The sequence below is a fragment of the Peteryoungia wuzhouensis genome (assembly GCF_003205195.1).
GTDB lineage: Bacteria > Pseudomonadota > Alphaproteobacteria > Rhizobiales > Rhizobiaceae > Allorhizobium > Allorhizobium wuzhouense.
The window spans coordinates 340,877-397,079 of record NZ_QJRY01000003.1 but is presented as its reverse complement, the minus strand read 5'-3'; the positions used below and the strand labels follow the sequence as shown (position 1 = coordinate 397,079).

The following is a 56,203-nucleotide window of genomic DNA, read 5'->3' as shown; positions in this document are numbered from 1 at the left end:
GGCACTCGGAGCTTCGGAGGTCAGCCACAAGGCCAGGGGCGTGAGAATACCGGCGGCCAGGAGAGGCGCCAAATATCGGTTTTTGCGCGGCAATTTCATGGTGTCATTATCCTGTAAGGGCAGTGGAGCTGCGGGGGCGCATATCCCGAAGCAGGCGACCGTCCTCCATCTGGAGAACCCGGTCTGCTGACTTCAGGAGACGCAAATCATGGGAAACACAGAGCACGGCGGTGCCGGTTTCCCGGGCGGTTTCGCGAAGAATGGCGACGATGTTCTGTCCATTTTCAGTGTCGAGCGCACTCGTCGGCTCGTCTGCGAACAGGATGGCCGGACGCTTGACGACAGCGCGCGCAATCGCAACGCGCTGCTTTTCGCCGCCGGACATTTCGGAGGGTCGCAAATGCTGACGGCGAGAGAGGCCTACGTGTTCCAGAGCAAACCTTGCCCTTTCGCGTGCTTCCTCCTCGGGCACACCCATATAGTCCAGCGGCACCTGGACCTGCTCCAGGGCGCTCAGTCCCGGAAACAGGTTGAAGCCCTGAAAGATGAAGCCGCAATGCTTCAGGCGGAACAAATCCCGCTGGTCATCAGACAATTCGGCAAGGTTGATTTTTCCGGCATAAACAGCGCCTTGATCTGGCGGTGTCATGCCGCTCAGAATGGCAAGCAAGGTGCTCTTGCCGCAGCCGGACGGGCCGATCATCAAGGTGAATTCACCTCTGATGATATCCACCGACACGTCGATCAGGGCACGGGTGCGGATGTTCTGTATGGTGAAGGACTTGCCGACGCCCTCGGCACGGATGGCGGGTCGTTGCATGGCATCACCTCAGAAGTGTCGCAGGGTCTGCCTCACGCAGACGGTGAACCGCAAGCAGACATGCGACAAGCGCCACCAGAAGCACCACAAGCGAGGCACCGGCGATCACGCTCCCTCGCAATTCGAAGGGCACACGATAGAAGGCGGCGGCACCGGCCAATAGCAGGCTGATAACAAGGCTGAGGCTCAGGCCGGATATGCCAACCCAGCCCGCCTGCTCGATCACGATCCGGCGCAGACTGTGGAAGGGAACACCAAGTGCGCGAAGCGTTGCGTATTGCGGAATGGTTCCGGCAACGGCTGCCATCAGCGTCTGGCTGGTGATGACCGCACCGATCAACATGGAAATCAGCGTGGCGAAGACGAATGCAATCCCGGCGCCAGAATCCAGCAGCATGTACATGGTGGAGATATTGGCCAGTTCGTCGGCAGGCCACACTTCGTAACGCGGAATGCCGGAGCGGTTGCCAAGGTCTTGCAGAATATCTGCGGCATTGGTGCCCGGCTTGAGGTCATAGAGAAAGTAGGTGGCGGATCCAGCGGCAGGCAAGGCTGAATCCAGTGCCCGTGCTGTCTCCAGTGACGTCACGAGATTGACGCCGCCGAGGCCACGCAGACCGTCGATGAAGCCGATGACGTGCACGGCTTTTCCGTTCACTTCGACCACATCGTTCAGCCGGGCGGAGAGTTTGGAACTGTCCGCACGGTCGATCGCGGCCGTGCCCGGTTCCGTCAGTCTGTTGCGCATTTCCGGCGGCAATACCTTTACAAGGGCGGTTCCATCGGCAGCGGTATCGACTCCCACGATCGTCACGCTGACGCCGCCACCACGGCCGCCGCGCCAGTCGCCCGAGCCCAGCAGGAACGGCTCGACATGGGAGATATTGGCTTCCGCATAGAGATCCGTGACGGCATCCGCCTTAACGGTCCGGCCAAGGTCCACGCTTTGCGTGCCGGGAAAACCCACCCAGTAGGCTGCGTTGGATTGAGTGACATAGAGCGCATTCGCACTCACGATCCCGAGCAACAATGCGCCTTGTGCCGTCATCAAGACACCGGAAAAGGCAATCGCGATCGAAGCCGGCAGGAAGCGGCGCCATTCGTGCAGCAGGGTTTTGCGTGCAATGGAGATGGCCACGGTTAACCCCCGGTCCTGGCGGCAGGAGCAGCAACTGGAGATGCTGTGCCTGCCATGACCTTGACCACGGCAATCTGCGCCAGCGCCTCTTCCTCGATCGCCTGGGACAGTTGGTTCTCGGCCTCCAGAACAGACAGGCTTTCGCTCACTGAGCCTGATGCATCGGCCAAGCCCTCGCGCTGCAGAAGGCCTGCCGCCTTGCTGGCACGCCGGGCGGACGAGACAATGCCCTCCTGCCGGGCGACATTCTGTCTTGCAATCTGCAAGGCGCGAATGGCGGTGGATGCTTCTTCATAGGCAACAAGCACGCTCTGGCGATAGGCAGCCGTTGCCTCCTCCAGCATCGCCTTTCGGGCCACGATGAGATCGCGCCGTTTTCCCTGGTCGAGAACAGGCAGTTGCAGCGAAGGCCCACCCATCAATCCGAAGAGATTGCCGTTAACGGGGGTACCAATGCCGATCATACCCGAAAGATGCAGCTTTGGATAAAGATCGGCCTGTGCCAGCCCCAGTTCCGCGCCGGCCTGCAACACCGTCATCTCGGCGCGCCGTACATCCGGGCGTCGGCGAAGAAGGTCTGCCGGCTGGCTGCTGGTCTGGAAGATGGGTGCCCGCGGTTGCGGATGTGCGGGTACCAGTGAGGCATCGTAGGTGGCGCTGCCCTGCAAGGTGGCAATCTGCTGCATTGCATCGCCAATGGCAGTTTCCAGTCTTGCGGCTTCCAGCTTTGCTGCATTAAGGCGCCCGGCTGCGGCATCTGCTTGAAGCCGCGTATCAAGGCCATTTTGAGCCCGATTGGTCGCCAGCCTCTGGCTGCGGGACAGAAGCGTGATTGTGCCCCTGGCTATGTCTGCCCGCTTCTGGAGGGAGCGAAGCTTCACATAGGTGGATGCCGTCTCGGTCGCGACGGCCAGGCGGGCGGCGTTCAGGTCTTCCGCCACCATTGCGGCACTCAGATCCGCAGCCTTTTGCTTCAGTTTGTCCTCGCCGAAGAGAGCCACTTCCCACCCCAGTTCCAGATTGAACTGTAGCGGGCGTCGGGTCAGATCTTTGTCATTGGACTTGCCCGTTGCTCCCTGGGCAAGCCCGGTCACGCCGAGGTTGGGCGAATAACTGGCAATTTCCGAATGGGCGAGGGCTCGTGCAGCCACCAGGCGCTGTCGCGCCTGTGCGACCGTGAGATTGCGCTCTGCCGTCCGGGAGAGAAGGCCATCCAGCACCGGATCATGGAAGGGATGCCACCAGTTTTCACCCGTCGCTGCAACGCTTGGCGCAGGAGCATTGGCGAGCCTGTAGGTTGCCGGCAGTTGGGGTGGCACGGCTGTTGGCTCAAGATCTGCCACGCTGCAGGCGGAGAGAATAAATGGGATACTCAGAACACAAAGGCGTCGGCGCAATGTGTGGACGGGACGCAGCATCATGCTCTCACTCTCTAGACAAGGCATCAACGGGATCGAGGCGGGATGCGCCCCGTGCCGGAAGAAACCCAAACAAAAGGCCAATCAGGAAAGCCGAAGCGCAGGCACCAAGAATGGCGTGGACCGATATCACCATCGGCATTTCACCCTCTGCCCCGCCCAACAGTGCGGCCAGCGCAAGGGCGAGGCCCACACCCACCAGCGAGCCGGCGACGCAGATTACGATGGCCTCAATCAGGAACTGCAGCATGATATCCAGCCGACGGGCGCCGACGGCCATGCGCAGGCCGATTTCCTTGGTGCGCTCCGTCACCGAAACCAACATGATGTTCATGACCCCGACCCCACCGACGACGAGCGAGATGACGGCCACGGACGAGATGAGGACAGCAAGCGTCTGGGATGCGCTTTCCATGGTGCGGCGCATCTGGTCGCTGTTGAAGACAAAGAAATCCTTGGTTCCGTGTCGCCGCTCCAGCAGCGAAACGATGGCCCGTTCGGCAACGGCGGTGTCGCGCCCCTCCGCAACACGAACGCTCAAGGCAGCAAGGCTGGTGGAGGCTGCAAGCAATCGTCCCGCCGCGCTGGTGTGCGGAATGTAGACCTGCAGGCTCTTGTCTGCGGCCGCACTGCGTGGCCGTGCGACAATGCCGGTGACGGTGACCGGCATGCGGTCCAGCATGACGATCTTGCCAATGGGCGCATCTCCGCGCGGAAAGAGGGCCGATGCGGTGCGATCGTCGAGGATGGCGTATTGTCCGCGGCGCTCCATGCTGTCTTGCGGAAAATTGTGGCCGGAGACGAACCTGATGCCGTTGATGGCGAAATACTCCGCGCCCACCCCATTGATCGTGGCGTTGAGGGAGGTCTGGTCCGAGCGCGCCCGCGCAGTAGTCGTCACCAGCGGTGTCACGCCGGCCACATAAGGCTGGGCCGACAGGACAGACGCATCGGACAGAACCAGCGAGGTAATGCTTCCAGCCTTTTCATCGGTCCAGCCACGGCCGGGGAAAATCGTCAGCGTGCTGGCGCCAAGTTCGCTGATCTGTGCAAGAACCCGGCGGCGTGATCCTTCGCCCATGCCGACAACAGCGACCACGGCCGCAATGCCGATCACAATGCCGAACATGGTCAAGAATGTGCGGGTTCGCTGGGCCGCCATGGAACGCAGCGCCATCGGAAATGCATCCGAAAACCTTGCGACAAGTCCGCTGAACCAGGATGGTGTTTCGCTTGTGGCGATATCGGGAAGAGGCGTCTCGCGCACCGTTTCGCGCACGCGCCTGTCAGCCAGCACCCGCCCGTCACGGATCTCGATAATGCGGTCGGCCTTTTCGGCAACCTGCATGTCATGCGTGACGATGATGACCGTGTGACCTTCCGTGTGAAGCTCCCGCAGGACCTCCAGAACGGTTTCACCGCTGGCGCTATCCAGCGCGCCGGTGGGCTCGTCGGCCAGAATGATGCGCCCGCCATTCATCAGGGCACGTGCAATGGATACCCGCTGCTGCTGGCCACCGGACAGCTGGCCGGGGCGGTGGCCAACCCTTTCGCCGAGACCGAGTCGCTGCAACAGTTGCCCGGCCCGGGCTGCACGTGTTGCTCCATCGGTGCCGGCATAGACGGCAGGCATTGCAACGTTATCCGCTGCCGTCATCGAGGGCAGCAGGTGATAACGCTGAAAGATGAATCCGAAATTCTCACGGCGCATGGAGGCAAGTTCATTGGCCGAAAGGCCGGACACGCTTCGCCCGCCGATACGGTAATCACCGCTGCTCGGCTGATCGAGACATCCGAGAATGTTCATCAAAGTCGATTTGCCGGAGCCGCTGGTGCCAACGATGGCGACGAGTTCCCCCGCCTCAATGATCAGGTCGATGCCGGCCAGGGCCGTCACGGTCTCGTCACCGTTTCTATAGGAACGGGTGACGCCGGAGAGTTCCAGAAGCGCACTCACATCGACACCAGATCGGCCGAAGAGGATAGTTCTCCATCGGCAGGCAGGACGACATGCTCACCGGCTGAGATGCCTTCGAGCACCTGAGCATGGATGCGGTCTGTCAGACCGATCCGCACGTGACGTTCGGAGATTACGCCTTCTGACGAGCGCACCTTGACCCGGTAGCGGCCGTCCGCTTCGCGGTTGGTCAAGGCTGCCCAGGGCATCAACGGAACATCCGTGGCCTTGCCGGAAGAAATGGTCACAGCAGCCGTCATGGAGGGGCGCAGACGTCCGTCGGTATTCGGGGTCGTAAAGAGCCCGTTGTAATAAACAGCCTGTGATGCCGGCTGGCCAGTGATACCCGCCTGTGAACTGCTGTCTGTCGCCAGCGTGGATGGCGCGGGCTCGATCTGCTCAAGTTTTGCGGGGATTGGCTTGTCGGGGCTGCCCATGATGGTAAAGCGCAGATCCTGGCCCTGATGCACCCGGCCAATATCGGCCTCCGAGATCTGCACCTTGACGCGCATGACATCGAGCTGCGCCAGAACCACGATCGTGGGTACGGCTTGAACGGCATTCAGGGTCTGGCCAGGTTTTGCGACAACGGCCACGACCACGCCATCCATCGGTGCCTGAACCCTTGTATAGCCAAGATTGGACTCGGCGTTTTCCACCTCGACGGTGGCCTGGACAATTTGCGCCTCAAGCGCCTCGACCTCGGCTTCCAGCGCCTTGAAGGCGGCGTCGGCCGTCTCCAGATTGGCGGTGGAGGTGACGCTTCGATTGATCAGAATGCGCTGACGTTGATAGGCTTGCCGTGCCTGCTGCAACTGCACCAATCGTCCCGCCCTCTGGGCGCGCACATTGGCGAGTGCCGCCCGTGCGCTGCGCAAGGCGTTGGATTGAGCGGTGCTATCGATCTCGGCGATGATATCGCCCTGCCGAACGGATTGGCCCAGTTGAACATGCAGGATCTTCAGCTGGCCTGAAACCTGCGAACCGACATTGACCATGCGCGCCGGTTCCAGCACGCCATTGGCAAGGACTGTCTCCTCAATCGTTCCGAGAGCTACCGGCTGCGTGAACTCCGGCTCAAGGTCGGAGCCCGCCATCAGGCGGTCCAGCGACAGGGCGCCACCGCCCAGGGCGAGGAGCGAAACACTCACAATCACCGCACTTCGCCTCATGGAAAACGACATCATTTCAGGTCACCGCTGTTGTTCGCTCGGTCTGCTTCAGTTTCCGGACCATGCCTGGACCGAGATCGCCAAGCGGCTGTTGGTCGGCAACTCGACAATCGAACGGACGAAGGTCATGGCTGAGATCAGAATGAGGACGGAGAGTATCAATGAGCATCTATCGGACATGTCAGGGCCTTTCGTGAGGCCATGTTTCCTGCGGCAATTCAGGTTTCGCGCAGCTTATGTGCAGATTTGATGGAGCAGAGCCGCCAGCAGTTGACGTTTGTTGCCGGAGACTGCTTCTTGGGATCAAGAACTGCCCATTACTTGGAAGCGCCTATGGACAATGCACTTATTCTCATCATCGAGGACGAACCGGAGATTGCGGAGATCCTCGAGACCTATTTCGTGCGCGAAGGCTTCCGAACCATCAGCGCTGGCAACGGCGCGATTGGTCTTTCCCACCACATCCGCCTCAAGCCGGATCTGATCGTTCTCGATGTGAAACTGCCGGGTCAGGACGGCTATGAGGTCCTCGCAGCCGTTCGACGTCGGGGAGAGACGCCGGTGATCATGGTGACCGCCTTGGCGGAAGACCTCGACAAGCTGCAGGCCCTGCGGCTTGGTGCGGATGACTACGTCGTCAAGCCTTTCAACCCCTTGGAGGTGGTTGCCCGGGCCAAAGCCGTTCTGCGGCGTGCGAACGGCAAGAGCAATCGGCAGATATTGCGTGTTGGGCCGCTCGCGGTGGATGCGGAGGCTTACACTGCACTGGTCGACGGGCCGTCCGGTCTTGTCGCACTGGAGCTCACTCGGACCGAATTTCGCCTTCTTGCCCATATGGCGGCGTTTCCCAACAGGGTGTTCGAGCGCTCGGAGCTCGTCGATGCCTGCCTGCCGGAAGGGGAGGCGCTGGACCGAACGGTTGACAGCCATGTCAGCAATCTGCGCCGCAAGCTGACCGCCGCTGGTGCGGATCGTCTTTTGAGCGGGGTCCGCGGCGTCGGCTACAAGTTGAGCGATCTGAATGGCTAGCAATCTCAACACCCATATCATCCGTGCCATGACTGGCATCACGCTCGTCGCGTTCGCTGTGATGTACTTCGGGCTGATGGCCTATTATTTCGTCATTTACGACTGGCTGTTCCCCGAAGCCGCATACGACGAAAAATGGCAGTTGAGCGACACGATGGTGCTCGCCACGATCCTGTCGACGGGGCTTCTATCTGCCGTCTTGGTTGCGTGGAGACTGGCCCAAAAAATCGTGGAACCGTTGAAGTCCGTGGCGACTGCAGCGCGAGCGATTACGGAAGGCGATTTTTCCGCGCGGGCCGAGATTGCCGCGACGCCTTTCGGGGAAGCGAAGAGCTTGATGGAGGACTTCAACTCCATGGCCGAGCGCTTGCAGAAGGCGGAAGCCGAGATCAAATACTCGAACTCTTCGATCGCTCACGAATTGCGCACACCGCTCACCATCCTGCGCGGGCGCCTGCAAGGGTTGCTGGATGGAGCCTTTCAGCCGAGCCCCGAGCTTTACGGGAGGCTGATCGCCCATGTGGATGATCTCTCGGCCATCGTGGAGGAGCTTCGCACTCTGGCCTTGGCCAATGTCGGCAAGCTGGAGCTTGCGCTTTCACGTGTCGATTTGTCGATTGAAGCCATGTCGGTGCTCGTTTCGATCGGAAGCGATCTCGAACAAGCTGGAATATTTGTCGAGCACAGATTGGATCCTTCTCCGGCCCTGGTCGATCCCACCCGGATCCGCCAGGCCATTCTGGCCCTGCTCGACAATTGCCGTCGCTATGCTCCCAACAGCGATGTGCTGGTTGAAACGGGTGTCAAGGATGGATTTGCCTATGTGCGATGCCGCGACAACGGTCCGGGCATTGATGCGGCGCATAGGGAGCGTGCCTTTGAGCGCTTTTGGCGGGCAGATGAGTCCCGCGCGCGCAAGCGGCGGATCCGGTCTGGGGCTGCCGATCGTGCGAGGGATTGCCAGAGCCCATGGGGGCGAGGCGCTAATTGTAGATCAGGACAAGCCTGGCCTGACCATCGAACTGCAATTACCGCTTGATGAATAGATGGCGGCTTGCTTAAGCTACCACAGCGCGTCGATAAGGGCTTTCTGGATATTCCCGTCCTTTAGCAAAGCCGATACATCATCGGCAATAAACAGGCCTGCCGCCGGTGGAAAAGGGGGGCAGATGCCGAAGCAATCGGTCGCGCGAGAGGCGACAGACCGACAAAAATCCATGCTGTTGTCGATGGTTGCGACCGTCCAGTCGCGTTGCGAATAACGCCTGGGCAACGTGGTGATGCACCCGTTGTCATCCCGCTCATTGGGCCCTTGCCTCCAACACGTCTCTGCTCCGCAGATACGGCTTACGACAGCGACGCCTTGCGCAACTTTCTGACAACACGCGGCACGGAACCCGTCATTCCCGACAATCCAACCCGAAAGCGGATCAGAGCGTTCGACCCGGTCGCCTACAGACGACGAAAGATCACCGAGCGGACATTCTGCCGTCTCAAGGACTGGAGGCGTGTCGCGCCGCGCTACGACAAGCTTACGATAGACTTCGCGGCAACGTGCTAAAGCGCAGCTATCGTAACATAGTGGATCAATTGAGTCTGGAGCCAAAGCGAGAAATGATGCGATCGGAAAATTGGACCTTTAGCAGCATTATGTCCATCGTTATGGGTGCTGCGACTGCCTTGATGTTCTGGTGGCTCATTGTCTACGAAGGGGCTTGGCCGTTCCTTATACTCGTTCCCGTTCCTGCTATCCCCTCCTTGCTGTTTAGCCTCTATGCGATCAAGGCGCATGAAAGTGACACTGCGTTCTTGGGATTGCTTATGGCAGTGTCGCCGATCGCCATATTCTTTGCTTGAGCGGCGAGGATCTCAGGGGGGTGTCGCAGGTTTTTCAAGGAATTACAGAAACGACGATCGCTCGAATACCGCTATGCGGCGAATTGAAATACTGATCAGCCAGCGGTCGAAAGCTGTTGTTGACGGAGCATATGCGCGACTTCGATACCGATCTGGAGATCGGTGATTCAGACGAAAAAGATCTGAAGCCATCCATAGGCAGTGTCAGCGTCTTGATGGAGCGAACATTCTGCTCGGTGATGTTGTCGAGGTACCTTGTCCCGTTAGCGACCTCGCCGCCCACATCAAAGCCGCGCGCCGCGCGAGATCCGGGCTAGGCATGAAGAATATCGGAGGCATCCGCATAGCGACGGCTAGCCGGAAATCCTCCTGCTCGACGAACCGCTTGGTGCACTTGATGCGATGACCAAGATCGGGATGCAGCAGGAACTGGCCCGGATCTGGAAGGAGGAGGACGTCACGACTGTGCTGGTGACCCACGATCTCGAAGAAGCAATCTTCCTTGCCGACCGGATCCTGGTGCTCCCCCGCGAAAAGGGCGGCGAGCCGCAGTTCATCGACATCGATATTCCGCGCCCGCGTGATCGTAGCAATTCGCACTTCGTTCGGCAAAGAGAAGAACTTCTGAGGCTGTTCGGTCTCCACTGAGTGGCTTCGATTGGCCTCTCTGTTCTACCGTTCGCGACGGGCCAAGAAGGCAAGTCGTTCGAAGAGATGGATGTCCTGTTCGTTCTTGAGCAGGGCGCCATGCAGCTTCGGCAGTGACTGTTTCGGATCGCCGCGCAAGTCTGCGGGATCGATGTCCTCTGAAACCAGGAGCCGGATCCAGTCGAGCGCCTCGGATGTCGACGGTTTCTTCTTCAATCCGGGTGTCTCACGGATTTCGTAGAACTGCGTAAGGGCGTTGCGGATCAGGGTCTTCTTGATGCCGGGGTAATGGACTTCCACAATCCGCTCCAGCGTCTCTGCATCCGGGAAGCGGATGTAGTGGAAGAAACAACGGCGCAGGAAAGCATCGGGCAGTTCCTTTTCGTTGTTTGAGGTGATGATGACGATCGGACGCACACGCGCTGCCACGGTCTGGCCGGTCTCGTAGACATGGAACTCCATGCGGTCGAGTTCCTGGAGCAGGTCGTTGGGAAATTCTATGTCGGCCTTGTCGATCTCGTCGATCAGCAGCACCACCTTCTTTTCCGCTGCAAACGCCTGCCAGAGCTTGCCACGGCGGATGTAGTTGTGGACGTCGTTGACGCGCGCCTCACCCAACTGGCTGTCGCGTAGCCGCGAGACCGCATCGTATTCGTATAGCCCTTGCTGTGCCTTGGTCGTGGACTTTACGTTCCATTCCAGGATGTCGAGGCCGAGTGCCGAGGCAACCTGACGGGCGAGTTCGGTCTTGCCCGTGCCGGGTTCTCCCTTGACGAGCAGGGGCCGCTCCAGACGGATCGCGGCGTTCACAGCAATCATCAGATCCCTGTCTGCAACGTAATCGGCGGTTCCCTCGAATTGCATTGATCTATCTTGTCCCTCTCGCTGCCACGCCGATACCTGATTGGCGAGGCTAGCGAGGCGGTGGCCGGGGTGCAAGCTGCTGCACTGCGGACTGGAGGGAGGGTGAGATATAACTTGTATTTCCCTACAGATCTGACAGGCTGAAATAACAGAGTTTTTGCCTGTCCTTCTATGCTATGCCCACTCCTCTAGGACAGGTTTGGGCCTGAGGCATTCATCCAGGCTCCACCACTGCCGATCCATCCGCTGCTTCATGCAGAGATCTTCAATTCGTGCCTTTCTCCGATGAACACACCGGTCGGCCTTCTAGCCGATCGGGCTTACCGTACCGCAGCGGAGGACGTGCGGAGGAGGCTCGAATGAGCAGACATAAATATCCGGTCGGCGCCATGATCGTCCTCAAGGACGGTCCCGTCCGTCTCGCCCGGACGACCGGGGTCTGCAAAATACTCGCAACCCTGCCGGAGACCGGCGGCGCTCTGCAATATCGAATCCGCTTTGAAAGCGAGGGGTTCGATCGTTGTGTAGCGGAAGACGACATCGACCCGGACCGCAGCCATGGCTGCGTGCCCGAACCAACGACGAAAAGCAAGGAACAGGTATCATGGCTAAAGGCCAGCAGCGTTCGAACCGCGAAGTAAGAAAGCCGAAGAAGGACAAGGAGAAGCCGTCATCCGCGCCGGTCTCCACCTTCAATACCCAGATGAAGAGCGCCGAGACGTCGGGCGCGAAGAAGCGGTAGTCGCGGGGCGCTGGCAGTTCTCGATGCCTGCCGGCCTGTTCCCTTTCATTGGCTTCCCGTCTCGTACCAGCATCGAGCATTCGCCTTTCCCTTTTGCCTGAAGATGCGCTAAGGGCAGGCGCATGAAAACTGCGTCCTTTACTATCCTCCTTGGCGGACATCTGACTGTGACGGACCGCCTTAAAGCGCTGACTGCGGGCAGCCGTGCGATCGCCGCCGACAGCGGCATGCGGCATGCATCCGCTCTCGGGATTGTGCCTGAGCTTTGGGCCGGCGACTTCGACAGCAGCGATGCGGCCCTTATCGCACAATGGCCGAATGTCGAGCGCAGAACCTATCCCGCGACCAAGGCGGCTACCGACGGCGAAATTGCTGTTGCCGAAGCCATTGCACGCGGTGCCACGCGTCTCATTGTCGCCGGCGCGCTCGGCGGCGAGCGGTCCGACCACGCGCTCCAGCACCATCTGAATGCTCTCGGCCTTGTCGAAGATGGGTTCGAGGTCGTGTTGACCTCCGGCGAGGAAGAGGCCTATCCCTTTGCCGACGAAAGTGAGCTCGAACTGGAACTGCCCAAGGGAGCTCTCTTCTCGGTGCTGGGTTTTACCGCGCTTGAGGGGCTGACAATCCGCAACGCACGCTATCCGCTCACCGATTTCTCGCTGGCCTTCGGGTCGTCGCGTACCATTTCCAATGTTGCCGAAGGTCCAATTTCGGTCTCGCTCACCCGTGGCCGCGCTGTTCTTCTGGCGCGCCCTTACGATTTTTCCGGAGCCTGAAGCCTTGGCGCCTCCCATTCTGAAACTCGACGACATCTTCCTGTCTTTCGGTGGCACGCCGCTGCTGAATGGAGCCGGACTGCAGGTGGAACCCGGAGACCGTATCTGCCTGGTGGGACGTAACGGTTCGGGCAAATCGACGCTGATGAAAATCGCAGCTGGTCTTGTCGAGGCTCAATCGGGCGAAGTCTTTCGCCACCCCTCTTCGACGATCCGTTACCTTGAACAAGCGCCGGATTTTGCCGGCTATGCCACCGTGCAGGCCTATGCCGAAGCGGGGCTGGGACCGGGTGACGATCCCTATCGCGTGACCTATCTGCTCGAGCATCTCGGCCTTACCGGTCAGGAAGATCCGACACGCCTCTCCGGCGGCGAGGCGCGGCGCGCGGCGCTTGCCCGCGTGCTGGCGCCGGAGCCTGATATCCTGATGCTCGACGAGCCGACCAACCACCTCGACTTGCCGACGATCGAATGGCTGGAAGGCGAGCTGCAGAAGACGCGAAGCGCGCTTGTTCTGATTTCCCATGACCGCCGGTTTCTTGAGAAGATATCAACTGCCACCGTCTGGCTCGATCGCGGCCTGTCACGGCGCCTCGCCCGGGGCTTTGCCCATTTCGAGGAGTGGCGCGACAAGGTGCTGGAAGAGGAAGAAATCGAGCAGCACAAGCTTGGCCGGCAGATCGAACGCGAAGAGCACTGGTTGCGCTATGGCGTGACGGCAAGGCGCAAGCGCAACATGCGGCGCCTTGGCAACTTGCAGGCTTTGCGGGCCGATTATCGCGGTCATAAGGGGCCGCAGGGCACGATCCAGGCTGCGGTTAGCGAAGGCCGCGAAAGCGGTAAGCTCGTCGTCGAGGCGGAAAAGATCACCAAGGCCTATGGTGAGCGGACCATCGTCGCCCCCTTCTCGATCCGCGTACATCGTGGCGATTGTATCGGCCTGATCGGTCCGAATGGTGCCGGCAAGACGACGCTTCTGAAGATGTTAACTGGCCAGTTGCAGCCTGACGACGGCGTGATCAAGCTCGGCACCAATCTGGAAATTGCGGTTCTCGACCAGAAGCGCGAGGACCTCAACCCGGATGATTCGCTTGCCCATTACCTGACCGATGGCCGGGGCGAGAACCTGCTGGTGAACGGCGAACAGAAGCATGTTACCGGCTACATGAAGGATTTTCTCTTCCAGCCGGAACAGGCGCGCACGCCGATCCGCAATCTCTCTGGCGGCGAACGCGCGCGGCTGATGCTGGCGCGGATCATGGCGAAGCCTTCCAACCTGCTGATCCTTGATGAGCCGACCAACGACCTCGACATCGAGACGCTCGACCTGTTGCAGGAGATCGTGGCGGGTTATGCTGGCACGGTTATTCTCGTCAGCCATGACCGCGACTTCCTCGACCGGACCGTGACATCAACCATCGCGCCGGCCAATCCGGATGCGCCTGACGGTCGCTGGATCGAATATGCCGGCGGCTATTCGGATATGCTGGCCCAGCGCAAGGGCGTCGAGGACGAGCGCAAGCGTGCGGAGAAGGCCGAGAAGGCCAAGACCCAGGACGTGGGCGGCGGAAAGCCGGCGGAGACTGGCTCGAAGGGCAAGGGAAAGCTGTCCTTCAAGCAGAAATTCGCGCTCGAAAACCTGCCGAAGGAGATGGAGAAGGCGGAAAAGGAGATCGCTGCACGCGAAGCGAAGATGGCTGATCCCAACCTCTTCACGAAGGATCCAGCGACCTTCAACACGTTGGCGGCGGAAATGGAGAAGCTTCGTGCCGACATCACGCGGTGGGAAGAGGAATGGCTGGAACTCGAAATGCTGCGCGAGGAACTTGAGGGGTGAGTTTCAGATTCAGGATGCGAGATCCGTCACGCGCTCAAGATGCACCAGCCTCGCGTCGGTGGCCTTAGCGAAAGCGGCGGAACGGCCGATGTAGAGCAGGGTCGTGCCGGTCATTTCTCCGAGCAACGCTGCCAGACGAGCCTCTGTCTCCGGCTCCAACCCCTCCAGCACGTCGTGCATCACGATCCAGCGTGGTTTGCGCAGGAGAATGTTGGCGAAGGCAAGCGCCATCTGTTCGTCTTTGTCGAGAAGCCGTTCCCAGCGCGCGCGCTCATCGAGTCGCGTGCCGAGATGCTGCAGTCCGACCCTCTCCAATGCAGCCGTTATGTCAGCATCGGTAAAATTTGTAGACGCTACGGGATAGGCGAGCAGGCTGCGCAACCTGCCTTCCGGCAGGTAGCCAATCTGCGGCACGTAGAGGATATCCGCCGTAGCGGGGAGAAGGATCTTTCCCGTTCCGAATGGCCACAGGCCCGCAAGGGCATTGAAGAACAGCTTGCGATTGACCCCCTGGTCGCCATTGACCATCACATGCTCGCCGGGAACGATTTCCACATCCCGTTCGACGAGGCGAAAGGCGGCCGGATTGCCTTCGCCTGGTATGCGTGGCCCGATCACGATGCCCTTCAGACTTAGTATTCCGTCCTTTGACGCACCGATCTCGATTCTGGGGGCATCCAGCGCCTCGATGTCCATGGCAGCCAGAGCGGCACGGAATACCGTGACGCGGAGCAGGGCGGCGCGCCAGTCGGCAATCTGGCCGAAATTGTCGACATACCAGCGGAGAGCCGAATAGACCTGGGTGAAGGCCGCTGCCGCCATCATCAGGCCACCGAACGTGATGGTGCCGGAGAAATAGGCGGGCGAGGCGATCAGGATCGGGACGATGATCGCCAGCCAGCCAAAGCCCGCCGTCACCCAGGTGAGATTGGTGAGTGCCAGGGCCAGATGCCGTATCGATCCCAAAACGCTGTCCAGCGTTTGATGGATGTGACGGCTTTCGGTCTCTTCGCCCTGGGCGACGGCAATGGCCTCGAGGTTTTCATTCGCGCGCATCAGCGAAAATCGCAGATCGGCCTCGCGGGCATAACGTTCGGCGTTGAGGTTCGACAGCTTATGTCCGACAAGGCGGCTCAAAAGCGATGCGGCAAGCGCATACAGAATGGCTCCCCACACCATGTATCCGGGAATCCGGAAGCTCCATTCTCCAAGCTTGAAGACGATGTCGCTCGAAAGGCCCCAGAGGACTCCGATGAAGCTGACCAGAAGGATGGTCGCGTTGAACAGGCCGATCGACAGCGATGTCGTCATTTCGGCGAGCTTGCGCGCATCTTCGTGCAGGCGCTGGTCCGGATTAACACCAAGTGGGCTCGTCATCGAAAGGCGGAAAGCGCGGCGCCCCTTGAGCCACTGATCGATGACGTCGCGCGTCAGGCCTTCCCGCATGTGTAGCGCTGTCATCTGGTTCAGCCATGCCTGCACGACGTTGAGGACAAGAAGCGCGCCCGCGATGGCAGCGAAATTGCGTAGCTCCTGGAGGAATGCCGGCAGGTTCCTCTGCTCCAGGGCATTGTAGAAGGGCGCATTCCAGTGGTTCAGCATCACCGTGCCATAGGCCGTGGCCAGGATCACCGCGACGAGCGCAAAGGCGAAGGTCAGAATGCGGTTGCGGATGGCCGAGTGCCAAAAGCTGTCCAGCGCAATGGCCATCTGGCGGCGGAAGCTTGCTTCGACAGAGGCGATGGTCTGATCAACGGAGGGCGACTTTCCGCTCATTTCACTCGTCATGCCTTCATGCCTTGGCTCGTTCAACCATACTCTCATTGTCTGCCTAGCATGGCGAGATTGCGTTTCGATTACCAGCGATGCGGCCGCGCAGTTTGAGCCACCTTGCACTCGGCGGCCCACCGCGCTATTTCTCCTTCTGCTCTAACGGGGTGCCTTTCGATCTTTCCGGATCGAAATGCTGAGAGGCGAAAGCCAACCCGCGGAACCTGATCCGGTTAACACCGGCGGAGGGATTAGACGCGTCGAAAGAAAACGCCCTATCCCCGATATCGATGAACTTTTGGAGGAGGGCGTCATGCCGTCATGTCTATCTAATATTTTCCGCGCAGGCCTTGCCGCAGCCGCTTTGTCCGTCGGCCTCTCCATGCCGGTGCAGGCGGCCGACAAGGTTTTGACCGTCTACACCTATGAGAGTTTCATCTCCGAATGGGGGCCGGGGCCAAAGGTGCAGGAAGCCTTTGAAAAGACCTGCGCATGCAAGGTTCAATTCGTCGGCGTGGCGGACGGAGTTGCGCTCCTGACCCGGCTCAAGCTCGAGGGTGAAAGCTCCAAGGCCGATGTCGTTCTCGGGCTCGACACCAACCTGGTCGAGGAAGCCAAGCAGACCGGATTGTTCGATACGTCCGGGATCGACGCCTCAAAAGCGAAGGTTCCTGGCGGCTTTGCCGATGACGTCTTCGTGCCTTACGACTACGGGCATTTCGCCGTGATCTATGACACGCAGACGATCAAGACCCCGCCGAAAAGTCTGAAAGAACTGGTCGAGGGTGACCCCAGCCAGAAGATCGTCATTGAGGATCCGCGCACGTCGACGCCGGGTCTCGGCCTGCTGCTCTGGGTGAAGTCGGTCTATGGTGACAAGGCGCCTGAGGCCTGGGCGAAGCTCAAGGGTCGCGTGCTGACCGTGACTCCAGGGTGGTCGGAGGCCTATGGCCTGTTCACCAAGGGTGAGGCGCCGATGGTGTTGTCATACACCACGTCGCCGGCCTATCACATGGTCGCAGAGCAGACGGACCGCTATCAGGCGGCTGACTTCTCCGAAGGTCACTACATCCAGATCGAAGTTGCCGGCATCCTCAAGAATGCACCGGAAAAGGCGCTTGCACGCCAGTTCCTCGCGTTCATGCTGGAGCCCGGCTTTCAGGACACGATCCCCACCAACAACTGGATGATGCCGGTTGCCGCCACGTCCGAGCCGCTGCCGGATGCCTTCGGCAAGCTCGTCCAGCCGAAGACGACCTTCCTGATGAGCCCGGCAGAAGTGGCAGCCAGTCGTCAGGCCTGGATCGACGAGTGGCTCAAGGCCATGACGCTGAACTGACGGGCCTGATGCTGCGCCCACTCCATCAGCCGAGACGCACGAGGCTGCCCGCCCTTGTGGGCGGTCTTCTCGTCTTGATGGCAGTATTGGGCTTTGTCGGCGTGGCGGTCGTCATGCTGCTATCCGGGCGTAAGGGTGGGCTGCTGCAGGCTTTCTCTGATCCGGTCGTTCGCTCGGTGCTGGGCTTCACGCTGTGGCAGGCTCTCCTCTCCACTTTGATTTCCGTCGGACTTGCCTTGCCCGTCGCCAGTGCGCTTGTCCGTCAGCCGTCGTTTCCTGGTCGACAATGGCTTATCCGGCTGATGGCGGTGCCGATGGGCATGCCTGTCCTGATCGGCGCGCTTGGCCTGATTGGCGTGTTTGGCCGAAACGGCCTGGTTAATCACGTGCTCGCGGGTGTGGGGTTTTCTCAGCCGATCTCGATCTACGGACTTTCCGGAATTCTGATTGCCCACGTCTTCTTCAACCTGCCGCTTGCGACGCGTCTGATGCTGTCCGCGCTGGAACGTGTGCCGGCGGAATACTGGCGTTCGGCCGCAAGCCTGGGTTTTTCACCCCTGTCCACCTTCCGTTTCATCGAATGGCCGGTGCTTGCGCGGGTCATCCCAGGAGCGGCGGGGCTGATCTTCATGCTCTGCGTCACGAGTTTCACCCTCGTGCTTGTCTTCGGCGGCGGGCCGGCGGCGACCACGATCGAGGTTGCGATCTATCAGGCGTTGCGCTTCGATTTTGATCCGGCGCGCGCGGTCTCGCTTGCGTTCGTCCAGATTACGGTCACTGGCTGCGTTCTCGCGGTTCTCAGTCTTTTGCCTGCGGCGGCTGACACAGGCACGACCAGCGGTCGGGGCTTCGTCCGATTCGATGGCCGGCGCCCTGCCATCCGGATGATGGATGTGATGGTTCTGTTGTCCGCCAGTCTGTTTCTCTTGCTGCCGCTTGGCCAGGTTGTCGTCTCCGGCTTGCAGGCCGACCTACTTCAATTGGTGGCCCAACCCGCATTCAGGCGTGCGGCGTCGACCAGCCTTCTCGTCGGATTGGGCGCGGGTCTCGTCGCCACTCTTGGCGCCTATGGCATCATTGCAGCGCGTAGCCAGCTATCCACTGACCATTCCGCATCTTTGCTCGCCCGCGTCTTCTCCATGAGTCTCTCGGGGGCTTCATCTCTGGTTCTGCTCATTCCAACCAGCGTCCTTGCCACTGGCTGGTTTCTGGCGTTGCGATTGCGGGGCGATGTGGCCGTCTTTGCGCCTGTTGTCGTCATTGGCATCAACGCGTCGATGGCTCTGCCCTTTGCCGTTCGCGTGCTGGGCCCCGCCTTTTTTGAGCATCGCGCCCGTACTGGCCAACTTTCCGAAAGCCTGGGCCTGTCGGTCGGTCAGAGGTTGCGCTTCATCGACTGGCCGGTTCTGAGGGGGCCGCTCTTGACCGCGCTCGCCTTCGCGATGGCGCTTTCTTTGGGCGATCTCGGTGCCGTCGCGCTCTTCGGCTCTGAGAATATCTCCACCTTGCCGACACTCATTTACGCGCGGATGGGCAGTTATCGCAGCAACGATGCCGATGGTCTTGCCCTGATCCTCGGTCTAATTTGCCTGGTCCTGGCACTGATCGGAGCGCCCCAAGCCATGAAGAAGAAGGAGCAGAACGATGCCGGCTAAAGCGTCTGCCTCTGTCCGACTCGACAATGTTCGGCTCCTGCTTGGTAAGACCCGCTTTCATTTCGACTGCGAATTCAGGAGCGCCGCAATCACTGCTGTCGTCGGGCCCTCGGGCGCGGGAAAGTCGACACTGCTGAACCTGGTATCTGGCTTTGAGCGCCCGGACAGCGGCGTGGTTCAGATCGGCGGAACTGATGTTACCCGTCTGGCGCCGGCAGAACGACCGATTTCCCTGGTCTTCCAGGACAACAACCTGTTTTCGCATCTGGATCTCTTCACCAATATCGGGCTCGGCATTCATCCCGCCCTCAGGCTGCAGCCAGCCGACCGCATGGCCATATCCCAGGCGCTCGAACGCGTTGGCCTCGCAGGTTACGAGCGACGCCTGCCCGGATCCTTGTCTGGCGGAGAGCGTCAGCGCGTGGCATTTGCACGGGCGCTTGTGCGTCGACGCCCTGTGCTCCTGCTTGACGAGCCATTTGCCGCGCTCGACCCGGGCCTCCGATCCTCCATGGTCGAGCTGCTGGCCGCTCTTCACGAGGAGACCGGCGCCACCGTGCTTCTGGTGACGCATGATCCGCGTGACCTTGAGCGCCTTGCCAGTCGCGTGGTTTTCATCGATGCCGGGAGCGTGCTGGTTGATGCGCCCACTGCAGCATTTCTTGCACGGTTCGATCTTCCTCCCGTCCGTGCCTTCCTTGGCGTAGCTCCTTCCGGGGAACCTTCGCCTTAATTTGGTCGTTCGCTCCTGTCATGCGGCGAGTGAATGGTTGCCTAGCGCGGCAGGGGCTTGGTCAATGCGGTTGCGGCCACTATGGTCTAGAGGATGCGACAGTTTCGCTTTATGGAAATGAGCCCATGGATCGATTCCAAACGATTCTGGAGCCAGGCAAACGGATGCTGCACCCGAGACCTGCCGACATGGCGGAACATCGGGCACAGGGTGAAGGGGCAGGATGCAGTTTTTCAGCCGGAACAGCGCGATGGCTGCCGATAGTGATCGGCGGCGCCGGCCTGCAAGGCTTGCGTCGACGGTGGCTGCGTTCGTTACGAGCGGGGTGATACTGTCTTCCTGCCAGTCGCTGTTCGAGCAGGCCTATGAGCCTTCTGTCTCGCCCTCCAGCAATCCGCAGATCGTCGAGGAAGTCCAGAAGGGCGATCCCCGAGCCCAGATGGGTGCACGCGAGCATCCTCGCATCGTTGCGTCTTATGGTGGGGAATATTCCGATGCGAAGACAGAGCGCCTCGTTGCCCGTATTGCCGGGGCGCTGACGGCTGTCTCGGAAAACCCGAACCAGTCCTACCGGATCACCATTCTCAACTCGCCTGCGATCAACGCCTTTGCCTTGCCTGGGGGCTATCTCTATGTCACGCGCGGCCTGCTTGCGCTGGCCAATGACGCCTCTGAAGTCGCGGCCGTGCTCAGCCATGAAATGGCGCATGTGACGGCCAATCACGGCATCGAGCGGCAGCGCCGAGAAGAGGCGGAAGTGATTGCGAGCCGGGTCGTCGCCGAAGTTCTCTCCAGCGATCTGGCCGGCAAGCAGGCGCTTGCTCGGGGCAAACTGCGTCTTGCCGCGTTCTCACGTCAGCAGGAACTGCAGGCCGACGTCATCGGGGTGCGAACCTTGGGCGAAGCTGGTTACGACCCTTATGCAGCTGCCCGGTTCCTCGATTCCATGGCCCGCTACAGCCAGTTTACCTCCGTCGATCCAGACGCCGACCAGAGCCTGGACTTCCTGTCGAGCCATCCGAACGCGCCGCAGCGCGTCGAGCTCGCCAAGCGCCATGCTCGCGCCTTCGGCCCCGAAGGCACTCACGGCGAAACGGGTCGTGACTATTATCTCAACGGGATCGATGGGCTTCTTTATGGCGACAGCCCGCAGGAAGGTTTCGTTCGCGGCCAGACATTCCTGCATGGGCAGCTCGGCATTCGCTTCGACGTGCCCGTCGGTTTCCAGATCGACAACAAGGTCGAAGCTGTGCTCGCCACCGGTCCAGGTGATGTGGCCATCCGCTTTGACGGTGTGGCCGACAACCAGAAGATCAGCCTGCCAAACTATATCTCCAGTGGCTGGGTTACTGGCCTGCTGCCGGATACGATCCAGACGATTTCCGTCAATGGTCTCGAAGCCGCGACTGCAAAGGCTTCTGCTGACCGGTGGGATTTCGACATTACCGTTATTCGTATCGGACCGCAGATCTTCCGCTTTCTGACCGCTGTGCCGAAGGGCAGCCCTGCTCTCGAAACCACGGCTGCGCAGTTGCGCGCATCCTTCCGACGTATCACGCCCCAGGAGGCCGCGTCGCTGAAGCCGTTGCGGGTGCGTGTCGTGACCGTTGGCTCAGGAGATACCGTCGGGACTTTGTCTGCGCGCATGATGGGAACAGAGCGAAAGCTTGAACTCTTCCGCTTGATCAATGCTCTCGGTCCAACATCGACTGTAGCGCCTGGCATGCGGGTCAAGATCATTTCCGAGTAGGAAAAGGTCGACGCAAACGAAACAAGCCGGCGTTTCCGCCGGCTTTAGCCTTCCAAATCAATAGTATCGGTCAATAGGCCATCTCGTAGCGGGCGGCGCTCGGTGCCTTGTCGGTCAGGGCCATTTTGAGCTTTTCCAATGCACGCGTTTCGATTTGTCGAACACGCTCCTTTGAAATGCCGAGCTCCACACCGAGCTCCTCCAGCGTTGCCCCGTCTTCGGTCAGGCGGCGGGCCTTGATGATCCGATTTTCCCGCTCGTTCAAACGGTTCAGGGCATCTTTCAGCCAGCCGTTCCAGCGTTCTCCATCAATGATCGAGGTCACCTGTTCGTCCGGCAAGGCTTCTTTGCTTTCCAGCATGTCCAGCTGTGCGGTTCCTTCTCCGTTGCGCCCGGCAACTGGCGTCTGAAGCGAAGCATCATTTCCGGAGAGCCGGGCATCCATAGACTGCACATCCGAGAGGCTGACGCCGAGCGCGGTGGCAATTTCCTGATGGATCGCCTGATCCGAGAGACGATTATCACCCTGCGCAAGCTTGGCGCGAAGGCGGCGGAGGTTGAAGAACAGGGCCTTCTGACTGGAACTCGTGCCGCCCCGGACGATCGACCAATTGCGCAGGATGTAGTCCTGCATGGATGCTCGGATCCACCAGCCGGCATAAGTCGAGAAACGCACTTCACGGCCAGGGTCGAAGCGGGCTGCGGCTTCCAGCAGGCCGATATATCCTTCCTGGATGAGATCGTTCAGCGGCAGGCCGAAACCTCGGAATTTTGACGCCATGGCGATGACAAGCCGCATATGGGCTTGGGCAATCCGGTTCCGTGCACTCTGATCGTCGTGTTCTTTCCAGCGGATAGCGAGATCGAGCTCTTCTTCCCGTTCCAGATAGGGCTGGGACATCGCGTATCTGATGATGTGTCTGTCAGCGGATATGGCCTTCATCGAAACATCTCCCTGGGTCTTGGGGGGACCGCACGCCGGCAGCCCGTTTTCCGGCATTTCCTGTTGAACGGCCCAAAGCCGCTCATGTTCCAACCGATCCCTTTTGTGGATGGCTGGCATTGGCCTGCGAATGCTTTCTGATGAGGTTTACGCAGGTATTGGCATGTCGGATTGCCGCATGACCAATGGTTGGCGACTTCGAAACGCCCTATCACGGAGAAGTGAGGTCGCTGGTCCCCTCAATCGGTCGACCAACGAAAAACGGCGCGGGTTGCCCCACGCCGTTCAATCGGTTTTGCCTTCAGTCAGATCAGGCGGACAGTGCCTTGAACTCTGCAAGAATCGCGTCACCCATCTCGACGGTCCCAACCTGGCGCGCACCGTCCGCCATGATGTCGCCGGTGCGGATACCCTTGTCGAGGACGTTGGCGATCGCCTTTTCCAGGCGGTCGGCTTCGGTCACCATGTTGAAGGAGTAGCGCAGGCACATGGCAAAGGAGGCGATCATCGCGATCGGGTTGGCGATGCCCTTGCCGGCGATGTCGGGAGCCGAGCCATGGACCGGCTCATAAAGCGCCTTGCGCTTGCCAGTCTTGCCGTCGGGAGCGCCGAGCGAGGCGGAAGGCAGCATGCCGAGCGAACCCGTCAGCATGGCAGCGACGTCGGAGAGCATATCGCCGAAAAGGTTATCGGTGACGATGACGTCGAACTGCTTCGGTGCACGGACGAGCTGCATGCCGCCGGCATCGGCCAACATGTGGTCGAGCTGGACGTCGGCAAACTTTTCCTTGTGTGTCGCAGTCACGACCTGGTTCCAAAGCACACCGGACTTCATGACGTTGCGCTTTTCCATCGAGCACACACGTTTGTTGCGGGTGCGGGCCAGTTCGAAAGCGACGGCTGAGATGCGTTCGATCTCGTAGGTATCATAAACCTGGGTGTCGATGGCGCGCTTCTGGCCGTTGCCGAGGTCGGTGATCGTCTTCGGCTCGCCGAAATAGACGCCGCCGGTCAGCTCACGCACGATCAGGATATCGAGCCCTTCGACCAGTTCCGGCTTCAGCGACGAAGCGTTGGCAAGTGCCGGATAGCAGATTGCCGGACGCAGATTGGCGAAGAGTTCTAGATCCTTGCGCAGACGCAGCAGGCCGGCCTCCGGGCGGACGTCATAGGGGACGTCGTCCCACTTCGGACCACCGACGGCGCCGAAGAGCACGGCATCTGCGGCCAGCGCCTTGGCCATGTCTTCTTCCGAAATCGCCACGCCATGCGCGTCATAGGCCGAACCGCCGACGAGGCCCTCATCGGTCACGAACCCGGCACCCTGTTCCTCGTTCATGTAGGCGATGATCTTGCGGACTTCGGCCATGGCCTCGGGGCCGATGCCGTCACCGGGCAGCAGGAGAAGATTGCGAGCCGTCATGGAAACCCTCCACTCGAAAAAGAAGTCGCGGCTTCTTACGCGCCGGGCAGGGCCTTTTCAAGCGAGATAGGCCGGAAACGGTACGGTTCAGAGCGGGCGGTCGATGTTGGGACATGGTTGACCCGGCAGGTTCCTAGGTCCAAAACGCTGCATCCCTCCAGCCTGTTCGAGTGCCCGATGCCGCTTTCACCCCTCCATATCGAAACACCTCTGCTTCGAACCGCCGCCGATTACAGTGAAAGCGGTCTGCCGCTGTGGTTGAAGCTCGATGCGCTGCAGCCCTCCGGTAGCTTCAAGCTACGCGGTGTCGGTCTGCTCTGCCAACATGAGGTCGCCAAGGGCGCCCGGGAGATCTTCTGTGCCTCAGGTGGCAACGCCGGTATCGCTGCCGCTGTTGCTGGGCGCGCGCTCGGGGTGCCGGTGACGATCGTCGTTCCGGAAACCACGTCGACCGAGGTTCGCACCCGGATCGCTGCTACCGGTGCAAATGTGTTGGTACATGGGTCGGTCTTCGACGAGGCCAATGCGCATGCCGTCGCGCTCGCGGCCGAGCGCAAGGCGGCCTATGTCCATCCCTATGACCATCCGCTCCTCTGGGAGGGCCACGCCACTCTGATCGATGAGGTGGTTAAGGCCGACGCCGAATTCGACTGTGTCGTGACGAGTGTAGGCGGTGGCGGTCTGTTGGCCGGCATTGTGGAGGGCCTGAGGCGCAATGGGTTGCATGAGGTCCCTGTGATCGCGGTCGAGACGGAAGGGGCGGCCTCGCTTCATGCGGCCGTTGTCGCCAAGGAACGGGTGACGCTGCCGGCAATCACGTCGATTGCCAATTCGCTCGGTGCCCGTCAGGTCGCTCAGCATGTCTTCGATCTTCTGGACAAACATCCAATCGAAAGCGTCACGGTGACCGATACTCAGGCGGTCAAAGCCTGCCTGAAATTTGCCGACGCGCAACGAATCCTCGTCGAGCCTGCCTGCGGCGCGGCCCTGGCTGTTGCCGACGTGCATGCCGATTTGCTTTCGCGCTTCAAGGCACCGCTCATCGAGGTTTGCGGCGGTATAGGCGTGTCGCTCGCCGCGCTCGAAGCCTGGCGCGCACGCTTCCTCTGATCAAAGAAAAAAGCCGGGCACAGGCCCGGCTTCATCATCTCATTGCTTCAGTTCGCTTCAAGCCCAGGGGCGCTCAGCCGCGTTCGCCTTTTCGAAACTCGCGATGCTGTTCGCCTTTTCCAGCGTCAGGCCGATATCGTCGAGGCCATTCAGCATGCAGTGCCGCTTGAAGGCGTCGAGCTCGAACGAAATCTTGCCGCCATCGGGACCGGTGATTTCCTGGGCTTCCAGATCGACGGTCAGCACGGCGTTCGAGCCGCGGCTTGCGTCGTCCATCAGCTTTTCGAGGTTCTCCGGGCTGACGACGATCGGCAGAATGCCGTTCTTGAAGCAGTTGTTGTAGAAGATATCGGCAAACGAGGTCGAGATCACGCAGCGAATACCGAAATCAAGCAGAGCCCAAGGGGCATGTTCGCGCGAGGAGCCGCAACCGAAGTTGTCGCCGGCAACGAGGATCTGGGCGTTGCGATAGGCAGGCTTGTTCAGGACGAAATCCGGGTTTTCCGAACCGTCTTCCTTGTAGCGCGCTTCGGCGAAGAGACCGGTTCCAAGGCCCGTGCGCTTGATTGTCTTCAGGTAATCCTTGGGGATGATCATGTCCGTGTCGATGTTGACGACCGGAAGCGGTGCAGCGACACCGGTGAGCTTTACGAACTTGTCCATCAGTCTGCCTTCAATCTGGCTTCAATGCTGTCGATGCCTCGCCCTTAGAGCAAAACCGCAGAAAATTGAAGGAGAATCTTGAGACTGCCTCAGCGGCACCTGAAGTGCAGTCGGCGCGCTAAAAGCTTATCACCCGAAATGCGGGTGATTGCAGTAGGCAGGACTTGTCTGAGATCAGAGGTCGATGATCGTGCCTTTGCCGTCGTTCCAGACGCGAACGTCTTCTCGACGCTTCGCCTTGGCGTAGACAGGCGCACGCTTCGTCTTGCCCATAAGCATGCGGGCACCGAGCGTTACGGTCAGGAGCGCACCAATCACCAGCGTCAGCGAAACCGCGAAAGCGGCTGCGAGACCGACAAAGGCAAGGGCCGCGATGGCGTAAGCGGCGGAACGGAAATTCTGCATGATCGTGTCCTTTCTCGATGACCAAGGTGGTCCTTATTCTCAAGCAATGCAAGGCCCTTTCACCCAATTGTCATCTTGCGCGGCAAGCCAAAGCTTGCCAGAACGCTCGTATGACATCCGAGGCTACTTCTTTTCGCGCGCATCATACGTCCCGGCTCCGCCGCTCGGTGCTGACGGTCCCGGCAATCAACGAGCGGGCCATGGCTAAGGTAGGCAGTCTGAATTGCGACGCCGTCATCTTCGATCTTGAAGATTCCGTCGCCGATGACCGGAAGGCCGAAGCGCGTCGCAATGTCCTCAAATTCCTGCAGAATTCGGCCCTTGGCCCTTGCGAACGCATCATCAGGACCAACGCAACGGACACCCCGCATTTCCGCGAAGACATGGCGCTCGTCCTCGAGGTTTTGCCAGACGCCGTTCTGCTGCCGAAGGTGGAGGAGCCGGTTACGGTCCAGGACGTTGCGGAAGTGCTTTCCGAACAGGATGCGGCGGAAGGTCTCAGGATCTGGGCCATGATCGAAACGCCCCGTGGCGTTCTCAATGCGGCGGCCATTGCCTCGTCCGGCCGGACCAGTGACAGTCGGCTGGACGCCTTCGTTGTCGGACTGAACGATCTGCGCAAGGCGACCGGCATCCCCGCAGCCCCAGGGCGCACATATCTCGTCCCTTATCTCATGCAGGTGGTGCTCGCCGCCCGCGCCTATGGCCTTGATGTCATCGACAGTGTGTCGAACGATTTTCGCGACCTAGAGGCCTTTGCGGAAGAATGTGCTCAGGGCAAGGCGATGGGTTTCGACGGGAAAATGCTCATACATCCGGCCCAGGTCGACGCTGCCAATTGCCATTATGGCCCATCCGAAACCGCCATCGCGGAGGCCCACCTCGTCGCCGGCGCTTTCGCCGATCCTGCCCATGCTGGGCTCAATGTCATCAACATCGATGGGCGCATGATCGAACGGCTCCATGCGGAGCAGGCCGCTCGCTTGCTTGCCAAGGTCGCCCAAATCGACGCCAGAAAGGAAATGTCATGAAAGTATACCGCTTCCTCACCGGACCGGACGATGCGAGCTTCTGCCACCGTGTCACCGATGCCCTGAACAAGGGCTGGGAGCTTCACGGGGCGCCCAGCCTCAGTTTCAATGTTGCGGAGAACAAGATGTTCTGCGGTCAGGCGGTGGTAAAGACCGTGCACGGCAAGGAATATCACCCGGATATGAAGTTGGGTGAGCAGTAAGATCGCTGTCGGCTGGCCGGGAAATGGGACGAAAGGGCAAGTGCCCTCGGTCGCCTCCGGCCAAGGCGGGACGTTCGACGTCTTGAAACGTCTCGGCGTCTCCGCCATCCGGGACGAAGGACCTCAAGGTTAGCGTAGCATGAGGGCAATCGGCGGATGACTTCCCGCATGGGGCCCTTTGTGAGGAAAGGGCTTCATGCGAGCGCCTGATTCTCACGGGCAAGGACGAAGTTGTGGTGAACTGCCCAGAAACTTCCTTGGAAAGCGTAGCTCTCTGCGCGTACCGGGTCCTCAATCCTTTCGAATTTCGCGAGCAGGCTCTCCTTCACGCCGAAGACCGCATCCGAATGGATGTAGGGATCATCCGGATCGAAGATATGGGTGACGAGCGTCTCGTAACCCTCGGCCTTGATGATGTAGTGCAGATGCGCTGGGCGATAGGGATGGCGGCCAAGCTTGCCGAGCAACTGCCCAACCGGACCGTCATCGGGGATCGGATAGAATTTCGGCTTTACCGCGCGGAACCAGTAATGCCCGTCAGGCCCGGTGCGGAAGACGCCGCGCAGGTTGAAGTCGGGCTGGAGGCCCTTCTGTTGCACGTCGTAGAAGCCCTCGTCATTGGCCTGCCAGACGTCGATCACGGCACCCTCGATCGGCTTTCCCTCGGTGTCGAGGATCCGGCCCTCGATCACCATGTCCTCGCCCTTCGAATCCAAGCAGATATTGGCCCCCATCGGCAGTTCGGGGGCGTCGGCCACGTGGAAGGGGCCGAGCACCGTGCTTTCCGAGGCGCCCGAGGGTTTGCGATTGTTGACCGCATCCACCAGCATCGAAACGCCTAGCACGTCTGATAGCAGGATGAATTCCTGCCGCCATTCGTTGCACATCTGGCCGGTGCGGGTCAGGAAGAGGATCGCCTCCATCCATTCGTCCTGGCTCGGCTCCAGTTCCTTGACTGCCTCGTGCAGCTTGCGGGTGATGACCTCCATCACCTGCTTGAGACGTTCGTCCTTGGCATTGGCATTGCGCCCAGTGACGACCTCGACGGAGGTCTCCTCAGTGAAGTAGCCCTTTTCATGCGCTTCCATGATCGTTCCTCACCGGTCCAGAATCGTTTTCAGGACGCGCCGCAGCTCGCCTTCGGGATCCGCAACAGCCGCTTCCGCACGCCAGGCGACGTGGTGATCCGGGCGAACCAGAAGCGCACCGGAATCGCGGATCTCGCGGGCGCGGGCCCAGTCGCCGGAGAAGTCCTGCCAGGTCTGGCGAGGGCCGATCTTGTGGACTGTGATCGGTAGAGCGAACTCCCTGGACAGGGACTTTGCGGCAGCGACCCAGCCATCGCCACCGATGCCGGTCAGCAGGGTGAAGACGCCATGGCCGGTCAGGTCGAGGCTGCAAACCTTTTCGCCTTCCGGTCCGAACAGCCAGACATGCGGCAGGCGGGCGCCGGGCCAGGTGGTTGGCTGGTAATGCAGTTCGGCGTCTTTCTCGAAGGCCGGTTCCGGCTGGCCATCGGTGACGACAGCGCCGGACTTGTAGCGCTGGTTCATCTCGACACCATGGGCGTCGAACTCATAGACCTTGGCGGCGATCGCCTGGCGGATCGCCTCACGCTGCTTTTCCGCATCTGATGTGTCGTTGCAGCGGGCGTCCATGTTTTCCTGCATCTTCACCGGGTCGACGGAATCGAGCAGGCCGAGCGCCTTGAAGATCGGGCCGAATTCCTCGATCGACTTGTTGGCGCGGGTGACAATCTGCTTGGCGACCGGGGCGCGTTCGGCCTGGTAGCTGTCGAGCAGGCCCATGCCGGCCTGGCCGCGGATGACGGCGGCGAGCTTCCAGGCGAGGTTGAAGGCATCCTGGATCGAGGTGTTGGATCCGAGACCGTTCGACGGCGGATGGCGGTGGGTGGCATCGCCCATGCAGAAGACGCGGCCGTTCGACATCGTGGTCGCGTACATATTGTTGACGGTCCAGGTGGAGACCGACTTGATCTTCGGCTGCAGGTTCTGGACGCCGACGAGATCGCGCACGACCTTGGTCGCAAAGGCATCATCGACGGCCGGTGCCGGCTGGTTGATGTCGTAGCCCCAGACGATCAGCCACTCGTTCCACGGGCGGACCATGCGCACGAGGCCCATGCCTATGCCGCCGACATCGGCGCCTGGCTGCAGCACCCAGTAGAGCACCGAGGGCCGGTGTGCGACGTAGCGAGAGAGGTCGCATTCGAAGAGGATGTTCATCGAACCAGCGACGCCCATCTTGCCTTCGAAGGTGAGGCCGGCATGTTCGGCAACCTTGGAGTTGCCGCCGTCGGCGCCGACCAGGAATTTCGAGCGGATGGTGATGTCCTTGCCCGTCAGCCTGTCGCGGCAGGTGGTGGTGACGCCGTCTGCATCCTGCACGTGGCTCAGATACTCCGTCGACATGCGTGACTGCGCGCCGCGTGAACAGGCCGTCTTGAAGAGCAGCGGCTCCATATAGGTCTGCGGGAGGTCGTTCATCCGGCCGGGCGAGGACAGGAGATGTTCGGCGCGCGAGAGCGGATGGTTGCCCCAGCTCTGCATGCGGCCGATTTCTTCGCCGGCGACCGCCGTGCAGAAGACGTTCTGGCCCATCAGATCCTGTTCGGTCGCGAACATGTAGGCTTCGTCCTCGACGTCGCGGCCGAGATCGCGCAGCACCTCCATCGTGCGCTGGTTGGTGATGTGGGCGCGCGGCGTGTTGGCGAGCCAGCGGTAGCGGTTGATGACCATGGGCTCGAGGCCGTAGCTCGCGAGCAACGCCGCCGTTGCCGAGCCAGCCGGCCCGGTGCCGATGATCAGGACGTCGGTGGTGATGTCAGCCATGTGGCCCTCCCTTTGTCGTTTGTTCAAGTGATCCGCCTCTCAATGTGCGGCGGACCGGAAAGAGTTCGATGCCGGTGCGGTCGGTGATCAGGCCCCAGATCCCGCGCGGCGCAAACAGCATGGTGATGATGGCGATGGCGCCGAGCAGCAGCAGGTACCAGGACCCGTAGCTCGACAGCGCATTCTGCATCAGGAAGAAGATGAGCACGCCGACGATCGGCCCTTCGATGGTGCCGATGCCGCCGATCACGACGATGAACAGCACATAGGCCGTCCAGTCGGTGAGCGAGAAGGCGGCGTCGGGTGAGATGCGGGCCTTCTGCAGATAGATGAGCGCGCCGACGACGCCGGTGATAAAGGCGGTCGAGAGGTAGATCACGAGCTTCTGCTTCTGGGCGTCCACCCCGAGCGCGCGGGCCGCCGTCTCGTTGTCGCGCACGGCGGCGAGGCCCAAGCCCTGCTTGGAGCGCAGAAGGCGGTAGACGAACCAGATGGTCAGTACGAGCACGAGCAGCGCCAGCCAGAAGGCGACCGCATCGGCGGCAGCTGCGGCCCGCATGCCGAACCAATCTTCGAGGAACGACACACCAAACATCTCGCGCATCGCTTCACGGGGCAGCGACGTGCCGGTGCCGCCGCCTAGCGCCTTCCACTGGGCAAAAAGCAGGCGCCCGACCTCGGCGATGACCCAGGTGCCGATGGCGAAATAAGGGCCGTAGAGTCGGAAGGCGAAGAAGGCCGTTGGTATCGAGACCAGCGCGGCGAAAAGGCCGGCGAGCGGGATTGCGAGAATAGGATCGACACCGAGAAGGATGACGAAGCCGAATAGGGCATAGGCACCGCAGCCGACGAAGAGTTGCTGGCCGACGGAAATGAGCCCGGCATAACCGGCGAGCAGGTTCCAGCTCTGGGCGAGTGCCAGCATAGTCAGGATAAAGAACAGGTCCTGCATTACGCCGCGCGAGACGACGAACGGGGCTGCTGCCAGAAGCAGCACGAAGAGGATGGCTGCGATTGAAAACAGCGTGGAGAGGCGCGTGCGGGTTTCGACCCGCCAGGATGGCGTCAGGCGTATGACGTTCGATAGGGTTTCTCGGTTGGCGTTCATCGTCACCTCAATCGACAGCGCGCGGGAAGAGACCCCGCGGACGGAACAGCAGGACGAGCAGGAATGCGATATGGCCCGAAAGGATCTGCCATTCGGGGTTGATGGCGGCTCCGAGCGTTTGTGCGACACCCAGAATGATGCCGCCGGCAAGCGTGCCCCAGAGCGAGCCGAGCCCGCCGATGATGACCGCCTCGAAGGCATAGATCAGGCGTGCCGGTCCTGATGTCGGGTCGAAATTGGCGCGCGTGCCGAGATAAAGCGCTGCGATGGTGACGATCATCATGGCGAGACCGGTTGCGATGGCGAAGATCTGGTTCGGGCGGATGCCCATCAGCCCTGCCGTCACCATGTCGTCGGAGGTTGCGCGGAAGGCGCGGCCCAACGCCGTCCGATAGATCAGCTGGTTGAGACCGACGATCACCAGGATCGCGGAGGCGAAGGTCAACAACGGCATGACGCCGGCATTGATGCCGCCGAGCGAGAGAGACGCCTGCTCCAGCGCGCCTGCGGGGATGCGCTGGCTGTCGGCAGTGAAGGCTTCAAGCAGGCCGTTCTGGATGACGATCGACAGACCGAAGGTGACGAGCAGCGGCGGCAGGATGTCCTTGCCGAGCGTCCGGTTGAGCAGGTGATATTGCAGCAGGTAACCGATCCCGAACATCAACGGGCCGGCGATCAGGGCGGCGACGAAGGGGTTGAGTCCAAGCGTCGAGACGAGCAGCAGGATCAGGAACGCGGCGAAGACGATCAGGTCGCCATGGGCAAGATTAACCAGCCGCATGATGCCGAAGACCAGCGACAGACCCGCCGCGAAGAGGGCATAGAGCCCGCCGAGCAGAATGCCCTGGAGAATGGTATCAAGCCAGTTCATGGGGTTCCGCTCCGAAATAGGCCGCGTGAATGTCGGCGCGGTCGAGCTCTGCCGGGCGTCCTTCCAGGGTGACCCGGCCTTCCATCATGCAATAGACGCGGTCTGCGACCTTGAGCGCCTGGGCGATGTCCTGCTCGACGATGACGATAGCCGCACCCGTTTCCCGGATGCGCGGGAAGGCGGCGTAGATGTCCTTGATGACGACGGGGGCAAGGCCGAGGCTGAGCTCGTCGCAGAGCAGCACTTCGGGGTTGGACATCAGCGCGCGGCCGATTGCCACCATCTGCTGCTGCCCGCCGGAGAGAGCCGTCGAGGGATTGCGGCGCCGCTCCTTCAGGATCGGGAAAAGCTCGTAAACGGTTTCGAGCGACCAGGGCCCATCAACCTTTCGACCGTGGCGACCGACGAGCAGGTTCTCCTCGACCGTGAGCGAGGGGAACAGTCGACGACCTTCGGGCACCAGCGCGATGCCGCGGGCCATCACGTCGGGGGAACCAAGCGCGCCGATCGGCTGGCCACGATGCAGGATGGCTGTGGGTTCGTTGCGCAGGACGCCTGCTATCGAGCGCATCAATGTCGATTTGCCCGCACCATTGGCACCGATGACCGCGATCGTCTCGCCCGGATCGAGGACGATGTTAACGCCGAACAGGGCCTGGAAGTCGCCGTAGAAGGCAGTGAGGTTCTTCGTTTCGATGAGGCTCATCTGTCAGACCTCCATGCCCAGATAGATTTCGCGCACTTCGCGCGAATTCATGATGGCCTGCGGATCGCCATGGCCGATCATCCGCCCGAAGTTGAGGACGAGGATTTTTTCCGCGACGGCATTCAGCGCATGCAGCACGTGCTCGATCCAGATGATCGCCATGCCGCGCTGGTGGACCCGCTTGATCGTGGCGACCAATTGCCGGCACTCGCCTTCGGTCAACCCGCCGGCGATCTCGTCGAGCAGCAGAAGCTTGGGCTTGGTGGCCAATGCGCGGGCCAGTTCCAACCGCTTGCGCTCGAGCAGAGTGAGGCTGCCGGCCGGGCGGTTGGCCTTGGCGATCAGGCCGGTCTCGACCAGGATTTCGGCACAGAAATCGGACACCTCGGCTTCGCTGCTTTCGCTGCCGAAAGCGCCGGCGACGAGCAGGTTTTCATAGACCGTCAGTCGCTCGAAGGGCTGAGGGATCTGGAAGGTACGGCCCATGCCGGCAAAGCAGCGCTGCATCGGCGGGACATTGGTCACGTCACGGCCATCGAAATGAACCGTGCCCTTGGCGACGGAGAGGTTGCCGGTGATCAGATTGAACAGTGTCGACTTGCCGGCGCCATTCGGTCCGATGATGCCCAGCGCCTCGCCGGGTTCGACAAAAAAGCCGATGTTTTCGGCGACGACGAGCGCGCCGAAGGACTTCGATACGCCATTCAGTTCCAGGATCGGCGTGGACCGTGCTCCGTCAGACCTGTTTCCTCCCATCATCGTCTCTCCTCCCAAAGAGTGCGGCTTGCTTGAGATGTCGTGTCGATCAGTCGGGTCTGACGCCCTCCCATGCCTTTTGCAGAAGTGTGCGGATCGACGCCCTGTCGATCGGACGCGGGTTCCAATAGGGGTTTTCAGTGGCGATATCGGCGGCGCGATCAAGATCGGCTTCAACGAGCCCGAATTCCTTGAGCGACAGCGGTGCGCCGATCGACTTGGCAAAGTCCCAGAGACCACCCCCGATCGAGCCACCGAAGAGTTCGGCGGCAGCGGCGAGTTCCGCTTGCGCAGCCTCGGCGTTGAAGGCGGCGGTGTGCGGCAGCATGACCGCATGGGTTTCGGCATGTGGCGCATCGAAAGAGCCGCCCAGCGTGTGGCAGATCTTGTGGTGCAGCGCCATGCCGACGGTGCCGAGCACGGTGCCGCAAAGCCAGGCGCCGTAAAGTGCCTCCGCGCGGGCTTCCGTGTCTTGAGGGCTTCTGACCAGCACGGGAAGGCTGGTTGCAAAGGCGCGCAAACCATCGAGCGCCATCAAGGTTGAGATCGGATTGCGGTCCTGGGCGTAAAGCCCTTCGACCGCATGGGCCATGGCGTTCAGACCGCTGGTAACGCTCATTGGGACCGGCAGGCCAAGGGTCAGATCCGGATCATAGATGACGACTTCCGGCAGAATCCTTGCGTGTCGCACCGTCGTCTTCCGGCCCCCTTCGGTCTGGCCGAGGATCGGAGTGACTTCAGAGCCGGCATAGGTTGTGGGGATGACGACCTGCGGAAGATCGATGCGGTAGGCGATCGCCTTGCCGAGACCCGTGGTCGATCCGCCACCAAGCGATACGACGCAATCGGCGCCGGTCTCAGCAACGATCTTAAGGGCAGTTTCCGTCACCTCGACTGGGGTATGCATCACGGCGCCAGCATAGACGCCGACGGACAAGGCGCCGAGCCGTTCGGACAGGGCCTCTGCATCCGCCTTCTGGTGCTGTGTTGCGAGCACGAGCGCGCGGCGGCAACCAAGTGTCTCGACTGCACTGCCGACCTCCGCGCTTCTGCCCGCACCGAAGAGTATGCGGGCGGGGTTACCCGTATAGGTAAAGCGCGTCATTTGCTCCTCCCGGGCCGCGCTCTGACCATGACGAATGTCACGCTGACCTTCGATCCAGGCTGGTCGTCTGCGACACTCGATTCAAAGGGGCGCACCAGTTCCTTGCGAACGCCGAACAGCGCATCCTCCCCAAGCTTTGGGTCACTTGCATCATAGATGTGGGTTGTGATCGTTTCGAAACCCGGGGCGCGTACGACGAAGTGCAGATGGGCTGGGCGATGCAGAGGATAACCTGCTTGGGCAAGCAGTCGCCCGACCGGCCCATCATCGGGAACCCCGTAACCGGACGGTCGAACGGTCCGATAGTGGAAGCGACCGTTCTGGTCGGTGCGAAACGTGCCTCTCAGATTGAACTCGGGTTGCAGGTCCGGCTGTTGATTCTCGTAGTAGCCTTCTGCATTGGCCTGCCAAGTAACAATCTCTGCGGTCGGAATTGGTAGGCCATCGAGGTCTTCGACGCGGCCTTCGACCAGCAGCGGCTCTCCGATGCCGTCGAGCGAAATCGAACTGCCGAGCGCACGTTCGGGCGTATCTGCGCGGAAAAACGGTCCTCTGATCGTGTTTGGCGTAGCGCCTGAGGGGCGGCGGGAATTGATTTCTTCCACAAGCGCCGAGGCGCCGACGAGATCGGAAAACAGCACCCATTCCTGCCGGCGTTCGTCAGAGGCATGACCAACCTCCGTCAAGAAGTCGATCACCTTGCGCCACTGCTCCTGGGTTGGGCGGAATTCCTTGATCAGTTCGTGCACATGGCCGACCACGGCGGACAAGAGGCGAGCCGTTGCGTCGTCGGTCGCGTCAAATCGGCTTGCGAAGGCCTCGGCAGAGGTCGTTTCGTTGAAGGTGATGAGGTCTGCGGCCCGCGACATGCATCTCCTCCCAAATCCGCGTTGCTGGTCAAGGTGAAGCTAGCAGCACCCGGATGCACGATTGATGATTTGTTTGGGAGGCAATATAACAATTCGTTATGAAGTTCGATGAACGACACCTCATTCAGCTGGCTGCCGTTGTAAAGACCGGCGGGGTCACCGAAGGTTCTGCTATGCTGGGGCTTGCGCAGCCTGCGGTATCGCGAACGCTTTCACTCTTGGAGAAGCGGATCGGCGAACCACTCTTTGTCAAAGGCAGGCGTCCGCTCCAGCCGACACCACTGGGAATCGCGCTTGCCGAACATGGTCTCGCCATGCTGGCAGCATCCCGCAAGGCCTCTGATTTGATGGAGAGCTTCCGGGTCGGAAAGAGCGGCGTGGTGCGTGTAGGTGGAAGCCCCTTCTTCATGGACTCGCTCATCGCAGGCATGTGCGCGGAATTCCAGGCCACCCATCCGGATGTGCGGATCGACCAGTCCTACGGTTACTTCCCTGACCTGCGCGCCGCCCTCAAATCGGACCAGATCGATCTTGCCATTTGTCCGATCGACATCCTGGATGAAGGTTCGGGCCTCGCCTTTCAGCAGATCCTGCCCGGTCGCAACGTGATTGCCTGCCGCGTGACGCATCCGCTCCTCCTCAAACGGCGACTGCAGCCTTCGCATCTTCTCGACTATGCCTGGGTGGCCCCGCCGCCCGGCAGCCCGTTGCTTGCGGATCTCAGGGCCTTGCTCCTCTCCTTTGGAGCGACGGAGATCCGGATCCGTTATTCGGGCGGTTCGCTCGCCAGCGTGGTCAACTATCTGAAGGCCGCCGATGCGTTGACTGTCATGCCGCACAGCGTTGTCTTTGCCCAGCGCAAGGAAAAGGCGATCACGGTATTGCCGATCAACATTCCGCATCCTGACAGGGCGCTTGCCATCCTGCGCCGTGTTGATGCAGCTCGCTCGCCTGCCGTCGAGCAGTTTGCAAGCTTCGTTCGATCCAGCTTCAACGACCTGAAGCACCTCATCAAGAGACACGAGGAAGCTGTAGTGTGGGGGAACTGATCCTGCGGGGTAACTATGCTTCCGACCTTGCCCATTGATTCGCGCCGGAGACGGGCGTAAAGAAAATCCTGTTCCGTGGTGATTTGGCCGGCCGGCTTGCAGCCACGTAAAATAAGTCGCTAAAGGGCCGAGGCGAGTTCGAAGACTTTCCGAGGACCGGTGGCGATATGGAAGCTGCCGGTATTTTTGTTTCCGCGGTCCTCGAACCGCCGTGACAAGGAAAGTCGAGAGTAAGATGCCGATCAGGATTCCCGATACGTTGCCCGCTTTTGAAACCCTCGTGCATGAGGGCGTGCGGGTCATGACCGAAACCGTGGCCGTTCGCCAGGACATTCGCCCGTTGCAGATCGGCCTGCTCAACCTCATGCCTAACAAGATCAAGACCGAGGTGCAGTTCGCCCGGTTGATCGGCGCATCACCGCTGCAGGTGGAGCTGACGCTGGTGCGCGTCGGCGGTCACAAGGCCAAGAACACGCCGGAAGAACACCTCCTCTCTTTCTACCAGACCTGGGACGAGGTGAAGGATCGCAAGTTCGACGGCTTCATCATCACCGGCGCACCGGTCGAGACGCTGCCCTTCGAGGAGGTCACCTACTGGCAGGAACTCGAGGATATCCTCAACTGGACCGAGACCAACGTTCATTCGACCATGAATGTCTGCTGGGGCGGCATGGCGGCGATCTACCATTTTCACAGGGTGCCGAAGCATCCGTTGAAGGAAAAAGCGTTTGGCGTCTATCGTCATCGCAATCTCGCTCCATCCTCCGTTTACCTCAACGGCTTCTCAGACGACTTCCAAGTGCCGGTGTCGCGCTGGACGGAAGTCCGCCGGGCGGATATCGAGAGGGTACCGGACCTGAGAATTTTGCTCGAATCCGACGAGATGGGCGTCTGCCTGGTCCAGGAGAAGCGGGCAAACCGCCTCTACATGTTCAACCATGTCGAATACGATTCGACCTCGCTGGGTGACGAATATTTCCGTGACAAATCGGCCGGTGTTCCCATCAAACTGCCTCACAACTACTTCCCGCACAACGACGACACGCTGACGCCGCTCAACCGCTGGCGTGGCCACGCGCATCTCCTGTTCGGCAACTGGATTAACGAGATCTATCAGATGACACCTTATGATCTGAACGAGATCGGGAACGATCTGAAGCGCTGACCGTCGGGGTGAGATGCTCGGATTTTGTCGGGACAGGTGGCCTCCTGTGTGACAGGATGCCGCCACCTCTGAACCGAGCCAAACCTGTCAGATGTTCCTGTCGTTTTTTCTGCGCCTGAAAGAAGAGAAGGTTCCCGTGACCCTGCGGGAATATCTCACCCTGCTGGAAGGTCTTCAGGCGGGCGTCGTCGATTTCGACACAGAGGGCTTCTACTATCTGGCCCGAACCACGCTGGTGAAGGACGAGCGCTTCATCGATCGCTTCGACCGGGTGTTTTCCGCGATCTTCGCCGGCGTTCTGGGCGAGGCCGGCACCGAAGGCGTCGATCAGCATGCGATTCCCGAAGCCTGGTTGCGCAAGCTTGCGGAAAAGCATCTCTCGGACGAGGACAAGAAGCTCATCGAGTCGCTCGGCGGTTTCGACAAGCTGATGGAAAAGCTGAAGCAGCGCCTGGCTGAGCAGAAGGAGCGCCACCAGGGCGGCAACAAATGGATCGGCACGGCGGGCACCTCGCCCTTCGGCGCCTATGGTTACAACCCCGAAGGCGTCCGCATCGGCCAGGACGAGAGCAGGCATCGCCGGGCTGTGAAGGTCTGGGACCAACGGGAGTTTCGCAATCTCGATGACTGCGTCGAACTCGGCACCCGCAATATCAAAGTGGCCTTACGGCGATTGCGCCGCTTCGTGCGCGAGGGCGCTGCTGACGAACTGGATCTTAGTGGCACCATCCGTTCGACTGCCGAGCACGGCTATCTGGACGTGAAGACTCGGCCAGAGCGCCGCAACGGTGTGAAGCTCCTGATGTTCTTCGATATCGGCGGCTCAATGGACGATCACGTCCGAGCGGTTGAAGAGCTGTTCTCGGCCACACGCTCAGAGTTTCGGCATTTGGAGTATTTCTACTTTCACAATTGCCCCTATGAGCGGGTCTGGAAAGACAATGTGCGGCGTCATTCCGACACGATCCCGACGCTCGACGTAATCAGGACTTTCGGATCGGACTACCGCGTGATCTTCGTCGGCGATGCCGCGATGAGCCCTTATGAGATCACCCATCCCGGTGGTTCGGTCGAGCACTGGAATACGGAAAGCGGCGCGGTCTGGCTCACGCGGCTGACTGAGCATTTCCGCCGGCATCTCTGGATCAATCCTCTTTCGGAGACCCGTTGGGACTATACCATGTCTGTCGGCCTGATTCGGCGGCTGATTGGTGAGCGCATGTTCCCGCTCACGCTCGGTGGCCTGGAAGCCGCCGCACGCGAATTGGCGCGGTAACGACGATAAAAGACTTTGATGACACTCGGTGAGGAAACGACAGGATGACGAAATCAGTATTCGGCGCAATGCCCACAGGAGAGGCCGTCGAGAAGGTGGTGTTGACGGGGGGAGGCCTGACGGCTTCGATCATCACCTTTGGCGCCGTGTTGCAGGATCTTCGTCTCGACGGACATGATGCGCCGCTGGTTCTCGGCTTCGAAAACCTTGCAGACTATCTCGCTCATTCGCCCTATTTCGGTGCGACCCCCGGCCGTTGTGCCAACCGCATTGGTGACGGGCGTTTCACGCTTGATGGTGTCGATTACCAGCTGGAGCTGAATGAGAAAGGCATCACTCACCTGCATGGTGGTTCGGACGGGATGGGGCGTCAGAACTGGATGATCCTCGACCATGGGTCCAATTTTGTCGTGATGGAGGTTGTCGATTCGGATGGTCGATCCGGTTATCCCGGTACGGCAAGGATCCGCGCGACGTTCTCACTTAAGGAGGGCGGCGTCTTCTCCGCTCTTTATGAGACGGTTGCCGATAAGCTGACCATCGCCAATGTCTGCCACCACGCCTATTTCAATCTCGACGGTCGGGCCGATATTCTGGGCCACGACCTGATGATTGCTGCTGACCACTACACGCCCGTAGACGGACGCCTCATTCCCACTGGCGAAGTCCGCTCTGTCGAAAACACGGCCTTTGATTTCCGCGAGATGCGGCCAATCCGTCTCGACGTGGAGGGAGATCAGTTCGGCTATGACCACAACTTCTGCCTCTCAAGCTCCCGCACGGCCAAGAGAAGCGTCGCACTGGCACGGAGCGTGAATTCCGGTGTGTCGATGGAGGTTCTGACGACAGAGCCCGGCGTCCAGTTCTACGCCGGTGTCTATCTCGATGTGTCCGTCCCCGGTCTTGATGGGCGCAGGTACGGGCCCTATGCCGGGTTCTGCCTCGAAACACAGATCTGGCCCGACGCGGTTAATCACGCCGCCTTCCCGACCAGCGTCCTGCGACCGGGCGAGGTGCTGCGCCAGGAGACGGACTACGTGTTTTCGAAGAATTGAGGTCAGATGGCCGTGAAGCCGTTGTCGACGAAGAGGTGGACGCCGTTGACGAATTGCGATTCGTCACTGGCAAGGTAGAGGGCGGCGCGCGCGACGTCCTCTGGCTCGCCGATGCGACCCTGCTGAGCGGCAATCGCGGCTTCGGAGACGTCGACACCGTGCGCCGTCAGTTCCGCTACTTCCCGCAGACCGTGCGGCGTGCGGATGAAACCGGGGCAGACAGCATTGCAGCGGATATTGCGGTCTCGGAATTCCACCGCGATCGCCCGCGCAAACATGTGTACGGCGCCCTTGGTCGTGTCATAGAGGACCTCCATGGGGGTCGCCGCCACTGCCGAGATCGAAGATGTGCAGACGATCGAGCCGCCTCCTGCTGCAATCATGCCCGGCAATACTGCGCGGGTCATCAGGAACATTGAGCGGACGTTGACCGCATGCAGCCAGTCCCATTCCTCCAGGGTTGTTTCCAGGAAAGGTTTGATGACGATGGTGCCGGCATGGTTGAAGAGGACTGTAACAGGGCCCAGGGCTCCCTCCACCGCTTTGACTGCGGCGTTCACCTGCTCTTCGTCTGACACGTCCGCCTGAAAGACCTCGGCGATTCCGCCCGATGCGTGAATCTCTTGCGCTGTTTCCTCGGCGGCTGATCTGTTCCGGTCGACGATCGCGACCTTGGCGCCTTCGCTGGCAAACAGCTTGGACGATGCGCCTCCCATGCCGGTCGCCCCGCCCGAGATAATTGCCACTTTTCCAGCCAGACGTCCTGCCATGTCGTATCTCCCAATGGTTGGGCAGAATAGACAACGGGACGCCGTGGCGTGTCCAGTCAGTCTCTGATCAGTTCGGAAGAGAAAATGGAGCGGGTGAAGCGATTCGAACGCTCGACCCCAACCTTGGCAAGGTTGTGCTCTACCCCTGAGCTACACCCGCTCATAACCGCGATCCTGGGGTAGTGTCTGGATCGTGGGCCGTCCGTCTTGCGGCGACGGGCGGTATATGGCCCAATCGATTTTCAAATGCAACAGGGAAATGACGAGTCAGCACGAAAAAAAATCGAAAAGGTCGCAACGGGCTGACAAAGCTCAGCTTTTCCGGGCTTTTCGGGGGCCGAGAACGTTGCATGACGTTGATCCTGCGCCTATTGCTCAGAGGGAAACCCAGCAATTGGGCCGAATGTGCCCGGACAATCCATAGCGAGGCCAGACATGACGACACCCAGAACGGCGGATGATCTCTTCCGCTTTCTCGATGAACTCGGAATTGCCCATACGACGAAGACTCATCCACCCGTCTTCACCGTTGCCGAGTCTGTTTCCTTGCGTGACGAAATCCCCGGCGGTCACACCAAGAACCTTTTCCTCAAGGACAAGAAGGACAATTTCTTCCTTTTGACCGTCGAGGAAAATGCCTCGGTCGACCTGAAGGGCGTGCATGCGATCATCGGTGCTGCCAGCAAGGTTTCCTTCGGCAAGCCTGAGAAGCTCATGGAGTATCTCGGTGTGGTTCCAGGATCCGTCACCGCGCTCGGGGCGATCAACGATACCGGGAAAAACGTTACTTTCGTGCTCGACCAGGACCTGATGGAGCATGACATCATCAACTGCCATCCCCTGTCCAACGATGCCACCACATCGATCGGTCGCGACGACTTGATCCGCTTCATGGAGGCGACAGGGCATACGCCGCTTGTCTTGAAAGTTACGGCCTGACATACGATCTTAGCGGCAAGGATGGCGGCTTCTTGAGGTCGCGAAACAGGCGGAGATACACGATGAGCGACTACGGCAATCCCTACGGTGGCTATGGCAACCAGACGATGACAGCCAAGGCACAGTTCGGCGATGCGCCTCAGAGTCCTCCCCCGGCTGGCGAACTCATCAAGGACACGACGACAGCGAACTTCGCTCGTGATGTCATGGACGAATCACGCAACCAGCCGGTTCTCGTTGATTTCTGGGCGCCATGGTGCGGTCCCTGCAAGCAGCTGACGCCTGTGATTGAAAAGGCCGTCAAGGACGCCGGTGGCCGCGTCAAGCTGGTGAAGATGAACATCGACGATCATCCTTCTGTCGCCGGGCAACTGGGTATCCAGTCGATTCCGGCGGTTGTCGCTTTCGTCAATGGACGCCCCGCCGACGGCTTCATGGGCGCGCTGCCGGAGAGCCAGGTGAAAGCCTTCATCGACAAGATCGCCGGTCCGGCGGGTGCCGATCAGGCTGCCGAGATTGCGGCGGTGCTCGAAGAGGCTTCTGGTCTTCTTTCGACCGGGGATATCGACGGCGCAGCCCAGCTCTTTGCCGCGATCTTGCAGGCTGACCCCGATAACGTTCAGGCGATTGCCGGTCTGGCCGATTGCATGATCGGCGCCAATGAACATCAACGGGCGCGCGGACTGTTGACCCAGTTGCCTGAGGAACTTTCCAAAGCGCCGGAGGTGCAGGCACTGCTTACGCGTCTCGATCAGATCGACGAGGCGCGTAAGCTCGGCGATCCCGTGGCGCTCGAACACACGCTTTCTCTGCATCCCGATGACCACGAGGCGCGCATGAAGCTCGCCAAGATCCGCAATGTGGAAGGCCGTCGCGAGGAAGCGGCAGAACATCTGCTGCTCATCATGAAGCGTGATCGGACGTTCGACGACGACGGTGCCCGCAAGCAGCTCCTGCAGTTCTTCGAGGTCTGGGGTCCGAAGGATCCGGCAACGGTCATGGCGCGGAGAAAGCTCTCGTCGATCCTCTTTTCGTGAGCCGCTGCCGGCCTTGAGTTTTGGCCGACGCGACCCAGATAGAAGCAGGAAAGAACGCCGGAATTTTCCGGACAGGATGTGCTTCGATGCAAGTGGGAAATGCCAGATATCTGACTGCGGAAGATCTACCCGAAACGGTGCCGGTCTTTCCGATTTCCGGTGCGTTGCTTCTGCCGGGCGGGCAATTGCCGCTGAATATTTTCGAGCCGCGGTATCTCGCGATGCTCGACGCGGCCATGGCCGGAAACCGCTTGACCGGCATGATCCAGCCGGCATTGACGGAAGTGCAGGCGGATATTCTGCCGGAGCGTCCGGCGTTGGCGCCCGTCGGGTGCATCGGCCGCGTTACGTCTTTTACGGAGACTGGCGACGGTCGCTACATCGTGTCGCTCGCTGGCGTCTGCCGCTTCCGGCTTCTGGATGAGGTGGCGAGTTCCAAGCCTTATCGCAGCTTCCATATTGCGCCCTTTGTGGCCGACCTCACCTCTTCGGAAGACGAGATGCAGGTCGACCGTTCCGGACTTCTGTCGGCGTTTCGGGCCTATCTCGAAGCCAACAAGCTCGAAGCGGACTGGGAAAGCGTCGAGCGGGCGTCGAACATCACGCTGGTGAACTCCCTGTCAATGATGTCGCCGTTCGGCCCGGCGGAAAAGCAGGCGCTGCTTGAGGCGCCTGATCTCAAGACACGCGCCGAAACGCTTATTGCCATCACGGAAATCGTGCTCGCCCGGAATTTCGGCGAGGGCGATACCATGCTTCAATAGGTGCAGGATGGATGACAAGACGATCAGCCTGGTCGATCCGAAGATGCTGGAGCTGCTTGTCTGCCCCTTGACCCAAGGGGTGCTCAAGTTCGACCGTGAAAAGAATGAGCTCGTTTCTGAAAAGGCGCGGCTCGCCTATCCGATTCGCGATGGAATCCCCATCATGCTGGTTTCCGAAGCACGCAAGATTGAAATGCCGATCTGACTTGGAATGGCGGCCGGTGGGCCGCCCTCCTCAGATCTGTTGGCCTGCGAGCAGGCGCGGGTTGTTGCGCCCCGCAGAGCCCGCCGCTTCGCGAATGAAATAGTTCTTCAGCGCCGGGAGCCCTTCGACTATGCCGAGGCCGAAATCCCGCAACACTCTGATTGGCGTGACGTCGTTGGAAAACAGGCGATTGAGTACGTCGGTCGTGACACCCATGCGGAAGGTGTCGAACCGCCGCCAGATCTGATAACGCTCCAGCACGTTGATCGAACCGATATCCAGCCCAAGTCGATCGGCTTCGACGACGGTTTCGGCCAGTGCAGCAACGTCCTTGAAGCCGAGGTTGAGTCCTTGTCCGGAAATTGGATGGATGCCGTGTGCTGCATCGCCTGCCAGTGCCAGGCGTGGGGCAATGAAAGCCCGTGCCAGGGTCAGGCCGAGCGGGAAGGCGCGGCGGTCGGGGGTTGCGCGGATCGTGCCGAGCTTATGCCCGAAGCGCCGTTCGAGTTCGGCCTCGAACACCAGGTCATCGGATGCCACCAGGCGATCCGCATCCTCGGTCCGTTCCGTCCAAACCAGCGAAGAGCGATTGCCTTTCAGTGGCAGAATGGCAAAGGGGCCGGCTGGCAGGAAGTGCTCCTCTGCTATGCCCTCATGTGGTCGTTCATGCTCGACTGTCGTCACAATGCCCGACTGCCCATACTGCCAGGTAACCGTCTTGATGCCAGCGAGATCCCTGAGTTTGGAGCGGACACCGTCGCAGGCCACAATAAGCCGGGCGTTCAGCTTGCTGCCATCAGAAAGAGTGAGTTCAGCGGAAGGGCCCGTGTCGCGAAAATCCGTGGCGCGAAGGCCGTGGCGAATCGTAATGCCACGGTCGGTACATGCCCCCCTCAGTGCCGCGACCATGCTGACGTTCGGAATCATATGGGCGAAGGGGCGACCGTCTTCGACAGCACCGTCAAAGGTCAGGAAGACTGGGCGCACGGGATCAGAGGTTTTCGAATCGGTCACGATCATTCGGTTGATGGGTTGCGCATCCGGCTCGATGCGGTCCCAGATGCCGAAGACATCGAGCATTTTGGTCGCGGCCGATATGATCGCCGAGGCGCGGGGATCCTTCTTCCAGGCATCTTCGGGGGCCGCCTCGATCACTTCCACAGCCAGATGCGGCGCGGCCTGCTTGATCGAGACTGCAACGGAAAGACCGACATAGCCACCGCCGACGACAACCACATCCAGCATGGCGAAATCCTTTGCTCTTGTAGACGCTAGGTCTCCTATATAGATCAGCCTTGAACGGGTGCCTATAAGCGGAGCCATGCATTATGTCGCAGCCAGCCGAACAGACGAAGCCGATGCAGGACCTGATCGGGCGCCTAGACCTGGAAAAGCTTGAGGAAAACCTGTTTCGCGGCAGCAGCCCGCAAAATGGCTGGCAACGGGTTTTCGGTGGTCTCGTCATTGCGCAGGCGTTGATGGCGGCTCAGCGTACGGTCGATCTCGACCGGTTCGTGCACTCGCTGCATGCCTATTTCATGCGTCCCGGCGACCCTTCGATCCCGATCGTCTATCAGGTCGAGCGCATTAGAGACGGTGCTTCGTTCACCACGCGGCGTGTCGTCGCAATCCAGCACGGCAAGGCCATCTTTTCCATGTCGGCCTCCTTCCAGCTGGAAGAGCCAGGCTTCGACCATCAGATCGGCATGCCCGACGTGCCTCCCCCGGAGCAACTGATGGGTGAGGCGGAGTTTCGGGCGGCATTCCTTGCCCAGGCGCCCGATACGGTCAAGAAATACTGGGGGCGTGAGCGTCCCATCGAGATTCGCCCGACGTCGCTCGTGCATTATCTGTCGAAGGAAAAGCTGGAGCCCGAGGCGCATATCTGGGTCCGTGCTTCGGGCATCGTGCCGGATGAGAGGCACTATCAGGCGGCGATTCTTGCCTATCTCTCGGATATGACTCTCCTCGATACCTCGCTTTACGCCCACGGTACGTCCATTTTCGATCCTGAACTCCAGGTCGCCAGTCTCGACCATGCCATGTGGTTTCACCGTCCCTGCCGTCTGGACGACTGGTTGCTCTACACCCAGGACAGCCCGAGCGCCGCAGGCGCTCGAGGGATGACGCGTGGCAGCATTTTTACCCGTGAAGGCCATCTCGTAGCCTCGGTTGCGCAAGAGGGCCTGATCCGCAAACGGGCAAATGGCTAAACTGTCATCAAAATCGAAAAGCTGCATAATTTTTGTGCGCACATTGTGCGCTCATCTGCACGTTTATTAGCGCCGCTTTACGAAACCTTTACTTTTCAATAGGTTGCTGGTCGTCATCAAACTGGCACGCCATTTGAATGTCCCTGCTCGGTCGCTAGCGAAACAGTTCCTGCCGGCGGCAAGGAGAGTCGGCTCCGCGCCGAGGACAAGCAAAGGATGGGAAACCAGATGAAGATTGTGATGGCTATCATCAAGCCGTTCAAACTGGACGAGGTGCGCGAAGCGCTGACGGCTGTGGGGATCCAGGGCCTGACCGTGACCGAGGTCAAGGGTTATGGGCGCCAGAAGGGACATACCGAGATCTACCGCGGCACCGAATACGCCGTGAGCTTTCTGCCGAAACTGAAGATCGAGATCGCCGTCTCCACCGAACTGGCGGACAAGGCTGTCGAAGCGATTGCTTCCTCCGCCAAGACCGGACAGATCGGCGACGGCAAGATCTTTGTCTACTCGATCGATCAGGCCGTGCGCATCCGCACCGGCGAAACCAATACCGAAGCTCTGTAAGAACGGCTGTTAGGGGAGTTGTTACTGATGTCATTTGCCAAGTTGAATTCCAATCTCGTGCGCCTTGGCGCCGCGTCGGCAGCCCTGCTGGCGCCGGCTATCGCCTTTGCGCAGGAAGCTGCACCGGCCGCCGCAGCTGCGGCAGCTGCTGCCCCTGTTCCGAACAAGGGCGACACCGCCTTCATGTTCCTGTGCACCATCCTGGTCCTGTTCATGCTGGTCCCGGGCCTGGCCCTCTTCTACGGCGGTCTCGTTCGCGCCAAGAACATGCTGTCCGTACTGATGCAGTGCACGGTCATCGGTTCGGCGATCATGCTTGTCTGGGTTGTCTACGGTTACTCGTTCGCCTTTGGCGGTTCGACGAACGCCTTTTTCGGCGGCTTCGGTAAGATGTTCCTCGCCGGCGTTACGCCGGACAGCACCGCGGCGACCTTCTCCGACGCCGTCATTCCGGAATACATCTTCATGCTCTTCCAGATGACCTTCGCCGCCATCACGCCGGCCCTGATCGTCGGTGCCTTTGCTGAACGTATCAAGTTCTCGGCTGCAGTTCTGTTCTGCCTTCTCTGGGTCACTTTCGTCTATTTCCCGATCGCCCATATGGTATGGGACGCCAATGGTCTGATCTTCGGATGGGGCGCGCTCGACTTCGCAGGCGGTACCGTCGTTCACATCAATGCCGGTGTTGCCGGTCTGATCGGCGCGATCATGGTCGGCAAGCGTACCGGCTACGGCAAGGATATGATGGCTCCGCATTCAATGACGCTGACGCTCGTCGGTGCTGCAATGCTCTGGGTGGGTTGGTTCGGCTTCAACGCTGGCTCCAACCTCGAAGCTTCGGGCGGTGCGATGCTCGCCACAGTCAACACCTTCATCGCGACCGCTGCTGCCGTCGTCTCGTGGGTTCTGGTTGAAGCCTTCACCCGCGGCAAGGCCTCGATGCTCGGCGCCGCTTCGGGCATGATCGCCGGCCTCGTTGCCATCACCCCGGCTGCCGGCATTGCCGGTCCGATGGGTGCCATCGTCATGGGCCTGATCGTGTCGCCGCTGTGCTACTTCTTTGTGGCTGTGGTGAAGAACAAGTTCGGCTACGACGACAGCGCCGACGTCTTCGGCGTACACGGCATCGGTGGCCTCTTCGGCGCTCTGGCAACCGGCATCTTCGCGTCGGCCTCGCTGGGGGGCATCGGCTATGCAGAAGGTGTGACCATGGCTGGTCAGTTCATTACCCAGCTGAAGGCCGTCATCGTTACCCTGCTGTGGTGCGGCATCGGTTCGATCATCCTCTACAAGATCGTCGACGTCGTCGTCGGCCTGCGCGTCCCGGTCGAAGCCGAGCGCGAAGGTCTGGACCTCGCATCGCATGGCGAGGCTGCCTATCACAGCTGATCTGCGATCAAGCGATCCCAAAAATGCGAGCGCCCGGGCTTCATGCCCGGGCGTTTTGCGTTTCAGCGCCGCCGCATCGATTCCATGCATGGTTAATGCGCCATTAACCGACCGTACCTTAGGGTGAGGACTGGCCATGATGGTGCTACGTCTGCAGCACCTTGGGCCCACACGCCAACAGGACGGACATCGAGACACATGAGCAGAGGCCATTCGACAGCGCTTCCGGATCATCCGACCCGATTTGCGTTCACCGCATTCCTGTTTCGACAGCTGTTCGCTTTGCTCGGCTTCGCTCTTTTCTTCGCACTCGTTCTGGCGGTCGCTGCATTGGCAACCTGGAACGTGTCTGACCCCAGCCTGTCCTATGCGACCGAAAATCCGCCGACCAATATGCTCGGCCTGTCCGGTGCCGTGTTTGCCGATCTCATGATGCAGTTCTTCGGGCTTGGCAGCCTGCTCGCCCTCCTGCCGGTGCTGGCCTGGTCGTTTGCGCTGATCGGTGGGCGGAGACTGCACCGGATACCGGCGCGAATCGCTGCCTGGCTTGCGGGCGCTCTGGTGGCTGCGGCTGCCGTTGGCTGTTTTCCCCCGCCGACAACCTGGCCGTTGCCGAGCGGCACCGGCGGCGTTCTCGGCGACCTCATCCTGCGCTTTCCGGCACTCTTTATCGGCGCTTATCCAACCTCGACCTTTGCCATGGTGCTTGGCACCATCCTGGCGCTTCCGGCGGCCTGGCTTCTTCTGTTCGCTGCAGGGATAATTGGCAAAGCGCCAGAGGTTTCAGACCAGGATGCCGTGCCTGCAAAGATTTCGCCGAAGACCAAGGTTGAGCCCAACCCGCTAGATGAGGACGAGGAGGATGAAGACCAAGGTCCGCTGTCGCTCTATCTCGGTGCTTTTACTCACAACTGGTATCTGATGCGGGGCCGCATGCGTCGCCTCTTCGGCATCAAGTCTCCGGACCGCCATTCGCGCGAATTCGACCAACCGTATGATTTCAACGATGATGAATTTGGCACGCTGAATGAGCCGGTGCGTGCCAAGCCGCCGGTGTTGAACAACCGGGTCGAGCCGGTTCTCGACGGTGCACCTGCTCGCGCGACTGGTCGTTCTATTGTGTCTCCTCCGCCGATGTCGAGCAGCGCGTTCGATGATGACGAGGACGACTTCGATATCGATGATATGCCACGGCCGTCTGGCATTCTGCCGGACGACCGCGGACGTCCTGTGGCTCCGGCCCGTGGCGTTGCGGGATCGCCCCGCGTTGCGGCCCCTGCCGCTCGGCCGAAGGCAGGCGCCCGTGTGGAACGCGATGCGCAGGGCTCTCTGTTGAAGCCAGACGGCTTTCAGCTTCCATCGGTTCATCTGCTGGCCGAGCCGCGCGCCGTCACACGTGACGCGACGCTCTCGGCCGAAGCGCTCGAACACAACGCCCGCCTGCTCGAGGGCGTGCTCGACGATTTCGGGGTCAAGGGCGAGATCATCCATGTCCGCCCCGGGCCCGTCGTCACGCTTTACGAACTGGAGCCTGCGCCGGGTATCAAATCGTCCCGCGTCATCGGCCTTGCCGATGACATTGCCCGCTCGATGAGCGCGATCGCGGCTCGCGTTGCCGTCGTTCCCGGTCGCAACGCGATCGGCATCGAATTGCCGAACCAGACCCGCGAAACCGTCTATCTGCGCGAACTGATCGCGTCGCGCGACTTCGATGGCAACAAGGCGAAGCTGGCCATGGCGCTTGGCAAGACGATCGGCGGCGAGCCGGTGGTCGCCGATCTCGCGAAAATGCCGCATCTTCTCGTCGCCGGTACGACGGGTTCCGGTAAGTCGGTGGCGATCAATACGATGATCCTGTCGCTACTCTACAAGATGACGCCGGAACAGTGCCGCCTGATCATGATCGACCCGAAGATGCTCGAACTTTCGGTCTATGACGGCATCCCGCATCTCCTTTCTCCCGTTGTCACCGATCCGAAGAAGGCTGTGGTCGCGCTCAAATGGACCGTGCGCGAGATGGAAGAGCGCTACAAGAAGATGTCGAAGATCGGTGTGCGCAACATCGACGGCTTCAATGCCCGCGTCGCGCAGGCCCAGGAGAAGGGCGAGGTTCTGACCCGGACCGTCCAGACCGGCTTCGACCGTCAGACGGGCGAGGCAATTTACGAGACGGAAGAATTCGATCTTCAGCCGATCCCCTATATCGTCGTGATCATCGACGAGATGGCCGACCTGATGATGGTTGCGGGCAAGGATATCGAAGGGGCCGTTCAGCGACTTGCCCAGATGGCGCGTGCCGCCGGCATCCACGTCATCATGGCGACCCAGCGTCCCTCCGTCGACGTCATCACCGGAACGATCAAGGCCAACTTCCCGACCCGTATTTCCTTCCAGGTGACGTCTAAGATCGACAGTCGGACGATCCTGGGCGAACAGGGCGCAGAGCAGCTGCTTGGCATGGGCGACATGCTCTACATGGCCGGTGGCGGTCGCATTCAGCGCGTCCATGGTCCGTTTGTCTCCGACCACGAGGTCGAGGAGATTGTCGCCTACCTCAAGACCCAAGGTTCGCCGCAGTATCTGGAAGCCATCACCATCGATGATGAAGATGACGAGGATGGCGGGGGCCCGGCCGGGACCGGCAATCTGGCGGATTCGGACGATCCCTACGATCAGGCCGTGGCGATCGTCCTGAGGGACGGAAAGGCTTCCACCTCCTATGTTCAGCGTCGTCTGGGCATTGGCTATAACCGCGCCGCTTCACTGATCGAGCGCATGGAGAAGGAGGGCATCATTGGCCCTGCCAACCATGCCGGAAAACGCGAAATCCTGGTGCCGACGGAAGAGTGATCTTCCGGATGATCGCTCTCAAATGGAACAACGAGCGGTCTGGACGAGTTGCCGCAGCGGCATAGGCGATCACGGCCATGAAGCCGCCGCCTTTTTCGGCAAGACCGAGAGCATATGAAGGAGTATCGCATGATTGACAAAACTGAACGCGATGCCGGGATGCCGGTGCTGGCCAACCGTCGCCAGTTCGTGCTGGGAACCGCCGCATTCATGGCATGCGCGGCCCTGCCGTTTCCCAGCTTTGCCGCAACCAACGCAGCCCAGCAGATTGCCGACCATTTCTCCAGCGTGAAGACCATGATGGGCGAGTTCGTGCAGTTCGGTCCGCGCGGTGAACAGACCGGCGGCAAGTTCTTCATCGAGCGGCCAGGCAAGCTTCGCTTCAACTACGAGAAGCCCTCGCCGATGCGAGTCATCTCGGATGGCAAGAACGTGGTCATCGGCAATACCAAGCTGAAGACCTGGGATCTCTATCCGCTGTCGAAGACACCGCTGAGTCTTCTTCTGGCCGACAGGATCGATCTCGGCAACAAGCTGGTTCGCGACGTCAAGGAAGAGGCGGACCTGACGACCATCGTGCTTGGTGACCGGACGATCTTCGGCGATTCGACGATCACGCTGATGTTCGATCCGAAGAATTTCGAACTCCGGCAGTGGACGATTACCGATGTGCAGAAGAAGGACACCTCGGTGATGATCTTCAATGTGCAAAACGGTGTCCAGCTTGATCCCTCCGTCTTTGAGATCCCTTACGCTGAAGTGCATGGGCAGAAGCGCGGCGGCTGAACGCTTTCGTGGCTTGCTGAATTGTGGAGAAGGCGGTGCGGGCAAACCCTCGCACCGCCTTTTTCTGTTCAGGTCGGCGGTTTTGCCATAAGAGGCAAGAGTAACCGACAAGAACAGGCGCCCCATGACCCTTGCGATCACCACCTGGAACATCAATTCCGTGCGGCTGCGCCTGCCCATTGTCGAGGATTTTCTCCGCCGGACGAACCCCGATATTCTGTGCCTGCAGGAGATCAAGTGCCAGAACGACCAGTTTCCGGTCGAGCAGATTGCGGCGCTGGGCTACTCCAACATCGTGATTCATGGCCAGAAGGGCTATCACGGGGTTGCCATCTGCTCGAAGCTGCCGCTGACGGAAGACCACCGGCAGGATTATTGCGGTGTCGGCGATAGCCGGCACATTTCCGCGATCTTTGAATGGGCGGGACGGCGGATCCGCCTTCATAACTTCTACGTGCCTGCGGGCGGCGACGAGCCGAACCGCGAGATCAATCCGAAATTCGGCCACAAACTCGATTTCATTGAGGAGATGAAGGCGCTGTCGGCAGAAGCGGAAGTTGGCACTGGCGCAATCCTGGTCGGTGACCTGAATATTGCACCGCTGGAACACGATGTATGGTCTCACAAGCAGATGCTCAAGATCGTAAGCCACACGCCGGTGGAGACCGAAGGGCTGCTGGAGGTGATGCGGCAGGGTGCCTGGGTTGATCTGATGCGTCAGCATGTGCCGGCATCCGAAAAGCTCTACACGTGGTGGAGTTATCGCGCCAAGGATTGGGCTGCTGCCGATCGTGGCCGTCGCCTCGATCACATCTGGTCATCCGCTGATCTTTCGCCGCTTCTATCGCGGATCGATATCCTGAAGGAAGCGCGCGGCTGGACCCAGCCATCCGACCATGTTCCCGTAACGGCGTATTTCAAGGCTGCATAGTCGGCTATCTAGCTGAATTTTGGCGCCAGTGCCGCAGAGCCGTCCATCAGGTCTCCCAGCGACTTGCGGATCCGGGTTTCCACATGCCGTGCCATGCTAGGATATTCCTCCAGCAGGCGGTGGAAGAGCGAGCGCGTCACGCGGATGACATCGACATCTTCCGCTGCGACCGCCGTGAACTTGCGCTCTACCATGGTGACCAGTGCCAGTTCCGAGAGCATCACACCCGGTCCGACGCTCGCTTCGAGCTTCGGCTTGCCGTCGCGGCCGATGATAAAGAGATCGAGCTTGCCGCGCACCACGACATAGGCGCATTCGGCGGGGGATTTTTCACGGAAAAGAGCCTGTCCCGACGCGACCTGTCGATGTTCGGCGCCGAAGGCGATCAGGCGGATCTGGTCTGTATCGAGACCGGAAAACAGCGGTACAGCCGAGAGAAGCTCGATATCGTCGCTGAGAGCCATGCACGTCCCCTATTCGTCGCCCAGCCGGCGCCTACGCCGTGCCTGACGTCAGTCCTAACGCAAAACGGGGACGGACACGACCCTCCGGTCAGTCTCATCCCCGTCTGTCATTGGGCGGTCCTGAACCTTCAGGGTACGATCTTGTAGCCGCCGTTTTCCGTTACCAGAATCTCGGCATTTGACGGATCGCGCTCGATCTTCTGGCGAAGCCGGTAGACATGGGTTTCCAGCGTGTGGGTCGTCACACCGGAATTGTAGCCCCATACCTCTTCAAGCAGAACGTCGCGGGTCACGACTTTCTGGCCGGCGCGATAGAGGTAGCGGATGATTGCGGACTCTTTCTCCGTCAGGCGAATTTTCTTACCGTCTTCGGTCGTCAGCAACTTCTGGCTCGGCTTGAAAAGATAGGGTCCCACGCCGAAGGTTGCGTCCTCGCTTTGCTCGTATTGGCGAAGCTGGGCGCGGATGCGCGCAAGCAGAACGGCGAAGCGGAAGGGCTTGGTCACGTAGTCGTTGGCCCCGGCTTCGAGACCCAGAATGGTGTCTGAATCGGTGTCGTGACCGGTCAGCATGATCACTGGTGATTTGAAGCCGCCCTTGCGCAGCAGCTTCACCGCTTCCCGGCCGTCCATGTCCGGCAGGCCGACGTCCATGATCATCAGGTCAACCTGCGCGGTCTTGGCTGTCTGCATGGCGCGCGCCGCATTGCTTTCCTGAAGCAGCGAAAACTCGTCATAGAGCGAAAGCTGCTCCACCAGGATCTGCCTCAGATCATCGTCGTCATCCACCAGCAGAATGGTCCGCGTCGTCATTCGTCATCCTTCCAGAGTGGTCCATCGCGGCGCTTGTTGCACCGTTGAAGGCCATGTAAGCCTAGGCCGCAGGCATTGAAGTGCTATGAATACAACATTCTTCACGAACAAGGCAAAATCTCGTGAGCAGCAGGCCGAAAGCCTCGATGAAACAAGGAAAAACCATCGCAAAATTGGTGGTGCGTGCCGCGCCGCTTGATGCCAGACGTGCGATCCTGCAGGCCGGGAGCCTCCGCATACCAGCTGCAATCGGTCGCAGCGGTCGCACGAGCCACAAGCGGGAAGGGGATGGGGCGACGCCAATTGCCACCATGCCGCTGCGCTTTGCCTATCATCGCGGAGACCGGATATCCTTCCTTCGCACCCCACTGCCACTCTCGCGTGTTCGAGAGACAATGCTGTGGTGTGACGCGCCGGACCATCCGAGTTACAATCGACCGGTCAGTGCTCCATTCCAGGCAAGCCACGAAAAGCTCGCTCGCGATGACCGGCTCTACGATGTCTGTGTGGTGATGGACTGGAACATGCGGACCAGAAAACGGGGCTGCGGTTCGGCAATCTTCTTTCATATCGCCCGCCCCGACTATGCGCCGACCGAAGGCTGCGTCGCGATCAGCTCCCGTGACATGCAACGCCTTCTGCCGCATCTGGGTCCAAATACGCGGCTTCAGGTTCTCTGATGCTCCCCGCGTAAAATCACGCGCCGCAGTCTTTCAATGCTGGTGAAGCTCCCTACCTTAACCACGCGTGTCCAGGCCTCATGCCTGCAGAGCCCGTCCGTCACCTGCGGACCAGCGTTCCCCCGCCTTCGAATTTGTTTTGGAGATTCCCATCATGACCGAACAATCATTTATTTCCCTCAATGACGGCAACACCATCCCCCAGGTCGGCCTTGGGGTCTGGCAGACGCCGAACGATGAAGCAGCACCGGCCGTCAAGGCTGCGCTCGATGCGGGGTACCGGCATGTCGATACAGCTGCGGTCTACGAGAACGAAGAAGGCGTTGGCGAAGGCATCCGGCGTTCTGGACTCGACCGGAAGGACGTCTTTCTCACGACCAAGCTCTGGAACAACGATCAGGGCTACGAGCAAACCCTCAAGGCCTTTGATGCGAGCCTGAAGCGGCTCGGGACCGACTATGTGGATCTCTACCTCATTCATTGGCCCTCAGCGTATCGTGGCCTGTTTGTCGACACCTGGAAGGCCTTCGTGAAGCTCCGGGAGGAGGGGCGGGCAAAGTCAATCGGTGTGTCGAATTTCTATCCGGAGCATATCGAGCGGATCGTTGCCGAGACGGGCGTGGTGCCGGTGCTCAACCAGATCGAGCTGCACCCCGATTTCCAGCAGCGCGAGGCTCGAGCCTTCCACGAAAAGCACAAGATCGCGACGCAGTCCTGGAGCCCTCTTGGCCAAGGCAAGCTGCTGGATCATCCGGAAATCGGGAAAATTGCCGAGCGCCTCGGGCGCACACCGGCGCAGGTTGTCATCCGCTGGCACATCGACAACGGTCTGATCGTCATTCCGAAGTCGGTGACGCCATCGCGCATCATCGAGAATTTCAAGGTCTTCGATTTCAAGCTTTCCGCCGAGGATTTGCAGGTGTTCGGTCGGCTGGATCATGCCGGAGCCCGCATCGGGCCAGATCCGCAGACCGCCACCTTCTGAGTTCGAACCAAACTCAAATGGAGGCTGCGCCGCAATCTACGGCGCAGCCTCATTTTTTCTACTCTTTAACGGCAGCATCCCAATGTTCGTCGGCTTTGCCGTCGACGATCCGCCAGGTGTCATACCAGGTGGTTGTGTAAGTCTTGGTCGGATCCTGCGGATCCTTTTCCTCCCGGACGGTCGCGACGGTGACGAGATCACCCTCAGCGGTTACGAAGACGACAGGAGTCGTCAGCTTGTCCGGGATCGGCTTCTTTTCGACCTTCACCACGTTTGTAAAGAAGTTCACCACCGTGTCGCGCCCCGAGGGGACCGTGGGATTGTGTTGCAGGTAGCGTTCGCTCAGGAATTGGTCGGCCTTGTCCCAATGGCCCGCTTCCAGCAGGTCGCGCATGATGTGGTAGACCACCTGCTTGTTGGCATTCAATGCCGGGTCTGGGCTGGTGAAAAGCGCCTCTTTGTCGGCGGCGGCGACGACAGCCTCCTGTGCATGGGCTGCGGGCGAGGCCGCAAGCGGCGCAAGGAGGCCGAGCGACATCAGGACATATGCGGTTCTTCCAATCATGGGATCATCCTTCAGAGGGTTGGAGAGTACACATATGTTCCACGTGCCTCCGGTCAAAGGAGGCAGATTTTTCTGTGCTGGTCTGGAATACAGAACTACGCTTCGGTTCGCTTCTGTTAAAGTGTCAAGGTGATGGCCGGAACGGAACCGC

At 60.4% G+C, this 56,203-nt stretch carries 53 protein-coding genes, 1 tRNA gene, 2 pseudogenes and 2 riboswitches (1 of these 58 only partly in view); of the genes and pseudogenes, 30 read left to right on the top strand and 26 right to left on the bottom strand.

The features are described from left to right. From DMY87_RS11045 to DMY87_RS11020, 6 genes are all read right to left on the bottom strand, one after another. Positions 1-99: the 5' portion of an HlyD family secretion protein gene (locus tag DMY87_RS11045; RefSeq protein ID WP_110791343.1), read on the bottom strand. It extends 822 nt beyond the left edge of the window; 99 of the gene's 921 nt are visible here — the first part of the coding sequence; it begins with the start codon at positions 97-99; its stop codon lies beyond the left edge, outside the window. Between the two features lie 7 nt (positions 100-106). Beyond that, positions 107-820 (bottom strand): ABC transporter ATP-binding protein, encoded by a 714-nt coding sequence (locus tag DMY87_RS11040; RefSeq protein WP_110791342.1) that lies wholly within the window; start codon positions 818-820, stop codon positions 107-109. Between the two features lie 4 nt (positions 821-824). Next, positions 825-1,958 carry an FtsX-like permease family protein gene (locus DMY87_RS11035; protein ID WP_110791341.1) on the bottom strand — a complete coding sequence of 378 codons (1,134 nt, stop codon included), beginning with the start codon at positions 1,956-1,958 and terminating at the stop codon, positions 825-827. A gap of 2 nt (positions 1,959-1,960) precedes the next feature. After that, positions 1,961-3,277 carry a TolC family protein gene (locus tag DMY87_RS11030; RefSeq protein WP_165826203.1) on the bottom strand — a complete coding sequence of 439 codons (1,317 nt, stop codon included), beginning with the start codon at positions 3,275-3,277 and terminating at the stop codon, positions 1,961-1,963. A gap of 106 nt (positions 3,278-3,383) precedes the next feature. Continuing rightward, positions 3,384-5,333, bottom strand: coding sequence for a MacB family efflux pump subunit (locus tag DMY87_RS11025; protein WP_110791339.1), 1,950 nt, complete (start codon positions 5,331-5,333; stop codon positions 3,384-3,386). Beyond that, a complete protein-coding gene (locus DMY87_RS11020) occupies positions 5,330-6,484 on the bottom strand; it encodes an efflux RND transporter periplasmic adaptor subunit (protein ID WP_245408886.1) in 1,155 nt (384 codons plus the stop codon). The genes DMY87_RS11025 and DMY87_RS11020 overlap by 4 nt, the downstream gene beginning before the upstream one ends. A gap of 354 nt (positions 6,485-6,838) precedes the next feature. Here DMY87_RS11020 and DMY87_RS11010 point away from each other — a divergent pair, with 354 nt between their 5' ends. From DMY87_RS11010 to DMY87_RS10990, 4 genes and pseudogenes are all read left to right on the top strand, one after another. Then, complete coding sequence (locus tag DMY87_RS11010) at positions 6,839-7,534, top strand: response regulator (protein WP_110791336.1); 696 nt, start codon at positions 6,839-6,841, stop codon at positions 7,532-7,534. After that, positions 7,527-8,580 (top strand): annotated as a pseudogene (locus DMY87_RS11005) (ATP-binding protein). Before DMY87_RS11010 ends, DMY87_RS11005 begins: the two are co-directional and overlap by 8 nt. A 77-nt stretch (positions 8,581-8,657) precedes the next feature. Next, entirely contained in the window at positions 8,658-9,095 is a 438-nt protein-coding gene (locus tag DMY87_RS24630) for an IS5 family transposase (protein WP_110791335.1), read from the top strand. Between the two features lie 653 nt (positions 9,096-9,748). Further along, positions 9,749-10,039, top strand: a pseudogene (locus DMY87_RS10990) (ABC transporter ATP-binding protein); the annotation flags it as partial. A 24-nt stretch (positions 10,040-10,063) separates the two neighbouring features. On the opposite strand, the gene DMY87_RS10985 reads toward DMY87_RS10990, so the two are convergent. Next, on the bottom strand, positions 10,064-10,903 hold the full coding sequence (locus DMY87_RS10985) for an AAA family ATPase (protein ID WP_110791333.1): 840 nt from the start codon (positions 10,901-10,903) through the stop codon (positions 10,064-10,066). A 604-nt stretch (positions 10,904-11,507) separates the two neighbouring features. Between DMY87_RS10985 and DMY87_RS24160 the strand changes: the two genes are divergently transcribed. From DMY87_RS24160 to DMY87_RS10970, 3 genes are all read left to right on the top strand, one after another. Further along, positions 11,508-11,645, top strand: a complete 138-nt coding sequence (locus DMY87_RS24160) for a hypothetical protein (protein WP_165826202.1) — start codon at positions 11,508-11,510, stop codon at positions 11,643-11,645. A 122-nt stretch (positions 11,646-11,767) separates the two neighbouring features. After that, a complete protein-coding gene (locus DMY87_RS10975) occupies positions 11,768-12,421 on the top strand; it encodes a thiamine diphosphokinase (RefSeq protein WP_110791331.1) in 654 nt (217 codons plus the stop codon). A 4-nt stretch (positions 12,422-12,425) separates the two neighbouring features. Continuing rightward, positions 12,426-14,258 carry an ABC-F family ATP-binding cassette domain-containing protein gene (locus tag DMY87_RS10970; protein ID WP_110791472.1) on the top strand — a complete coding sequence of 611 codons (1,833 nt, stop codon included), beginning with the start codon at positions 12,426-12,428 and terminating at the stop codon, positions 14,256-14,258. 9 nt (positions 14,259-14,267) lie between these two features. On the opposite strand, the gene DMY87_RS10965 is transcribed toward DMY87_RS10970, so the two are convergent. Beyond that, positions 14,268-16,046, bottom strand: a complete 1,779-nt coding sequence (locus DMY87_RS10965) for an ABC transporter ATP-binding protein/permease (protein ID WP_110791330.1) — start codon at positions 16,044-16,046, stop codon at positions 14,268-14,270. Positions 16,047-16,181: 135 nt separating this feature from the next. Continuing rightward, positions 16,182-16,296, top strand: a riboswitch (TPP riboswitch). Between the two features lie 45 nt (positions 16,297-16,341). On the opposite strand from DMY87_RS10965, the gene thiB reads away from it, so the two are divergent. From thiB to DMY87_RS10945, 4 genes are all read left to right on the top strand, one after another. Next, complete coding sequence (gene thiB / locus DMY87_RS10960; protein ID WP_110791329.1) at positions 16,342-17,367, top strand: thiamine ABC transporter substrate binding subunit; 1,026 nt, start codon at positions 16,342-16,344, stop codon at positions 17,365-17,367. 8 nt (positions 17,368-17,375) lie between these two features. Beyond that, a complete protein-coding gene (gene thiP, locus DMY87_RS10955; protein WP_110791471.1) occupies positions 17,376-19,022 on the top strand; it encodes a thiamine/thiamine pyrophosphate ABC transporter permease in 1,647 nt (548 codons plus the stop codon). Then, positions 19,012-19,755: a thiamine ABC transporter ATP-binding protein gene (locus DMY87_RS10950; protein ID WP_110791328.1), complete on the top strand. Its 744-nt coding sequence runs from the start codon at positions 19,012-19,014 to the stop codon at positions 19,753-19,755. The genes thiP and DMY87_RS10950 overlap by 11 nt, the downstream gene beginning before the upstream one ends. A gap of 250 nt (positions 19,756-20,005) precedes the next feature. After that, complete coding sequence (locus DMY87_RS10945; RefSeq protein WP_245408885.1) at positions 20,006-21,505, top strand: M48 family metalloprotease; 1,500 nt, start codon at positions 20,006-20,008, stop codon at positions 21,503-21,505. 70 nt (positions 21,506-21,575) lie between these two features. Here the strand turns inward: DMY87_RS10945 and DMY87_RS10940 are convergent, their stop codons facing one another. Next, positions 21,576-22,448 carry an RNA polymerase factor sigma-32 gene (locus DMY87_RS10940; protein WP_110791326.1) on the bottom strand — a complete coding sequence of 291 codons (873 nt, stop codon included), beginning with the start codon at positions 22,446-22,448 and terminating at the stop codon, positions 21,576-21,578. A 310-nt stretch (positions 22,449-22,758) separates the two neighbouring features. Continuing rightward, entirely contained in the window at positions 22,759-23,871 is a 1,113-nt protein-coding gene (gene leuB, locus DMY87_RS10935) for a 3-isopropylmalate dehydrogenase (protein ID WP_110791325.1), read from the bottom strand. A 177-nt stretch (positions 23,872-24,048) separates the two neighbouring features. On the opposite strand from leuB, the gene DMY87_RS10930 reads away from it, so the two are divergent. Then, positions 24,049-24,981 carry a pyridoxal-phosphate dependent enzyme gene (locus DMY87_RS10930; protein ID WP_110791324.1) on the top strand — a complete coding sequence of 311 codons (933 nt, stop codon included), beginning with the start codon at positions 24,049-24,051 and terminating at the stop codon, positions 24,979-24,981. A gap of 57 nt (positions 24,982-25,038) precedes the next feature. On the opposite strand, the gene leuD is transcribed toward DMY87_RS10930, so the two are convergent. Continuing rightward, positions 25,039-25,644, bottom strand: coding sequence for a 3-isopropylmalate dehydratase small subunit (leuD, locus tag DMY87_RS10925; RefSeq protein WP_110791323.1), 606 nt, complete (start codon positions 25,642-25,644; stop codon positions 25,039-25,041). Between the two features lie 174 nt (positions 25,645-25,818). Continuing rightward, complete coding sequence (locus DMY87_RS10920; RefSeq protein WP_110791322.1) at positions 25,819-26,049, bottom strand: hypothetical protein; 231 nt, start codon at positions 26,047-26,049, stop codon at positions 25,819-25,821. A gap of 110 nt (positions 26,050-26,159) precedes the next feature. Between DMY87_RS10920 and DMY87_RS10915 the strand changes: the two genes are divergently transcribed. Further along, a complete protein-coding gene (locus DMY87_RS10915) occupies positions 26,160-27,080 on the top strand; it encodes an HpcH/HpaI aldolase/citrate lyase family protein (protein ID WP_110791470.1) in 921 nt (306 codons plus the stop codon). Further along, on the top strand, positions 27,077-27,283 hold the full coding sequence (locus tag DMY87_RS10910; RefSeq protein WP_110791321.1) for a DUF1737 domain-containing protein: 207 nt from the start codon (positions 27,077-27,079) through the stop codon (positions 27,281-27,283). The genes DMY87_RS10915 and DMY87_RS10910 overlap by 4 nt, the downstream gene beginning before the upstream one ends. 194 nt (positions 27,284-27,477) lie before the next feature. Here DMY87_RS10910 and DMY87_RS10905 read toward each other — a convergent pair whose 3' ends face one another. Genes DMY87_RS10905 through DMY87_RS10870 form a run of 8 tightly spaced genes read right to left on the bottom strand, consistent with a single transcriptional unit; the run spans position 27,478 to position 35,550 of the window. Next, positions 27,478-28,371: an intradiol ring-cleavage dioxygenase gene (locus tag DMY87_RS10905; RefSeq protein WP_110791320.1), complete on the bottom strand. Its 894-nt coding sequence runs from the start codon at positions 28,369-28,371 to the stop codon at positions 27,478-27,480. A gap of 9 nt (positions 28,372-28,380) precedes the next feature. Beyond that, entirely contained in the window at positions 28,381-30,135 is a 1,755-nt protein-coding gene (locus DMY87_RS10900; protein WP_110791319.1) for an FAD-dependent oxidoreductase, read from the bottom strand. Then, on the bottom strand, positions 30,128-31,243 hold the full coding sequence (locus DMY87_RS10895; RefSeq protein ID WP_110791318.1) for a branched-chain amino acid ABC transporter permease: 1,116 nt from the start codon (positions 31,241-31,243) through the stop codon (positions 30,128-30,130). Before DMY87_RS10895 ends, DMY87_RS10900 begins: the two co-directional genes overlap by 8 nt. A 7-nt stretch (positions 31,244-31,250) precedes the next feature. Next, the gene (locus tag DMY87_RS10890; protein WP_110791317.1) at positions 31,251-32,114 is read right to left on the bottom strand and encodes a branched-chain amino acid ABC transporter permease; all 864 of its coding nucleotides are present in this window, start codon (positions 32,112-32,114) and stop codon (positions 31,251-31,253) included. Continuing rightward, entirely contained in the window at positions 32,101-32,820 is a 720-nt protein-coding gene (locus DMY87_RS10885) for an ABC transporter ATP-binding protein (protein WP_110791316.1), read from the bottom strand. The genes DMY87_RS10890 and DMY87_RS10885 overlap by 14 nt, the downstream gene beginning before the upstream one ends. 3 nt (positions 32,821-32,823) lie before the next feature. Beyond that, complete coding sequence (locus DMY87_RS10880; protein WP_110791315.1) at positions 32,824-33,576, bottom strand: ABC transporter ATP-binding protein; 753 nt, start codon at positions 33,574-33,576, stop codon at positions 32,824-32,826. A 49-nt stretch (positions 33,577-33,625) separates the two neighbouring features. Then, positions 33,626-34,681 (bottom strand): maleylacetate reductase, encoded by a 1,056-nt coding sequence (locus tag DMY87_RS10875; protein ID WP_110791314.1) that lies wholly within the window; start codon positions 34,679-34,681, stop codon positions 33,626-33,628. After that, positions 34,678-35,550 (bottom strand): dioxygenase family protein, encoded by an 873-nt coding sequence (locus DMY87_RS10870; RefSeq protein ID WP_110791313.1) that lies wholly within the window; start codon positions 35,548-35,550, stop codon positions 34,678-34,680. The genes DMY87_RS10875 and DMY87_RS10870 overlap by 4 nt, the downstream gene beginning before the upstream one ends. Before the next feature lie 98 nt (positions 35,551-35,648). On the opposite strand from DMY87_RS10870, the gene DMY87_RS10865 reads away from it, so the two are divergent. From DMY87_RS10865 to DMY87_RS10850, 4 genes are all read left to right on the top strand, one after another. Then, positions 35,649-36,599, top strand: a complete 951-nt coding sequence (locus DMY87_RS10865; protein WP_110791312.1) for a LysR family transcriptional regulator — start codon at positions 35,649-35,651, stop codon at positions 36,597-36,599. A 65-nt stretch (positions 36,600-36,664) separates the two neighbouring features. Next, positions 36,665-36,742, top strand: a riboswitch (SAM riboswitch). A 92-nt stretch (positions 36,743-36,834) separates the two neighbouring features. Next, on the top strand, positions 36,835-37,764 hold the full coding sequence (gene metA, locus DMY87_RS10860) for a homoserine O-acetyltransferase MetA (protein WP_110791311.1): 930 nt from the start codon (positions 36,835-36,837) through the stop codon (positions 37,762-37,764). Positions 37,765-37,855: 91 nt separating this feature from the next. Further along, complete coding sequence (locus DMY87_RS10855) at positions 37,856-39,040, top strand: vWA domain-containing protein (protein ID WP_110791310.1); 1,185 nt, start codon at positions 37,856-37,858, stop codon at positions 39,038-39,040. Positions 39,041-39,084: 44 nt separating this feature from the next. Then, positions 39,085-40,095: an aldose epimerase family protein gene (locus DMY87_RS10850; RefSeq protein WP_110791309.1), complete on the top strand. Its 1,011-nt coding sequence runs from the start codon at positions 39,085-39,087 to the stop codon at positions 40,093-40,095. Between the two features lie 2 nt (positions 40,096-40,097). Here DMY87_RS10850 and DMY87_RS10845 read toward each other — a convergent pair whose 3' ends face one another. Continuing rightward, entirely contained in the window at positions 40,098-40,865 is a 768-nt protein-coding gene (locus DMY87_RS10845) for an SDR family NAD(P)-dependent oxidoreductase (RefSeq protein ID WP_110791308.1), read from the bottom strand. An 85-nt stretch (positions 40,866-40,950) separates the two neighbouring features. After that, positions 40,951-41,025, bottom strand: a tRNA-Gly gene (locus DMY87_RS10840). Between the two features lie 275 nt (positions 41,026-41,300). Here DMY87_RS10840 and DMY87_RS10835 point away from each other — a divergent pair. From DMY87_RS10835 to DMY87_RS10820, 4 genes are all read left to right on the top strand, one after another. Further along, positions 41,301-41,804: a prolyl-tRNA synthetase associated domain-containing protein gene (locus DMY87_RS10835; protein ID WP_110791307.1), complete on the top strand. Its 504-nt coding sequence runs from the start codon at positions 41,301-41,303 to the stop codon at positions 41,802-41,804. 62 nt (positions 41,805-41,866) lie between these two features. Next, on the top strand, positions 41,867-42,841 hold the full coding sequence (trxA, locus tag DMY87_RS10830) for a thioredoxin (RefSeq protein ID WP_110791306.1): 975 nt from the start codon (positions 41,867-41,869) through the stop codon (positions 42,839-42,841). Positions 42,842-42,927: 86 nt separating this feature from the next. Continuing rightward, complete coding sequence (locus DMY87_RS10825; protein WP_110791305.1) at positions 42,928-43,605, top strand: LON peptidase substrate-binding domain-containing protein; 678 nt, start codon at positions 42,928-42,930, stop codon at positions 43,603-43,605. A 7-nt stretch (positions 43,606-43,612) separates the two neighbouring features. Then, complete coding sequence (locus tag DMY87_RS10820; protein ID WP_110791304.1) at positions 43,613-43,810, top strand: Trm112 family protein; 198 nt, start codon at positions 43,613-43,615, stop codon at positions 43,808-43,810. A 30-nt stretch (positions 43,811-43,840) separates the two neighbouring features. Here the strand turns inward: DMY87_RS10820 and DMY87_RS10815 are convergent, their stop codons facing one another. Continuing rightward, positions 43,841-45,133, bottom strand: a complete 1,293-nt coding sequence (locus DMY87_RS10815; protein ID WP_280953042.1) for a ubiquinone biosynthesis hydroxylase — start codon at positions 45,131-45,133, stop codon at positions 43,841-43,843. A 5-nt stretch (positions 45,134-45,138) separates the two neighbouring features. On the opposite strand from DMY87_RS10815, the gene tesB reads away from it, so the two are divergent. From tesB to DMY87_RS10785, 6 genes are all read left to right on the top strand, one after another. Further along, positions 45,139-46,023 carry an acyl-CoA thioesterase II gene (gene tesB, locus DMY87_RS10810; protein ID WP_110791302.1) on the top strand — a complete coding sequence of 295 codons (885 nt, stop codon included), beginning with the start codon at positions 45,139-45,141 and terminating at the stop codon, positions 46,021-46,023. Between the two features lie 216 nt (positions 46,024-46,239). Next, positions 46,240-46,590, top strand: coding sequence for a P-II family nitrogen regulator (locus tag DMY87_RS10805; RefSeq protein ID WP_162750542.1), 351 nt, complete (start codon positions 46,240-46,242; stop codon positions 46,588-46,590). A 27-nt stretch (positions 46,591-46,617) separates the two neighbouring features. Continuing rightward, positions 46,618-47,979: an ammonium transporter gene (locus DMY87_RS10800; protein WP_110791301.1), complete on the top strand. Its 1,362-nt coding sequence runs from the start codon at positions 46,618-46,620 to the stop codon at positions 47,977-47,979. A gap of 198 nt (positions 47,980-48,177) precedes the next feature. Next, positions 48,178-50,829 carry an FtsK/SpoIIIE family DNA translocase gene (locus tag DMY87_RS10795; RefSeq protein WP_110791300.1) on the top strand — a complete coding sequence of 884 codons (2,652 nt, stop codon included), beginning with the start codon at positions 48,178-48,180 and terminating at the stop codon, positions 50,827-50,829. Positions 50,830-50,958: 129 nt separating this feature from the next. Beyond that, positions 50,959-51,615: an outer membrane lipoprotein carrier protein LolA gene (locus DMY87_RS10790; RefSeq protein WP_110791468.1), complete on the top strand. Its 657-nt coding sequence runs from the start codon at positions 50,959-50,961 to the stop codon at positions 51,613-51,615. Positions 51,616-51,739: 124 nt separating this feature from the next. Then, entirely contained in the window at positions 51,740-52,546 is an 807-nt protein-coding gene (locus DMY87_RS10785) for an exodeoxyribonuclease III (RefSeq protein ID WP_110791299.1), read from the top strand. A gap of 8 nt (positions 52,547-52,554) precedes the next feature. Here the strand turns inward: DMY87_RS10785 and DMY87_RS10780 are convergent, their stop codons facing one another. Together DMY87_RS10780 and DMY87_RS10775 are read right to left on the bottom strand one after the other, a co-directional pair. Next, positions 52,555-53,010, bottom strand: a complete 456-nt coding sequence (locus DMY87_RS10780; protein WP_110791298.1) for a cyclic nucleotide-binding domain-containing protein — start codon at positions 53,008-53,010, stop codon at positions 52,555-52,557. 128 nt (positions 53,011-53,138) lie between these two features. Next, positions 53,139-53,822, bottom strand: coding sequence for a response regulator transcription factor (locus DMY87_RS10775; RefSeq protein ID WP_110791297.1), 684 nt, complete (start codon positions 53,820-53,822; stop codon positions 53,139-53,141). Between the two features lie 146 nt (positions 53,823-53,968). On the opposite strand from DMY87_RS10775, the gene DMY87_RS10770 reads away from it, so the two are divergent. Continuing rightward, positions 53,969-54,502 (top strand): L,D-transpeptidase family protein, encoded by a 534-nt coding sequence (locus tag DMY87_RS10770; RefSeq protein WP_110791296.1) that lies wholly within the window; start codon positions 53,969-53,971, stop codon positions 54,500-54,502. Positions 54,503-54,656: 154 nt separating this feature from the next. Next, positions 54,657-55,487, top strand: a complete 831-nt coding sequence (locus DMY87_RS10765; protein ID WP_110791295.1) for an aldo/keto reductase — start codon at positions 54,657-54,659, stop codon at positions 55,485-55,487. 58 nt (positions 55,488-55,545) lie between these two features. On the opposite strand, the gene DMY87_RS10760 is transcribed toward DMY87_RS10765, so the two are convergent. After that, positions 55,546-56,052: a nuclear transport factor 2 family protein gene (locus tag DMY87_RS10760; protein WP_110791294.1), complete on the bottom strand. Its 507-nt coding sequence runs from the start codon at positions 56,050-56,052 to the stop codon at positions 55,546-55,548. Positions 56,053-56,203: the final 151 nt, after the last annotated feature.

Coding starts and splice junctions, on each gene's coding strand:
- DMY87_RS11040 (WP_110791342.1), bottom strand. CDS start 820: ATGCAACGACCCGCCATCCGTGCCGAGGGCGTCGGCAAGTCCTTCACC.
- DMY87_RS11010 (WP_110791336.1), top strand. CDS start 6,839: ATGGACAATGCACTTATTCTCATCATCGAGGACGAACCGGAGATTGCG.
- DMY87_RS10985 (WP_110791333.1), bottom strand. CDS start 10,903: ATGCAATTCGAGGGAACCGCCGATTACGTTGCAGACAGGGATCTGATG.
- DMY87_RS24160 (WP_165826202.1), top strand. CDS start 11,508: ATGGCTAAAGGCCAGCAGCGTTCGAACCGCGAAGTAAGAAAGCCGAAG.
- DMY87_RS10975 (WP_110791331.1), top strand. CDS start 11,768: ATGAAAACTGCGTCCTTTACTATCCTCCTTGGCGGACATCTGACTGTG.
- DMY87_RS10965 (WP_110791330.1), bottom strand. CDS start 16,046: ATGACGAGTGAAATGAGCGGAAAGTCGCCCTCCGTTGATCAGACCATC.
- thiB (WP_110791329.1), top strand. CDS start 16,342: ATGCCGTCATGTCTATCTAATATTTTCCGCGCAGGCCTTGCCGCAGCC.
- thiP (WP_110791471.1), top strand. CDS start 17,376: ATGCTGCGCCCACTCCATCAGCCGAGACGCACGAGGCTGCCCGCCCTT.
- DMY87_RS10950 (WP_110791328.1), top strand. CDS start 19,012: ATGCCGGCTAAAGCGTCTGCCTCTGTCCGACTCGACAATGTTCGGCTC.
- DMY87_RS10945 (WP_245408885.1), top strand. CDS start 20,006: ATGGCTGCCGATAGTGATCGGCGGCGCCGGCCTGCAAGGCTTGCGTCG.
- DMY87_RS10940 (WP_110791326.1), bottom strand. CDS start 22,448: ATGAAGGCCATATCCGCTGACAGACACATCATCAGATACGCGATGTCC.
- leuB (WP_110791325.1), bottom strand. CDS start 23,871: ATGACGGCTCGCAATCTTCTCCTGCTGCCCGGTGACGGCATCGGCCCC.
- DMY87_RS10930 (WP_110791324.1), top strand. CDS start 24,049: ATGCCGCTTTCACCCCTCCATATCGAAACACCTCTGCTTCGAACCGCC.
- leuD (WP_110791323.1), bottom strand. CDS start 25,644: ATGGACAAGTTCGTAAAGCTCACCGGTGTCGCTGCACCGCTTCCGGTC.
- DMY87_RS10920 (WP_110791322.1), bottom strand. CDS start 26,049: ATGCAGAATTTCCGTTCCGCCGCTTACGCCATCGCGGCCCTTGCCTTT.
- DMY87_RS10915 (WP_110791470.1), top strand. CDS start 26,160: ATGACATCCGAGGCTACTTCTTTTCGCGCGCATCATACGTCCCGGCTC.
- DMY87_RS10910 (WP_110791321.1), top strand. CDS start 27,077: ATGAAAGTATACCGCTTCCTCACCGGACCGGACGATGCGAGCTTCTGC.
- DMY87_RS10905 (WP_110791320.1), bottom strand. CDS start 28,371: ATGGAAGCGCATGAAAAGGGCTACTTCACTGAGGAGACCTCCGTCGAG.
- DMY87_RS10900 (WP_110791319.1), bottom strand. CDS start 30,135: ATGGCTGACATCACCACCGACGTCCTGATCATCGGCACCGGGCCGGCT.
- DMY87_RS10895 (WP_110791318.1), bottom strand. CDS start 31,243: ATGAACGCCAACCGAGAAACCCTATCGAACGTCATACGCCTGACGCCA.
- DMY87_RS10890 (WP_110791317.1), bottom strand. CDS start 32,114: ATGAACTGGCTTGATACCATTCTCCAGGGCATTCTGCTCGGCGGGCTC.
- DMY87_RS10885 (WP_110791316.1), bottom strand. CDS start 32,820: ATGAGCCTCATCGAAACGAAGAACCTCACTGCCTTCTACGGCGACTTC.
- DMY87_RS10880 (WP_110791315.1), bottom strand. CDS start 33,576: ATGGGAGGAAACAGGTCTGACGGAGCACGGTCCACGCCGATCCTGGAA.
- DMY87_RS10875 (WP_110791314.1), bottom strand. CDS start 34,681: ATGACGCGCTTTACCTATACGGGTAACCCCGCCCGCATACTCTTCGGT.
- DMY87_RS10870 (WP_110791313.1), bottom strand. CDS start 35,550: ATGTCGCGGGCCGCAGACCTCATCACCTTCAACGAAACGACCTCTGCC.
- DMY87_RS10865 (WP_110791312.1), top strand. CDS start 35,649: ATGAAGTTCGATGAACGACACCTCATTCAGCTGGCTGCCGTTGTAAAG.
- metA (WP_110791311.1), top strand. CDS start 36,835: ATGCCGATCAGGATTCCCGATACGTTGCCCGCTTTTGAAACCCTCGTG.
- DMY87_RS10855 (WP_110791310.1), top strand. CDS start 37,856: ATGTTCCTGTCGTTTTTTCTGCGCCTGAAAGAAGAGAAGGTTCCCGTG.
- DMY87_RS10850 (WP_110791309.1), top strand. CDS start 39,085: ATGACGAAATCAGTATTCGGCGCAATGCCCACAGGAGAGGCCGTCGAG.
- DMY87_RS10845 (WP_110791308.1), bottom strand. CDS start 40,865: ATGGCAGGACGTCTGGCTGGAAAAGTGGCAATTATCTCGGGCGGGGCG.
- DMY87_RS10835 (WP_110791307.1), top strand. CDS start 41,301: ATGACGACACCCAGAACGGCGGATGATCTCTTCCGCTTTCTCGATGAA.
- trxA (WP_110791306.1), top strand. CDS start 41,867: ATGAGCGACTACGGCAATCCCTACGGTGGCTATGGCAACCAGACGATG.
- DMY87_RS10825 (WP_110791305.1), top strand. CDS start 42,928: ATGCAAGTGGGAAATGCCAGATATCTGACTGCGGAAGATCTACCCGAA.
- DMY87_RS10820 (WP_110791304.1), top strand. CDS start 43,613: ATGGATGACAAGACGATCAGCCTGGTCGATCCGAAGATGCTGGAGCTG.
- DMY87_RS10815 (WP_280953042.1), bottom strand. CDS start 45,133: ATGGCTCCGCTTATAGGCACCCGTTCAAGGCTGATCTATATAGGAGAC.
- tesB (WP_110791302.1), top strand. CDS start 45,139: ATGTCGCAGCCAGCCGAACAGACGAAGCCGATGCAGGACCTGATCGGG.
- DMY87_RS10805 (WP_162750542.1), top strand. CDS start 46,240: ATGGGAAACCAGATGAAGATTGTGATGGCTATCATCAAGCCGTTCAAA.
- DMY87_RS10800 (WP_110791301.1), top strand. CDS start 46,618: ATGTCATTTGCCAAGTTGAATTCCAATCTCGTGCGCCTTGGCGCCGCG.
- DMY87_RS10795 (WP_110791300.1), top strand. CDS start 48,178: ATGAGCAGAGGCCATTCGACAGCGCTTCCGGATCATCCGACCCGATTT.
- DMY87_RS10790 (WP_110791468.1), top strand. CDS start 50,959: ATGATTGACAAAACTGAACGCGATGCCGGGATGCCGGTGCTGGCCAAC.
- DMY87_RS10785 (WP_110791299.1), top strand. CDS start 51,740: ATGACCCTTGCGATCACCACCTGGAACATCAATTCCGTGCGGCTGCGC.
- DMY87_RS10780 (WP_110791298.1), bottom strand. CDS start 53,010: ATGGCTCTCAGCGACGATATCGAGCTTCTCTCGGCTGTACCGCTGTTT.
- DMY87_RS10775 (WP_110791297.1), bottom strand. CDS start 53,822: ATGACGACGCGGACCATTCTGCTGGTGGATGACGACGATGATCTGAGG.
- DMY87_RS10770 (WP_110791296.1), top strand. CDS start 53,969: ATGAAACAAGGAAAAACCATCGCAAAATTGGTGGTGCGTGCCGCGCCG.
- DMY87_RS10765 (WP_110791295.1), top strand. CDS start 54,657: ATGACCGAACAATCATTTATTTCCCTCAATGACGGCAACACCATCCCC.
- DMY87_RS10760 (WP_110791294.1), bottom strand. CDS start 56,052: ATGATTGGAAGAACCGCATATGTCCTGATGTCGCTCGGCCTCCTTGCG.